This window comes from Novosphingobium sp., from assembly GCF_027486195.1.
Taxonomy (GTDB): Bacteria; Pseudomonadota; Alphaproteobacteria; order Sphingomonadales; family Sphingomonadaceae; genus Novosphingobium.
Window position 1 is genome coordinate 1 of the sequence record NZ_JAIXPP010000057.1, and the last position, 57,671, is coordinate 57,671.

Genomic DNA, 57,671 nt, shown 5'->3' on the forward strand with positions numbered 1-57,671 from the left:
ATCCTGTGAAAGCGTTCGTGCCATCCATGCTGGCCTCCTGTCACCAGCAGGAAGTCTGAATCACAACGAGCCCGCAAAGGGAATCCCAATCGATTCAGAACGTGTGGAAACCGCTCTAACGCGTTCCTGAACTCATCGTAATGGTGAGCTTGTCGAACAATGTAGCACTGCCGATGGCAGTCAAATGACTTTCGTCGAACTGCATCGGTGTGCCATCTCGAGCGAACACCACGCATCCCTCACCTTCGCGCGGGCACAATGTCCGCAATGGTGACACATATCCAACCCTTGCGCTTTTAGCGATGCGTCGCATCTGCTGATCAAGCTCGAACAACCCGGGAATGAGATGCGTGGCCACCTCCGCAGGACGATTGCGAAACTGTGCAACAGCAAGAAGCTTTGGCAGCGCCGAATCGTAAGCCGGAACCGGCCCGAACAGCAAAACCTGCGCTCCCTTTGCACGCAGAGACGATAAAGTAGATTCCAATGCCGGAAGGTCACGTGCCTGCCAATTACCAGCGACCACCACCAAATTGGGACGGAAACGGGAAAGGCCGTCCGTAAGGCCAAAGTGCATCAATTCACTGCAACGTTGCGGCACCGAGATTGGCTGACGGTCCAGCGGCCTGCAGCCTGAGACTGTGACCTGTCCAATCGTGTCACCGGGGAAGGTTGAGCGAATCCCCGGCAAGAGATGCGCCGCATGGCTGTCCCCCAACACAAGAATTCGGCGACCGGGTCCGGTAGCTGGTAAGCACTTCGAATAGTCGAAGCTGCTCGATGTGTACTTGCTGTCGATAAAGCACGTACCACTGCGAAACGGCAAAGCGGGGTCATAATCGGTGAAAGAAGCCAGTTTCTGTACTTCATGGCCAAAACGTTGCGGGAAACCATGAAAATAGACGATCAAGCTACCTGCAAGACAGAATGCAAATGATGCCGCCAATCCAATCTTGATGACTCGCGTTTTCTGGAACTTATTACTACTGCGGAAGGGTCTTTCGATAAAATACCATGAAACCACAGCCGCGACCATCGACATGCCAACAAGCACCAGTCTGCCGCGCCAATTCATACCGACTGTGAAAGGAAGAAATGCACCACCCTGGCGCGTCAGCACGATCACTGGCCAATGCCACAAGTAAAGGGAATAGGAAATTAGGCCGACAAATCGAATAGGACTAAGAGATAGCAACTGCGAAATGAAGTTGGATCGGTCTTTCGATGCCGACATGATGAGCAGCGCCGTGCCAGCACACGCAGGCACAGCGCTCAGCCCAGGGAATCGTGAAGCCCGATCAAGGAGCAGGATTGATCCAACCACGAGGGCAAAGCCAGCCACGGCGAGCAGGTTTCTCCACCAAACTGAAGCGGGTGCGTCTACATTGCTGGTAGCCAGAATACTCCCGATCAATAATTCCCAAACACGGAATTGGGGCAAGTAGAAAGAGGCCTGGGAATCACTTCGAACGAATACTTCTGCAGAAATAAGAGATACCAATGCAATTACAGCCAATAAATAGGTTACCTTGGCACCGAACCTCTTCCAGCCCAAACTCAGGATTAAAGGAAACACTAAGTAAAATTGCTCCTCCACTGCCAAAGACCAGAGATGAAGGAGCGGGTTATTATCTCCTTCGAAGTAATTTATCGTCACATAAAAGTAGACGTTAGCCAGGGAAAGAGCGGAAAATATGACACTTGAACCAAGCTTCAAATATTCCACAGGAAATAGTAAGAAAAATGCTGCTGTGATGACCGCGAACAGAACGACAAACAATGCTGGAAAAATACGCCGAATGCGCCGATCATAAAAATCTACATATGAGAATCGATCTTGACTGATCTCCTTAAAGATAATTGAACTAATCAGATATCCTGAAATGACAAAGAATATATCAACACCAACGAAACCCCCAGTAACTATAGGGAAGCCCACATGGAAGAGTACGACGGGAACTACTGCTACGGCTCGCAGTCCATCGATATCCGGTCTGTAGAATCCCTGCCTCTTCATTAGAAATTATCTCTCTCAGGAAAAATGACTGACTTTGTTAAAGTTCATCTTTGATTTGTTTATTTCTCTTAAAAACGAAATAAAAATAAATAAAAACAACCAGCGTATTAACATTATTAGATAATGTTCCAGCAAATATGATCGCATTGAAACCAAGATGAGCAACAGAGGGAATCAATACCATAGCCGAAATTAATGCAAATACTTGACCGACTGCAATAATCTTGGGCTCACCTCTTGCAAGAAACACAACGTTGCAACCATAGCGTATTGACTCGACTGCGTATCCAAACGCTGCGATCGCGACGGTTGCTTGGGTGATGCCGGCTGCTGGCTCGCCGAAGAGCAAGCGCGGAAACCAGCCACCAACGGAGGTAAGCGCAACTGCGTAGGTTCCGGAGGCCAACCCTATCAATGACATCGCTCGCAAAGCAATGGACCAATGGCGATTCCTCAGTTTCTGATCAGGCTGCATTGCGAACCGTGGGATCATGATGGACATAAGGACGATGACCATCTGCGCAGGCGGCACAATTAGCGTCATGATGACTCTCAGTGTCCCACTCGCGGAAACCCCAGCCAAGGCACCGATCAGTATGACCGGACCGAGATTTCCAAGCCATGACATCGCGTTCGAGGCAAACAACCATCGCCCTGTCCGCCAGAGCCGGGCCTGTGTCCAGCGGGCCAACTGCCAAGTAGGCCGAGAAAGCCTGAGCGCCTTATGCTGTACAAACAGCATAAGGGCGGCGGCGAAGTTGGCCGCTCCCACGATCAACATCGCCACAGCAGGATCCCGGCTGCGGAGCACCAATATGAGAGCGACAACGCCGGCGGCGGTCGCGATCGCGTTGACTAGCGCTGCGGCAGCCGCCTCTTTGCGCAACCCATCGAGGTAGTAAAGGCGGCGAGCAGCATTCTGTGCACGCAGTCCGACGAACGCGAGGCCAGTCGCCGGGATCAGTCCAGCCTCCGGTAGCTTCAGCCGAACCGCAACCGGCCACGCAATCACAAGTGTCGAGAAGATCGCCAGCGAGTAAACAAATGAAATCGTGAGAAAGGTCCCTCGAAACGCGGCGCGCGAGCTTAAAGGTAGGCGCCGAACTGAAGCCGGGACACCATCACCGAACAGGCCCATGCTCGACGTTTCCAGAAATTGCAGGAGGACCCAGGCAATGCTGAGCCAGCCAAAGCTTATGCCCCCCAACCAATGCCCCATTGCCGCGGTGAAGGTGAAGTTGACCCCTGTAAGGATGAGTTGCTCAAGCAACCCAAAGGAGACCGCGCCAGCCCATTTGGACATGACTTGCGCACCGCGTTGTTGAAATCGGGCGATCACCTCAAGCGGCTTCCCACAAGCGCCATATGGCGCCCGTTGGGTCTGCTCCGACGCGGGGGTAGCCCGGTTACCGCTTCCGCTGATGACCGCAAAAACAACTTTGCATATAGGAAGGAGAGCAGGAACAGTGTGGTCGTATTGGGCACAACTACAGGCACTTCGTTGAGCGAGGAAACAAGGCAGTAGGTAAAGACTCCCAAAGGAGCGACCGCATAGGAGACGCTACCGTCAATCAAAGCTCGTACTGCATAGCGACCGGCGAAATAAAACACTGCCGCGTAAGTCGCACCGCCGATCAGGCCGAACTCGATGAGGGCCTGAAGGAACCCGCTCTCGAAGTTCTGATAGCGCGAGTACCACAGCCCGGTTCCAGCGTTCAGCGCCTCGCCCAGCGAGTTGTCGGTGCCGCTGAACGCCTCGCCGTAGCCATAACCGAAGATCGGCTGTGCACTGAAATGGCTGTACCAGGATTCGTAGAGGTAGGTGCGACCGGTAAAGGTATCGTCGCGGTTGAACAATTCCAGCCATGTGTCGGGGAATGCGACGAGTGCGGCGATCACGGCGACCACCACCACGCCAACCAGCCCGGCAATCGCCGGAGCGCGCCGATAGGTCACCCCAACGAACATGACCGCGATGCTCAGTGCACCCGACAGGATCGGGCTAACGGCACCGCTGAGCAGCAGCGCCACCATGAAAATGCCGAGGCGAACGAACAGCGCAGCAGACCATTTGCCGCCGGGCGACAGTGCCATGCCCACACCGATGACGATGGCCTGCACGAAGAATGTCGCCGCGAGGTTCTTGTGCGGGAAAATGCCCGCATACGGGGTTGTGCCCAGGAGCGTGTTGCGCTGCAGACGGTCGTATACGACAGCAAACTCGGCGTTGGCGAGCAGCGGATAGAGCAGCAGGTGTACGACAGTCAGGACCACCGCGAGGCTGAAAAAGATACTGAGCACTCGGTCGCTGCTGAAGCGGTCGGCGGCCCAGCCGCCAAACAGAATGGTCAGAACGAGGCTCACCAGTTTCACGATGCTGGAAATCTCGACGCCGTTGGTGACGTAGGCCACGACCGAGGTCAGGGTCAGGATTCCGCCAAAGATCCACGTTTTCGGGATGGTCAATGGTTTGATCAAGGCAATCGCGCCGATCAGCACAGCGTAGAGTGTCAGCCAGATCGCGACATAAGCCTGTGATTCCGATGCCTTGCCGACGTTGTTCACATCGGAAAGGTCGACGAAAACCAGATAAAAGGCATTGCTGACCATCGCCAGATAGACGGTGAAGAACGCCAGAGGGAACTGCGAAAGCAGACTTCGCCGCATCAGACCATTCCTCTCAACGCAGTCAGGATCTCGTCAGCCAACGACAGCGCACGGGCACTCGCCAGTTCTTTCACTCGGCCCGGATCACGCGATTGGGCGATCACCATCCCGCCCGGTGCCTCGGACAGCGCCAGAGCCATCAGCAGGCTTACGGCGCCCCGCGGTTCGGTGCAGTGGATGGACGTCCGGTCGGTCACTTCTGCGGCAAAGGCCGAATGCGCCTCGAAGATCGACTGTAGTTGCGGCAGGTTGTGCACGACACCATGCCGGTTCGTCGCCATCTCAGGCGAAGCTGCGAGATGTTGGCCATCCAGCCGCCAGACGCCCTGTGCCATGGCCAGCGGTGCAGACAACGGCCATGACATGGCCTGAAGGCTCTCGGTGCGCGACCCGACGCCGGCGACACCAATTTTTCCCTCCCGCTGCAATTCAGACAGCAACTCGAGCAGTTCCGGCGATAGATCGCTGGCCAATGCCTCATGCAGCAGGAGCACATCGATGTGATCCCGGCCCAGCGCGCGGAGGCTTTCCTCGACCGATGCACGGACAAAGCCGGTGTCGAACTGACCCCGAGGCGCGGCTGCGCGCATCTTGTTGCCAAGTTTGCGGCGCAATCCCGGAACTGCCGCCAGCCCAACGCGCGCGGTGCTCCGCACAAGGTGCCCCAGACGCCCGGGCCGGCTGCCCCGCCCAATGCCGACTTTCGTCGTTACGGTCGCAGCGCTGCCGAATTCCTTGATGGCACGGCCGAGAAACTGCTCAGCCTCACCAAACCCGTAGGAGGGCGCTACGTCGAAATGGCGAACGCCGGCGTCCCATGCGGTTGTGAGCAGTTTGCGTGATGGGGTCCAGCCGGTCGAACCGCCAAGGCCGCCACAGCCGAAGGCGATGCGGGTCGTCCGCCGGCCATTGGCGAGTACGATCTCATCCATGCACGGCTCGCAGCTTCTGGTTCAGGCGCAAGGCCAGCGCGATCGCGGTGAACGTGCAGTTCACGAAGCCGGAGGTCGGAAATACAGCGGCGCCGGCGACGTAGACGTCATCCGTACCAAAGACCTTAAGGTCCGGATCAACCACCCCCGTAGCCGGATCCGCGCCGATTCGCGCTCCGCCCATCTGATGATTGGTGTCGTCGCCTTCCTCCAGCAAGGCTGCGTCGCGTGCCGTGATCCGGGCATCCAGATCGACCGTTGCAATGCCTTCGCGTGCCAGCAGATCGCGAATGTTCTCGGCGCAGGCGGCAACGGTCTCGATTTCCCGGCCATCAACCGTCCAATTCAGCGCAAGGACCGGCAGGCCCAGGGCATCGCGTTCGTCCCCACGCGTGATCGCCGATTGAGCAACCGGCACCTGTTCGGTCGTCACGCGCAACTGGATCGCCGCGTTGCGCGGATGAAACGCCCGGTTGGAGCGCAGATAGCGCACCACCATCGGCAAGGCGACACGCGCTACGCCAATGAAATGGCGTGGCAGCTCGCGCCAGTTCGCTGGCAGTTTCCCCCTTCGCAGACTGCGCATGAAGTGTCTGAGATTCTCGGCATTTTCCTTGTAGGAGGTCGAGAAGATGAACGCACCGCATGCCTGCAGCAGCCCATCCCTGCGCTGCACGGCCTCGCTGAGCTTCAGCTTGGGATTGTATTTGTATCCGCCGAGAAAGACGTTCTCGAACAGGCTGTCAAAGCGCTTGCGATCTGCAACCCTGACAGTGCCGACAATCACGTCGATATGGTCATAGTAGCCGCGCCCCAGCCAGGGGTTGGCGTTCCATGGCGCCGCTTCCCCGCTGACATAGGGCTGCTGCAGCATCCGAACGATCTCGAACGTGCCGCAAGCCAGAACGAACGCACGCGCACGCACGCGCACTTCCTTGCCGCCGAGCGTCCGGACGACAGCCTCGTGCCGTCCATCTGGCAGCGGCGCGAAGCCCACGAAGTTCGCATGGAGCAGAACGGTGGCGAGTGGCGAGGCGATGTCCTGCGCATAATGGACAGCAAGGCTCGGTTCCTTGAGCCAGCGTGTGAAGAAGTAATCGAGCCCCGGGTCATCCGCCAGTTGCGCCCCTGCCTTGGCACAGACCCCCGCATCGTCGGAAATCGCCGCATCCATGCCGAGCAGCGTGTTCGCGGCGTCGTACCACGGATCCACGTCTGCGCGGGTGAAAGGCCAGCCCAGCCCGTCGCACTGCGCCCGCGGCTCGAACACAATGGGATCGAAGCGGCCGAGCTGGCCGCCCCAGAAATGCGTTGTGCCGCCAAGCAGGCGGAACCGGCCGATATGGACGCCCTCATGCAGCTTCCCGGTGGACCGGGCAGAGCGCACGATATCCTGCGAGCGATTCTCGAGCCCCGCACCGCCCGCCTCGATCAGCAACGTACGTTCGCCGCGCCGGACGCGGTCGGCCAGCATCGACAGGCCGACTGCCCCGCCGCCGATGATCACGACATCTTCTTCCAGCGGTCCGGCGACCTGGGAATCTTCGAGATCAAGCAGCATAGGGGGGCGGTATCACAGGCATGGAAGGGGAGAAAGCCTCGTGCGGTGCCGTCAAAGGCAGGTTAAGGATGCTTGTGCGATGGATCATCGCCGGGACCATAAGCCAATCGAGGGAAGCGCTGTGATTTATCGCCATATGTTGCTTGTGACCGCCGTCCTGTTCCTGGCAAGCCCAGCCGTCGCTGAAGAATCCCATGTCTACGTCCGATCCGATGGCGATGCCTCGGGTGATGGACGCAGCCCACAAACTGCCGTTTCGTCGCTTGCTCGCGCGCGCGATATCGCGCGCCAGCTGCCCAGCCCCCGCACCGTTCATCTCGACGGGAAGTTCGTCATGGATGGACCGCTCGAACTCGGGCCGGCGGACTCGGGCACGTCGTGGCTCGGCGGCCCGAACGCAGCTCTCACCGGGCAGGGCAAAGTGCCCTATGCGATCCATGGATCGAGCCTTCGGGATGCTTCCTTCGCCGGTTTCGCGATCAGCGATTTCGCAAAGCAGGGGATCAACCTGGTCGATCCCGCGCGGGTCACCATTTCTGGTCTGGCAGTTTCGCGGATCACCTCTGACGCCTGGAGCCAGGGCGGCATCTTCGTATCCGGCAACATCAAGGACCTTGCGATCACCGGCAATACCGTGAGCGATACCGGCTACATCGGCATCGGCGTCTTCTCGAACTATGGACAATCCGGTGTGCGGATCAGGATTGCCGACAACCGGGTCGAGCACACCTGCAAGAAAGTTGCCGACTGCGGCGCGATCTACCTCGGTGGGCGCGGCACCAACAGCGGCTCGCAGATCACCGGGAACATCATCAACGACTTCGGCCCGCAAAGCTCGAAGGGACGCGGCATCTATCTCGATGATTGGGAGTCCAACGTCACGGTCACGAACAATTGCGTCGCTGGGCCGGGTCTCTTCGGCATGCACATTCACGGCGGGCGCAACAACAAGATCACCGGCAACCGGATCGACGCCCGCGGCCTGCGCGCGGCGCTCCTGAACCAGGCAAACTGGCACCAGCCCAAGCGCGACATGCTTGGCAATGTCTTTGCCAACAATACGATCCAACTCGACCCGGCGGTCCCCAATCTGCTCGAAGAACGTCAGTCGCGCGCCACGCAGATGGTCCGAATGTCCGGCAATCGCATTATCGATCAGGCCCCGCCGGGCAGGTGCCCCTTCTGAGCGACGATGCCGCAGGAGATCGCCAGGGATCGCGTGCGCCCCTCGCATCGGATCAGGTCCCGAGGGCCTTGAACACACCTGCGGCAAAACGCTGCGCCATCTGCTCGATGGAATAGCGATCGGCCATGGCCCGAGCTTCGTCCGCCATGGCCGATCGTCTTGCCGGATCGAGCAGCAGATCGGCCACCGCATCACCATAGGCCTGAGAATTCTGCCAATCCGCAACCAGCAGTCCGTTCACGCCCGGCTCGAGATAGGCGATCTCCGGGCTATGCCACGGGAACGCGGTTGTCGCGATCGGCAGGCCGGTGACGCCGGCATCGAGGATGGCAAGGCCCATCAGGCCGGGCATGAGGAAGACATGCCCCATGCACATCAGATCGACCTTTTCCTGCCCGAAGCGCGGTCCCATCACGTGCATCCATGGCCGCGTCCGGGCCAGCTCTTCGGTCAACGGCAAATCGGAACCACCGCCGATAACCACGAACTCGAAGTCCGGCACGCGCGAGCGGATAAGGTCCGCCGCCTCGACCAGAAAGCCCATGCGCTTGTCAGGGTAGATGCTGCCGATGAACACACCGATCGGACCGGGACCGATGCCGAACTGTCGGCGCAAAGCTTCAAGTCGGCCCTCGTCCGCCGCCGCCACCTGCTGGCGCAGTTCAGTGGTATCGACCGCATTGTTGAAGACGGTGATCCGTTCGCTGGGATAGCCCAGTGATTCAACGTGGCGGCGTGTCTCATCAGTATAGGCGAACCACCAATCCGCCTTCGTTGCCCAGAACTGCTTGAAGCGCTCCCCGGCACCATCCGGATTGCGCGACTGGAAATTGCGGCCGTGCCCGAAATAGGCGACCTTGTTTCCGCGCAGGCGAGACAGGGCGAGCAGGCCATAGTTCACCAGCAGCTTGTTCTCCTGCTGGACGATGGCGAGGTCATAGCCGCTCGCCTCCAGCAGGACGTGCTGGTATTCCTGACCGGAAAACCGTGTGAGCGGCACGCACCGCCCCCACTCGATGTCCACAGTATCGTTCTTGAAGCGGTCACGCTTGCCGAGGTGCGAGTAGTAGACAACGTAGTCCACGCCCGCTTCACGCAGGATCTCCCGCAAGCGCTCATGAAACGGCCGCCGATAGTGGTATGACGGCGGATAGATGAAGCAGACGCGTTTCAAGTTCGCTGTCCCCTGAACCGATGCCTCAGACACTCACCTGCGGTGATACTGCGGCCAGTGCGCTACCGCGCCCGAACTGCGCATCGTACTTGTTGATCAGGTCGACCGTGTTTCTGATGTTGCCCGCCGAAGAAGCGCCGAAAAGCAGCGCTTCGATGTTCTTCTGCTCGCAGACATATTCGACCGCCTCCGTCGCCGGGATCGCGCCGGAAGCGAATATCGACATCGCGATCGGGCGGAACTTGCGCTCGGCGATGGTCTTCTCGTAGTTGTCGAGGCCGCCCGCCGTCCGGAACGCGATCTTGTTGATGTTCGCGCAGATGATCGGGTTCTCGATCCCGATACCCTCGAGCACATCGAGCAGTCGCGGCAGGTTCATCGTGATGAAGCCCGGCTCCGCGTTGTACTTCGCCTTCACGTGATCCGCGAACATGCGGAAAGCATCATAAGCACCGAGGCCGAGAATGAGGTCGGTCACGACGTTCTGGATGAAAATGATCGGCGTGCTGAGGCCGTTGAACATCTGCATCTCGGCATCGATCAGCATGCCCGCGAGGCTTTCCATGTCCATGCGCGCCAGCGAGAGACCGCCCTTGAGCAGCGATCCGATCTTGCTTTCGCCGGGCAGCAGCTTGGAAAGTGCCCCGGTCATCCCGTACTCGGTCACCGCGTTGGCGTATTTGTGCGCGTAGGGCATGCACGGGTAGAACTGGAAACCGGGGTAGCGGTCCGGATTGGCGCGGAAGTGATCGCACACCTCGCCAACGCGCTCGTGCGTGGTGCACATGAACACCCGGATGCCCGCGTCATAGGCATTGTCGAGCGTCTTGATGATCTCGCGAATGTCCTGAAAACGCATGGCCTGCGCACGCGCCTTTTCCTCGGACATGTGGTTCACGCCGAAGAACTGGTTATCGCCGAAGAGAATTCTTTCCATTGCTCGTCTTCCCCTGGACCGGCTTACTGCGACTTGCCGAAAAGGCGGGCGAGGCCGGTCCGTGGCCGCGCTCTGGTCTGCGTTGAAGCGGCGACCATCTCTCCATCGTCGATCCGGATTGCATCGCGCGTCGCAGCCGCACGGATCGCGTCGACGGTCATGTCCGCCTCGACCGCCGTGGCGAATGTGCTGCGCGTGGCCTTGTCACCCGCAGCGACGTGCCGTGCGAAATGCTCGATCTGGGCGGAGTATTCCTCGCCGCGCAGATAATAGTCCACCGGCTCGGTCAGCTCGGTCGTGTAGCGCACGTTCCAGCCCTGGTTGAGGCCGAGATCGGGCCGGGGTTCACGCATGTAGACCTGCACTTCCTGGCGGTCCGCGATGATCTTCCCCTTCGTGCCGTAGAGCGTGAGCTTGGTCGACATCTTGCGATACGATTCGTCGCTCCAGTTGACCTGCAGCGTCGCGGTCATGCCGTCATCATACCCCATCAGGGCATAGACTTCATCGTCGACTTCCTCGGAGAAGACCGAGCCCAGCGATGCCGAAAGCACAGTGTCGGGCCGGCCGACGCAGTAGTTGAGCAGGTCGAGCGCGTGGGTTGCGTAGTCATAAAGCGCGCCGCCGCCCGTCTGCTTGCTGCCGCGCCAGGAGCCCGTCTTGGGGCGCAGCACGACGGGACCATAGGCTTCGGCCGTCACGTGGTGGATGCGGCCGAGGATGCCCGCATCGACAAGCGACTTCACGTGCACGAACGAGCCCACGAACCGGTAGTGATACCCCACCTGGTTGACGATACCCGCCGTTTCAGCTGCCTTGGCGAGCGCGATGCCGTCCGCGGTTTCCAGCACGAAAGGCTTCTCGCAGAAAATGGCGAGACCCTTGGCGATCGCCGCCTCCACCATGGGAACGTGCGCCTTGGGCGGCGTAGCGATCACGACCGCATCGAGCGGCTCCTTCGCGAGCATCTCGGCGTAGTCGGAATAGCTGCGCGCCTTGGTATAGCGCCCCATCACCGACGCCACGAGCGGCGTGGAATCACACGTTGCGACGAGCTCGATGCCCGACGTCGAATTCAGGATGGCCTGATGGGATATGCCCATCTTGCCCAATCCTACCAGTGCAACGCGAACCATCCGGATTCCCCTTCTGCAATCTCGATTCCCGGCCCGCACAAAGGGGCCAAACCCTCAGCCGCGGCGCTTGCCGCCGCCGGACACCCTGCCCGCAGTGCCGCGCACCATCGCACCGAGCATCCACACGCCTGACCACCAATAACGCTTGGCGCGCAGCTTGGGCTGCACGATCAGGCGGAACAGCCACTCGAGCCCCAGCTTGCGCAGGATCAGCGGTGCCCACGGCACGCGGCCGGAGTGGTAATCGAACGACGCGCCGACACCCACCATCCACGGCACGCCGGCCTCATCCTTGATGTCGGCGATCATCGCTTCCTGCTTGATCAGCCCCAGTCCGACCCAGACGATGTCCGCCTCGGATTCGCGGATCTGACGGATCATCGCGCTGCGCTCTTCGGCCGTCAGCGGCCGGAAGGGCGGCTCGTAGATCCCGCAGACGATGAGCCCTGGAAATTGCTCGCCAAGCCGCCGCCCCATTTCCTCTGCAGACCCGTCGCGTCCGCCGAGATAGAAATGGCGCCATCCCCGCGTCGCACCGTATTCCGATGCGTCAAGCTGCAGGATCGGCCCGTTGTAGCGACTGATCGAATCGCCCGCGGCCTTGGCTGCGGCGATGACCCCGACCCCGTCGCACAGCGAGTAGTCCGAGCCGCGGATGAACTTCCCGTGGCTCGCCAATCTGCGCGCATGATAGAGGGATTCGGTATTGGTGATCGAAATGTAGTGGCCCGGTGAACGCTCGCGGATGGCCTTGTCCATCGCCGCGAGGATTTCCTCGTGAGGATCCACGTCGATCGGAAAGCCGTCAACGTCGACACGGTATTGGGGAGTGCTCGAACCCATGCTTAGTCCTCAGACCCGGATTTCGGCCGGGGCATCACCCTCGACATGCGCCAGATACCAGCGGTATGTCTCGGCCAACCCCTGCTGCAACGATACGCGGGGCTTCCAGCCCATCGCGCTGAGGCGGCCCGAGTCCATCAGCTTGCGCATCGTGCCGTCCGGCTTGGTGGTATCGTAAGCGATCCGGCCACGAAAACCGGTCACTTCGGCGATCATTGCAGCGAGTTCGGCGATCGAAACGTCCTCGCCATAGCCGACATTGATGTGGCTCAGCATGGGCTGGGTATTGGCCGCATAAATGTCGTCCGGCAGATCCAGCACGAACAGCGAGGCTTCCGCCATATCGTCGACATGGAGGAACTCGCGCCGCGGCGTACCCGTGCCCCAGATCACCACTTCTTCCAGCCCCTGCCGGGCCGCTTCATGAAAGCGGCGGATCAGCGCCGGCATCACGTGCGAGTTTTCCGGATGGAAGTTGTCGCCGGGGCCATAGAGGTTGGTCGGCATCACGCTGCGATAGTCGGTGCCGTGCTGGCGGTTGTAGCTTTCGCAGAGCTTGATCCCGGCAATCTTGGCGATCGCATAGGGCTCGTTGGTGGCTTCGAGCACGTCGGTCAGCAGCGCTTCCTCGCGCATCGGCTGGGCAACGGCACGGGGGTAGATGCACGATGAGCCAAGGAACAGCAGCTTGCTGATCCCGGCCGCAAAAGCCTGATGGACCACGTTGCACTCGATCATCAGGTTTTCGTAGATGAAGTCGGCAGGATAGGTGTTGTTGGCATAGATGCCGCCCACCTTGGCCGCTGCCAGAACCACGGCATCGATCTTCTCGTCCTGAAAGAAGTCGCGCACATCGGCCTGACTCGTGAGATCGAGCTCGGCGTGGGTGCGTATCACGACTTCGGCACCGCGCTCGGTCAGCTTGCGGCTGATTGCGCCGCCGACCATGCCGCGGTGTCCAGCAACATAGACCCGCATGTCAGGATTCCAGCGAGACGGGCAATTCGAACCCGTGCCGCTTGAGAAGCGAGTGACGCTGCGCGGTCTTGAGGTCCTCGGCGATCATCTCGCGGCACATTTCCTGCACGCTGATTTCCGGCACCCAGCCCAGTTGCTGCTTGGCCTTGGAGGGGTCGCCCAGCAGGGTTTCGACCTCGGCCGGACGGAAATAGCGCGGATCGATGCGCACGACGACATCGCCGGGCGATACGGCTGGCGCAAGATCACCGCTGACCGAATCGACGATCCCGACCTCGTCGATCCCGCTGCCTTCGAAGCGCAGGGTGATGCCAAGGTGCCCGGCCGACCAGGTGATGAACTCGCGCACAGAATACTGCACACCGGTCGCGATCACGTAATCTTGCGGATCGTCCTGCTGCAGCATGAGCCACTGCATCCGCACATAGTCCTTGGCATGCCCCCAGTCGCGCAGCGCATCGATGTTGCCCATGAACAGGCAATTCTCGAGGCCTTCAGCGATGTTGCTCAGTCCGCGGGTGATCTTGCGGGTCACGAAGGTCTCGCCGCGGCGCGGGCTCTCGTGATTGAACAGGATGCCGTTGCACGCATACATCCCATAGGCCTCGCGGTAGTTCACCGTGATCCAGTAGGCGTACATCTTGGCCACCGCATAAGGGCTGCGCGGATGGAACGGCGTGGTCTCGCGCTGCGGGATCTCCTGCACCAGGCCATAGAGCTCCGAGGTCGAAGCCTGATAGAAGCGCGTCTTCTTCTCGAGGCCCAGGAAGCGCAGCGCCTCCAGCAGCCTCAGCGTACCGATCGCGTCGACGTCAGCGGTGTATTCCGGCGCTTCAAAGCTCACCGCCACGTGGCTCTGCGCGCCGAGATTGTAGATCTCGTCCGGCTGCACATCGTGGATGATGCGGGTGAGATTCGAGGTGTCGGTGAGGTCACCGTAATGGAGCTTCATGTCCGGCGAGGGCGCATGAGGATCCTGATAGATGTGGTCGATGCGCTGCGTGTTGAACAGCGAAGCACGGCGCTTGATGCCGTGAACTTCATAGCCCTTCTCGAGCAGCAACTCGGCCAGATAGGAACCATCCTGCCCGGTTACGCCCGTGATCAACGCTACCTTCTTGCCAGTCAATTGCTGCTCCCCAAACAAGTCATCGCACATCAGGTCGGTGAGATTCCGCTTCGCGGCATTTCATTCATGCTGCATCGCAGCTACCGCGTCCGGGTCAGCTGGCACACCTTGCGGGAAAGCCTGAGCGAACCGAGGCCGAAAACATCCATATCGTACGCTTCCCGCGCAAAAAGCAGTCGTTCCCGCTAACGAACGGGAACTGTAGGATCACTATGCGTTCGAGTATATCCAAGCTTTCCCCGCTATAGTCAACCAGCGCATGCCGCGGTGCATCAAATTAATACAGCACCTGCACAATTGAACCAATCCGGTGCGAAGACGGCTTCGGTCAGCCGCTGCCAACCGAAGTTCCGCCACCTTGGTTTGTTCGAATCGGCTCCCAGGACCCGGCCCGTTTCGCGAATCCGGAAGCCCGGGCTGGTTCAGGCGATCACGCCCTTGTTGGTAACGCGCCAGTTGTTGTTCGACTGATCGAACGCCACCCGGCAGGAACCATTCTGCGCGAGCGTGCAGAGCGTGGTCGATCCCTGCTTGACCAGCAGGTTGAAGGCGCCGCCGGCGGGCCGGAAGATTTCGAACTCGTCGCCATCATCGGCATCGATCGTTTCCAGCGTCAGCGTGCGGTCGGCCGTCAGGGCGATCGAGAATCGCTGGAACATGCGGTCACGGCCTGCGCGGATCGAGGCATCGGCATCACTTCGGGTTGCCACGCCCTTGTATTGGCCGCGAATCGCCAGGCTCTTCACCGTGACGGTTCCGCCGGTGGACAGGTTGACGAACGGCTTCACGCTATGTTCCGCCCGCGCGTCGTCAACCCAGATATCGGCATAGCTGAACGATACAGCGCCGATGGTAATGCTTGTGAATGCGTAGGCGCTGTTGGCTATTGAGCCGCCGGCGGTGATTTCGATCCCGTGGTTGCGAGACTTGAGCACCGCCCCATCGGTCAGGTTGAAACCATTGGTCGTCGCCAAGACGATCTTGCCGCCGTCAAAGACCAGCGACGTCGCAACGTTCATCGACGCAGGGCTGCGAACCGTCGTGTTGATGTACTCGGTCATGCAGCCGGTATTGCCCGAAACGTTGCCGGGCCAGCCAGCACTGCTCGTGCTCATGTCCACTTCCGAGTTATGCAACGAAACGAAGTTCCAGCCGGCTCCGCTGTAGACCATGTTGTGGACCAGCGAATTGCGGATATTGACCTTGTGCGTGCCCGATCCGCTGAAGGTCGTGCCAGCGAACGAAATGAGCGAACTGGCCGCATTGGGCGTACCGACAAGCGTGCTGCGATGGCGGAAATTGGTGATCTCGAGCCGGCTGTTGCGCGCGGCGACGACGCTGTAGCGCACCCCCACCTGCAGGTTTGTTTCCAGCCCGTCGATCGTGACATTGGTGCCGCGCACCTGCACGGCGCAATTGAGCCCGCTGCTCGGCTGGCCGGGATCCTCATTGTGGGTGCCGTACGCCTTGATATTCTCGAAGCGCACCTGATCGCTGTGGGTATGGGTGTCCCAGGTGGCCGCGCTGCACGAGATGCCTTCGCCGGTCACCGCAATGCGCCTGACGACGCCGCCGCTGAACGTCAAAGGCTGCGTCAGTCCGGTTGCCGTCCCGACAATGATGTCCGAATAGGCATGGCGGACGTTGCGCGCATGCACCTCGATCTTGCAGTCCGTCGTCGCCGCGGCAGCGCATACGCCATAGCCGAACGAGTTGTTGGCCTCATCGTCGCGCAGGTCCCGGACTTTGGCGCGAACCCGCCCGCCCATGCAGGAAAGCAGCATCACGCCGCGCGAGGAGTTGCTGTCGATCCGCACGTCGATGTCCGGGCCCACATAGCCTTCCACGCGAACGAGGTCGCGAGTGGTGTTCTGCTCGCCCTTGATGTTGAGGTTGAGGACGCACAGGTTGTCGCCAAGCTTGGCCACGGACCCGGCGGTACTGTAGAGGTTCCACTCGCCGAGAACCCGGTCGAGAAACACCGTGTTTCCGCCCGATTTGGCCAGCACCATCGCGATCTCGGCGAGGTTGGTGTAGTTCGTCGTGCTCACGCCATTGAAGTACGAGAACGTGTTGTTCACGCTGTCCGAGAGATAGACGTGATCGCCGGCCGCAAGGGCTGCGTATGTCGCCGCGTCCACCGTGAGCGCGGTCACGAAGCTGCCGGTCGAGGCAGGCCATTGTGCCAGCGCAGGGGCCGCGGTCCACGATCCGACAGCGGTAAAGCTGTTGCGCGCGCGAAAGCCGTTTGCACTGCCGATGAAATTGATTAGCGCGTCATCCGCGCACGAGATGGCGCAGTAGCCGTTGATCGTCGACCAGCCCGTGATGTTGATGCTGCGGTCGATCAGCAGCGGGCGGCGAAGGCTGTTCATCTGCGAGATCGCGCTCGCAAGACCGGCCGTCTCGTTCGGCAGAATGGTGCCGCCCAGCATGCTGGTGAGCCGGATCGGATTGGGATCGCCCGTTCTGGCGAAAGCGGCGGTAGCGATGGATCGGCTGATCATGTCCGTGGGCATTTTGCGGCTCCTCTGGCGGGCGCTGGCGCGCGGCGCGCGCGGGTCGTTCCGGCATGACGCCCCACGCCGGCGCGCACAGCGGCGCGCCGGTCGGTTCGGTGCCGGTTCGATGTTGGCTTGGTGGATCGAAGAATGTGCGGGGCCGGCGCCCCCGGCAGGGATGCTACTGCGCGAGGCGGTACGTGACCGTTCCGGATTGCAGCGCGACATCGAGATAAAGGCCGGCTGCGGCCTCGGCCTCCTCCCAGACGGGCTCGCACACGTTGGCCGAGAATTGCCCCCAGGTACGGCCGCCCATCGTCACCGGCAGGCGCGTTGCCCCCCCGTCGATGGAACGGAGCAGAGACACGGTCCCGGTCCACGTTCCGGACAGCGAGATCACGACCGGTTGACCGGCAGCCGGAGCGAACGGCCCGAAAGTGGCGCTCGAGGATGTTGTCCCGCCGAGCGGCACCGGCTTGTTGGCCACCACCGGGGTTACCGGCAGCGGAGAACCGTTGGCAACGAGCTGCGCACCGCTTGCACCATCGGAGAAGCTCACCGCGAAGGTTGGGGTATATCCGGCGGGCGATAAGACATCGTTGGGCATCGGCGACTCCAGATTGTGCAGTGGACAGATCCGGAGATAACCTATTTGGTACTTTATTGCAAGTCTGTTAACCATTTGGTATTGCTACCCTGGACCGTGGCCTGCCCCTGGCGCGTTCTGCCGCACCCGGATTTCGATTCCAAACAAGGTTATGCAGCGGGCTGGCAATGCCCAATGCCTTGATCGCTCCAGAGAAAGCCCGCGACCAGGAGGCGCCCCGGGATTGCATTCGCAACCCGAACGGACGCAGTCCTGCCCGTTCGCCACAGTGGTTCGTGCTTGTGGGATAATCCGACGAACTCTTCGCAATCGCAAAAGAGAATCCGAGCCCGATATGTCATGCTGCACCAGGCCGATCGAACCGCAATCACGCGTCCGTCAGGACCGCTGCGAGCCTTACTTCGGAACGCTGAAGCTTCCGCTTACCCGGCCACCGGAACGCGCAGGCTCGCCCGACGAGGCAGCCGAGATGCCGCCGGACGACCGTCCGTCGATATTCGAGATACCCGTATTGAGGTCGATCACCAGCCGCCCGCCATTCAGCGTATCGGACCCGCGCCGCAGTGCGACGTTGCCGGCCATCGTGATGATCTTGGCGTTGAAATCGTAGACCGCGACATCGCCGCTCGCACGTTCATTGCCGCGTGTCACCACCACGCCGCCAGCCGCGTCGATCCGCTGGATCTGCAGGCTGCCCGCATCGGTATAAGCCACCGTGGTGCGCGCCGCGCGCATTGTGAGGCCAGCCTGCGTGATATCGACGTTGCCCGAAAGCACGACCCGGTTCTGCTTGTCCTGCAACTCGATCCGGTCGGCCGCATAGTTCACCGGCGCCTTGCTGTTATGCGCGGCAATCGCCTGCGCGCCAAGGTACTGGGCGCCAGCCGCCAACGCGGCGCTTGCCGCAAAGCCGATCGCAAGCGATCGCAGGGGCCGTCCGGCCTTCAAGGCTTCGATCAGCGTGGTCATGGCATTTTCAGCTTGCCGGGCTCCATCGTCAGGCGGGCGTGGCCATCGAGCGTGATCGTCCTCGCTTCAAGGTCCGCGCTTATCCTGTCGGCAGAGAAAGTGCCAGCAGGAATGCGCCCCTCGGCGCGCCCCTGGCTGACGAGGCGGCGCTTGGCGATGTCGATATCGGCCCCGGCGGTCACCATGCGATACCCGTCGGAGGTCTCGAAATTGACCGGCGAGGGCACGTCGATCTTCTGCTTGGCAAAGTCATAGACGCCTTCGCCCGTCGTCAGGCTCGCCGGTCCGTCGTTCAGCATGACCCGCGCGGTGATGTCGCGCATCTCGACTTCGTCACGCGTCTCCGAATGCTGGACCGCGCTGCCCGCCGTAACCGAGAAGTTCCGCCCCGAATCGTCCTGCCCCCGGTACATCGCGCTCACGACGCGCAGACGGTCGTTCACCATCGCCACCTTGTTGCGATCGAGGAGGAAGCTGATTTCCCCGCGCGGCGAGAATGGCGCGATCACCAGCACCGCAAGCAGCGCGCCGATCAGCGCGGGCAAGCCTACCGCCAACGCCCGCACCATGCGGTCGTGAAAGCCGCCGGGTGCCGCAACCACCTGGCGGCGCCCTCGCAGGTTGTCCGCCCCTTGCGTCATCGTGCCGGATTTCCCGTCAGCGTCACCTGCAAGCCCTCACTCGTGGCTGAAGATGTCGCGGTCGGCCCAGCCGGCGATGTCGAGCAGGGCCCGTGTCGGCAGGAACTCGAAGCAGGCCTGCGCCACGTCGGTACGCCTTTCGCGGGCCAACCGGTCGACAAGGATGCCATGCATCGCATGAAGATAGCGCACGTCGGACGCAGCATAATCCTGCTGCGCATCACTGAGGCTGGGCGCGCCCCAGTCGCTCGACTGCTGCTGCTTGGAGATTTCCTTGCCCAGCAGTTCGCGCACCAGTTCTTTCAGGCCATGCCGGTCGGTGTAAGTGCGCACCAGCTTGGAGGCGATCTTGGTGCAAAACACCGGCGTCGCCATCACCTTGAGGTAATAGTGGATCGCGGCAAGATCGAAGCGGGCGAAGTGAAACAGCTTCAGCCGCGCCGGATCGGCGAGCACTGCGCGCAGATTGGGCGCAGCATAGTCGCTTCCCGCAGCAAACCGCACGAGGTGCTCGTCGCCATGCCCATCGGAAATCTGCAGCAGGCAGAGCCGATCGCGCGTGGTGATGAGCCCCATCGTTTCGGTATCGACGGCGACCGGTCCGGGCGCAAGCACACCCTCGGGCAGGTCTTCTTCGTGAAAGTAAACAGCCATCCGCCCCGCTTAGGCTTTCGGGGCGGTGGCGGCAAGCGCGGGAATCGGCTCTAGGCCCGGCGCTACACCCGTCCGACGCTGCTGTAGTGCCATCCGGCGGCGCGCACCTCGCTCGGGTCATAGACGTTGCGCAGATCGACCAGCACGCGGCTGTTCACAAGCTGCCCCACGCGCTCGAGGTCGATGCCGCGGAACGCGTCCCACTCTGTAACGAGCACAACGGCATCTGCGCCGGTCACCGCCTCATAGGCATTCTTGGCCATGGTCACTTCGGGCATCAGCGGCGCCGCTGCGTCCATCCCTTCCGGATCGTGGGCAACGATTTCCGCACCGACATCAAGCAGCGCCTGGACGATCGCGATCGAGGGCGCATCGCGCATGTCATCGGTGTTGGGCTTGAAAGTCAGGCCCAGCAGCGCAATCCGCTTGCCGCGGGCTTCACCAACGCCGGCTTCGGTCATCGCCTCGATCACCTTGCGGCCCATCGCCCGCTTGCGGCTATCGTTGGTGCGCACCACCGCCTCGACGATCCGGACCGGGCTCGCATAGTCTTCCGCCGTCTTGAGCAGTGCCAGCGTGTCCTTGGGGAAGCAGCTGCCACCATAGCCCGGCCCGGCATGGAGAAACTTGGAGCCGATGCGGTTGTCGAGCCCGATCCCGCGCGCAACATCCTGCACGTCGGCGCCCACTTTCTCGCACAAGTCCGCCATCTCGTTGATGAAGGTGATCTTGGTCGCGAGAAACGCGTTGGCGGCGTACTTGATGAGTTCCGAACTCCGGCGACCGGTGAACAGCAGCGGTGCCTTGTTGAGGAACAGCGGGCGATAAACCTCGCTCATCACGCCGCGCTCCCATTCCTCCTCGGCACCGACCACGATGCGATCGGGGCGCTTGAAATCGCCGATCGCGGCGCCTTCACGCAGGAACTCGGGGTTGGAGACCACGGCAAACTTGGCATCGGGCGCGCGCTCGCGAATGATTCGCTCAACCTCGTCACCCGTGCCGACCGGAACGGTCGACTTGGTCACGATGACCGCCGGATTGGTGAGGCTATCGGCGATTTCCTGCGCCACCGCGTAGACGTAGGAAAGATCGGCATGGCCATCGCCGCGCCGCGATGGCGTGCCCACTGCAATGAAGATCGCCTGCGCACCGGCGATCGAGGAAGGCAGATCGGTCGAGAACGACAGGCGTCCGGCCTGCACGTTGGTGCCGACAAGTTCGGCAAGTCCCGGCTCGTAGATCGGCATCACGCCGGCATCCAGCCGTGCGATCTTGCCGGCGTCCTTGTCGATGCAGACCACATCATGGCCGAAATCGGCGAAGCAGGCACCCGAAACCAGTCCGACGTAGCCGGAGCCCACCATTGCGATCTTCATAACGGAATCCCCACGCGCACAACCAAAGATACGTAAGGGCGGATAGCAAGGTGAGCGCCCCCCTTGCAAATGGTATTCCCGCACTGCAGCAAAACGGCTAGGCCGTGCCTGTCATGACAGCCGCAGCAATCCCGGAAACTTGGCGTCCTGCGCTTGCAGAAATCCTCGCCAGCAACCGCTTGCGGACGCTCGGCGGTTTTTTGCGTGCGGAAGAGGCTGCGGGAAAACTGATCTACCCGCCTGCCGGCACGCGCCTTGCTGCGCTTGCGCTGACACCGCTGCCGCATGTCCGTGTCGTGATTCTGGGGCAGGACCCATACCACGGCCCCGGTCAGGCACACGGCCTTGCCTTTTCGGTCATGCCCGGTGTGCCGGTGCCGCCAAGCCTGCTCAACATCTTCAAGGAGCAGCAATCCGATCTCGGCCTGCCTCGCCCTTCCCACGGCTATCTCGAAAGCTGGGCAAAGGGAGGAGTCCTTCTCCTCAACACGGTGCTCACCGTCGAAGCCGGTCAGGCCGGTTCGCACCAGGGCAAGGGCTGGGAAGCGTTTACCGATGCGGCCATCCGCGCAGTCGCCCAGCGTCCGTCACCGTGCGTCTACCTCCTCTGGGGCAGCCACGCCCGCGCGAAGGCCGCGCTCATCCGCGAAACAAGCGGCGGCCCGCACCTCATTCTGGAAGCCCCGCACCCCAGCCCGCTCTCTGCCCATCGCGGCTTCCTCGGCTGCCGCCATTTCAGCCGGGCGAATGCCTTTCTCGAAGAGCAGGGTTGCGGCGCGATAGACTGGCGATTGCCGAGCTAGAGCCAGCCGATCCGCCGGAACCGCAACAGCAGTCCGCCGCAGATCGTGATGATGAGCCCCCAGACCATCGGATAGCCCCAACGCCAGTGGAGTTCGGGCAGGTAGTCGAAGTTCATCCCATAAATGCCGGCAATGGCTGTCGGCACGGCAAGAATTGCGGCCCAGGCGGCAAGCTGACGGGTGATCACGCCCTGCCGGTGCTGTTCGAGCAGCCCGGCCGTCTCCACCGCCGCCGCAAGCGTTTCCTTCAGGCTATCCATCCGCGCCATCGCCCGGCGCACATGATCGAGCACGTCGCGAAACCAGATCCGCGCCGAAGGGTCGATCACCGGCAAGTCCGCCTCGGCGAGGCGCTGGGTCAGCTCCTCCATCGGCCCGATGATCCGCTCGAACCGCCTGAGCTCGCGGCGCAGCCGGAAGATGCGGCGGATCGTGGTCGGATCGGGGAACTGGTCGATCGCTGATTCCTCGATACTGTGCGCCACGTCCTCGAACTGGTCGGCGATCGGCAGATACCCATCGACGATGAAATCGAGCACGGCGTGGAGGACATAATCCGCGCCTTCGGCGAGGTGTTCGGTATCGGCTTCCAGCGCGCGGCGCAGATCGGCATGCGCACGTGCAGACCCTATCCGCACGGTCACGATGAACTGCGCGCCAAGGAAAATCGCGGTCTGCCCGTAGGTGATCGTGTCCCCACCCCGATCCATCATCGCGGTGCGCGCGACGACGAACAGCTGCTGGCCGTAGATATCGACCTTGGGCAGCTGGCGCGGGTTGAGCGCATCCTCGATCGCCAGGGGATGAAGCCCGAACTGGCGCGCAACGCGCTCCATCTCCTCGAGCGTCGGATCGCACAGCCCGATCCAGTCGAAGCACCCGCGCGGCAACACCGCTTCGGCCAGCGGCACGCCCGTCAGTGCAAGATCGGCGGGATCCGGCTTCCCCTCGGTATAGCGGCGCGCGGCGATGATCGGCATGGCTTCCCTTCTGTCGCGCTCGCCGCCGGAGTGCAATCGCTGCATTTAATCGCGCATTGAAACATGCTGGCAATCATTCCCCTGACTGCTATCATGTATGTCAATAACTGTGGAGGATAGCATGGGTTTCGAGGACACGCGGCGCTCCGGGCAGCCGGATATCGACGTCGCGATCATCGGCGCAGGGCTTTCCGGCATCGGCATGGCCGCGCACATGCAGATGCTCTGCCCCGATCGCAGCTACGCCCTGTTCGAACGCCGCCCCCAGCTCGGCGGCACCTGGGACCTCTTCCGCTACCCCGGCGTCCGCTCTGACAGTGACATGCACACGCTGGGCTTCATCTTCGAGCCCTGGAAGCACGAGAAGTCGATCGCCGATGGCCCATCGATCCTCGACTATCTCAACCGCATCGTCGATGAGCGGGCGATCCGCCAGCATATCCGGTTCGAGACCAAGGTCGTCTCCGCAAACTGGGAAAGCGCCCACGCCTGGTGGGTGATCACCACCGAAGCCGCCGACGGCCAGCGCAGCCGCACCACCGCGCGGTTCCTCTACCTCGGCTCGGGCTATTACGACTACGACACACCCTATGATCCCGCGATCCCGGGGCGCGAGGACTTTGCCGGCACGATCATCCACCCGCAGTTCTGGCCGGAAAACATCGACTACACCGGCAAGCGCGTCGTCGTGATCGGTTCGGGCGCAACCGCCGTCACCATCGTGCCAGCGATGGCCCAGAAGGCCGCGCACGTCACCATGCTCCAGCGCACGCCGACCTGGTATGCCATCCGCCCGGCGCGCGATGCCATCGCCAACACGCTGCGCAAGTTCCTGCCCGAGAAGCTCGCCTACAAGATCACGCGCTTCAAGAACGTCACGATGCAGAACATCGTGTTCAAGCGCGCTCGCAACGAACCGCAGAAGGTCAAGGACTTCCTGACGAAGAAGCTGCAGGAAGCGCTCGGCCCCAAGTACGATCCGGCCACCTTCACCCCGCCCTATAACCCGTGGGAGCAGCGCCTGTGCCTCGTGCCCGATGGCGATCTGTTCCATGCGATGAAGGCGGGCAAGGCCGAGATCGTCACCGACCATATTGAGCGGATCGACGCCGCCGGCATCCAACTCAAGTCCGGCAAGCGGCTTGATTGTGACGTGATCGTCACCGCCACCGGCCTTGCCCTCGCCATGGCCGGCAAGATCGCGCTCGGCATGGACGGCCAGCCGGTGCGGATGAACGAGCGCTGGTACTACAAGGGCTGCATGTATTCGAACCTGCCCAACCTCGCGCAAGTCTTCGGCTACCTCAACGCCTCCTGGACCCTGCGTGCGGACATCGACTCCGACTACGTGTGCCGCCTGCTAAACCACATGAAGAAAGTGGGCGCAGACAGCGCAACCCCGGTGCTGACCGACGAAAGTGCGCTCGAAGCCGACACCCCGCTCGACCTCTCCTCGGGCTACATCCAGCGCGGCCTCGCGATCCAGCCGAAAAACGCCAAGACGATGCCGTGGCGGCTCAATCAGGACTATCTGTTCGACCGCAAGTACCTGAAGGAAAACCCCCTCGACGACGGCATCATGCGCTTTGGGAAGGCCACTGGCGCTGTGGCGGCGAAGGCTGGCGGAGTGGTCGAACCGGCGGAGTAACTTCGCCCCTACCCTTCGTCATTCCCGCGAAGGCGGGAATGAGGAGTGTTTGGGGACATTGCGCGCCGTAGGCTACGCAATCCCCTCAAAGCCCCATTGCGCGCTCATCCGTTTGCGCTATCGCTCACCCCATGACCCAAACCTCCCGCATCTGGACCGCCGCGCTCATTGTCGTGGGCGATGAGATCCTTTCCGGCCGCACGCATGACAAGAACATAGCGCAAGTCGCGACGTGGCTGGGGGTGCAGGGCATCCGCCTGCGCGAAGTGCGCGTGGTGCCCGATGACATGGCGGCGATCATTGAGGCAGTGAATGCGCTTCGGGCGCGCAACGATTACCTGTTCACCACGGGCGGCATCGGGCCGACGCATGATGACATCACGGTCGATGCCGTGGCCGAGGCGCTGGGCGTGCCGGTGGTGATCCACCCCGAGGCGGAGGCCATGCTCACCCGCTATTACGAGACGCGCGGCGGCATCAATCCGGCGCGGCTGCGCATGGCGCGGGTGCCGGAGGGCGCAGATCTCATCCCCAACCGGCTCTCGGGCGCGCCGGGGATCCAGGTCGGCAACGTGTTCCTGATGGCGGGCGTGCCGGGGATTACCGCGCAGATGCTCGACGGGCTGACGGGCACGCTCGAAGGCGGTCTGCCGCTGCTTTCCGCGACGATCGGCTGCTGGGTGGCCGAGAGCGAAGTGGCGGACTTGCTGCGCGAAACCGAGAAGACGCATGAGGGGTGCCAGATCGGCAGCTACCCCTTCTTCCGCGAAGGCAAGGTCGGCGCCAACTTCGTGATCCGTTCGACTGATCAGGCGCTGCTCGATACTTGCGCACAAGTGCTGGTCGATGGGCTGGCCGCGATTGGCCGGACTTCGGTGCCGGGGGGCATCTGACCTTCCGGCAATGACGGCTCCTCAACCTCGGTTCATGTCGAGCGAAGTCGAGACACTGGTGCGAGGTGTCTCGACTTCGCTCGACACGACCGGGAAGTGAGTGTGAAGAAGACCGTACTCCCGATCGTGTCGCTTCTCGCCGTTGCAGCCTGCACTCCAACGCTGACCCGCTTCGAGCGCACGCTTGGGAGCAATGACAGCGCAACCGCAGCGCTGGCACAGTGGTGCGCGGCACAGCGGATATCATCACCTGCGCAAATCGTGGCGGAGACCGACCGCGAGGCGAACGAGCCAGCCACCCCGGCGATCCGCGCGGCGCTGGGCGTCGGCGCCGATGAGCCGCTCGCCTTTCGCCATGTGCGGCTGCGCTGCGGCGGAGCGGTGCTTTCGGACGCGAAGAACTGGTATGTCCCCGCGCAGCTCACCCCGGCGATGAACACCGCGCTGGAAACGACGCGGACGCCCTTCGGCACGGTGGTGCGCCCGCTGGGGTTCCGCCGCGAACGGCTGACCAGCCAGCACGGGCGCGCCAAGGAATGCCCGTCGGGGACAGTACTTTCACACAAGGCCGTGCTGCGGGTGGCAAACGGGCGCGCGATCAGCCTGGTGATCGAGTGCTACACGCGGGCAAATCTGGCGAAGGAGGCTTTCTGATGCGGGTTCTTCTCACCGGCTCCTCCGGCTGGCTGGGCCGCTTCCTCGCCCCGGCGCTCCGGGCTGCGGGGCACACGGTGACAGGCCTTGATGCTGTGCCCGGGCCGGAAACGCATGTCGTCGGCACGATTGCCAGCCGCGCGGTGGTGGACCGGGCGATCGGGCTGGGGATCGACGCGGTGGTGCATGCAGCGGCGCTGCACAAGCCGGACATCGCGCGGTATCCAGTGCAGACCTTTGTCGATGTGAATGTGACGGGTACGCTCAACCTGCTCGAAGCGGCACGCGCGGCGGGCCATGACCGGTTCGTGATGACCTCGACCACCTCGCTGATGATCAGTGAGGCGATACGGCGCGAGGAAGCGCCAGAGGCGGTGTGGCTGGACGAGCAGACCGGGCCGCTGGCGCCGCGCAACATCTACGGCGTGACCAAGCTGGCGGCGGAGGGGCTGTGCCGGCTCCATGCCGCGGAACATGGGCTGGCCTGCGTGGTTCTGCGCACCTCGCGGTTTTTCCCGGAGGATGACGACACGCACAAGCGGCCATCGGGCGAGAACCTGAAGTCGATCGAACTGCTGCACCGCCGCCTGACGGTGGAGGATGCGGCGGCCGCGCATGTCATGGCGCTGGAGAAGGCACCCGATGTCGGCTTCGGGCTCTATCTGGTGAGCGCACCGCCGCCGTTTGCGCAGGCGGATGCGGCGACCTTGAAGCAGGATGCGGCGGCACTGATCCGGGAGCGTTTTCCCGATGCGGAGGCGCTGTTTGCGGCGCGGGGGTGGCAGCTGCCGCAGAGCCTTGGGCGGGTCTATGATCCCGGCCTCGCCGAGCGTGAGCTGGGTTGGCGCGCGCGCACCGATTTTGCAGCGGTGCTGGCGGCGCTGCGCGAAGGCGCGCCGCTGCCCTTCGCCCATGATCCGTCCTATACCTCGCCGCTGGCGAAGGGGCGCTAAGGCAGCCCCCTCTCCCCTGAAGGGGAGAGGGCTTTGGAAACGCAAAAGGCCGGGAAGGTTTCCCCTCCCGGCCCTTCGTATTCAAGCCATGTGGCTGGATCAGCCGCCGTGGACTTCCGCGACGTCGACCTTGAGGCCGGGGCCCATCGACGAGGACAGACCGACCTTGCGCAGGTACTTGCCCTTGGCGCCCGAGGGCTTGGCCTTCACGATGGCATCGACGAACGCATCGAAGTTGGCGCGCAGCTGCTCGTTCGAGAAGCTCATCTTGCCAATGCCGCCGTGGATGATGCCCGCCTTTTCGACGCGGAATTCGATCTGGCCAGCCTTCGCCGCCTTGACCGCATCAGCGACGTTGGGCGTGACAGTGCCGAGCTTCGGGTTCGGCATCAGGCCCTTGGGGCCCAGCACCTTGCCGAGGCGGCCGACGATGCCCATCATGTCGGGCGTCGCGATCACGCGGCCGTAGTCGAGGTTGCCGTTCTGCATGTCCTCGAGCAGGTCTTCAGCGCCGACGCGGTCAGCACCGGCGGCGAGCGCCGCTTCAGCCTTGTCGCCGCGCGCGAACACGGCAACCTTGACGTCCTTGCCGGTGCCCGAGGGCAGCGTGACCATGCCGCGGACCATCTGGTCAGCGTGGCGCGGATCGACGCCGAGGTTGAGCGCGACTTCGATGCTCTCGTCGAACTTGGTGCGCTTGAGGTCCTTGAGGAGCTGGATCGCCTCATCAACCTTGTAGAGCTTCTGGTTATCGCCCAGCTTTTCCGCGAGGGCCTTCTTGTTCTTGGTCACCTTCATCGGATCAGCCCTCCACAACCTGAAGGCCCATGGCGCGAGCCGAGCCTTCGATGATCTTGATCGCAGCGTCCATGTCGTTGGCGTTGAGATCCTTCATCTTGGTCTCGGCGACTTCGCCGAGCTGGGCGCGAGTGATCGTACCCGCAGAGATCTTGCCGGGCTCCTTCGAGCCGGACTTGAGGCCCAGCACCTTCTTGATGAGGAAGGTGGCCGGCGGAGTCTTCGTCACGAAAGTGAACGATTTGTCCGAATAGACCGTGATGATGGTGGGCAGCGGGGTGCCCTTCTCGACCTCTTGAGTCGCTGCGTTGAATTCCTTGCAGAAACCCATGATGTTGACACCGCGCTGACCGAGCGCGGGCCCGATCGGCGGCGAGGGCTTGGCTTCGCCAGCCTTCACCTGCAGTTTGATATACCCGTCAATCTTCTTGGCCACGGAGGCCTCCTTTCGTCCTGTTGGAGCCAGCTGGCCCCGCAGAGTGAGCGGTCAGACGGGCGCAAGCGCACCCTCCCGCACGGAATCAGGCCGGGGGCAGGCCCCTGCCGGAAGTGGGCGCCATTAGCGGGGAAGGGCCGCGTTGGCAATGGGGGAGGAAGGGGCTGCGCGGTTCGCAGCCCCAACCCGCATCAGACAAACAGGAAGTCTGCCAACTGGATCGACGTCGGCGCGGTTAAGATGCCGAGGTCGGCGACTTCGATAACGTCAGAGCTGTTCGTGTAGCTCGCATCGAGTGCGTGGTAGAGTACGGTGTGGTTCGCGCTGTTCGTGCCGACAATGAACACCCCCTCGCCGACACTGCCGCCTGCCGCCGCGATCAGATAGTTCTGGACATCACCGACGCCGTCGAACACGCCGCCGGTGTAGATGATCAGGTCCTTGCCGGTGATATCGGTGGCAGTGGATCCGGTGGCGAGGCGCTGATCAAACAAGGCGCCGTTGAAGTCGAACGCGCTCGCGGCGAAGCGCAGATCGTCAGCGGAAGCGAGGAAGTCGGTGATGGTGTCAGTGTAACCGTCGCGCGTTTGCCATCCGAACACGTCCGAACCCGCACCACCAGTCAGCGTATCTGCCCCCTGGCTGCCGATGATCAGGTTGTTGCCGCTGCTGCCGGTCGCATTGAGGCCATAGAAACTAGCGCTCCAGTCAAGGTTCTCGAAGTTCTTGACCGTCGCCGTGTCCCCGATGCTCTGGTCTGCCACTTGGGACAGATCAATCTGGTCAACGACGCCTTCGCTGTAGGTATAGACCAGCGTGTCGCTGTCAGCCCCGCCGTCGAGTGTCGTGCTGTAAAAGCGGTAGCCATAGTCGATCCGGTCGTTGCCGGCATCGCCAAAGGCCTGCGTAGCATCGGACCAATAGCTCTCGTTGGCTGATTTCAGCGTGTCATTGCCGCCATTGCCGTGAATAACGCTCGCATAGTTGACACCGATGATCGTCTCGTTGCCGCCAGCTCCGTTAACGGCAACGGTATCGAGAAGATCCATGTAGTTCCAGCTGGCTGTCGACAGATTGACCGTCGTGCCTGACGCCACGTTAAAGATGAATGCCTCGGCAGTTGTGCCGTAGTAGCCCCCGTTGGCATAGAAGGTGCCAATCCCGGCCGCCTGCGCACCGGTGAGGGTGATAGTCATGCCCTGTTCGAGATAGTTGCCCTGCGCATCCTGCGCATTGGCATTGAGGGTTTCGATGTTCTGCACCGTACCGACGCTGAAGTCCGTCGTCCCGCGGACGAAGAGCTGGTCATAATCGCCTTGCCCGTTGATCATCTCGCCCGCGACGAAATCGCCGGAATTGATGTAGAAATTGTCCTGCCCGATGCCACCGAGCATCGTGTCGGCTCCGCCGTTGCCGATGATCTCCGCACCGGCAGCCCCAGCGGTGAGCGTATCGGCAGCACTGCCGCCATAGATGTTGCTGCGAACATCGGCACGGCCGCTCACAGTCACTGCAGCAGTCGCACCGGATGCATCGACATGCTCGAACCCGCTGACCGAGACCGTATCGCCGCTGGTCTGGTCGGCATTGTTGAGGAACATCGTGACCGCGCTGAACACCTTCAGCGTATCGGTATCCGCCCCGCCCTTGATGCTGCTGGCGGTGCTGCGATACGTGATCAGGTCATCGCCGGCCCGGCCGTCGATGGCATCGAGCCCCGCACCGCCATCGATGATATCGCCCACCGAGCTGCCGAGGATCGTGTTCGCCGCACTGCTGCCGGTGGCGGTAAGGCCATAGAAGCTGGTGCTCCAGTCAAGGTTCTCGAAGTTCTTGGCCGTGACGGAATCGCCGATGGTCTGGTCCGTCGCCGAAGTGAGGTCGATCAGATCGGCGTTGCCGGCGGCGTAGCTGTAAACCAGCGTGTCACTATCCGCCCCGCCATCAAGCGTGACGGTGATGAACGGGTAGCCATAATCGATGCGATCGTTGCCGGAATCGCCGAACACTTGCGTGCCATCCGCCCAGTAGCCGGAGGACGGCGCTGTCTTGATCGTGTCGTTGCCGCCGTTGCCGTGGATGACACTGACGAAGGTCGGCCCGGTAATCGTCTCGTTCCCGGCTGCGCCGTTGATGGCGAAGGTATCGGTTGCGTCGAATTGGTAAAAGGTAATCCCTGAAAGATCGACGGTCGTACCCGATGCCACGTTGACGATGAATGTTTCGGTCGTACCGTTATAGAAGCCGTTCGCGTAGATGTACTGGAACCCGGCCGCCTGCGCGCCGGTGAGCGTCACTGTCACCCCCTGATTGAGCAGATTGCCGTTGGCGTCGGCCGCAATGGCAAGAAGCGTTTCGACGTTCGAGATCGTGCCGCCTGAAAGGTTCATCGTCGCGCGGACAAACAACTGGTCGTAATCGCCGCTGCCCGCCCCGTTGATCGATTCGCCAGCGGCAAAATCACCGGCATTCAGGTAGAAGTAGTCGGACCCAGCCCCACCGACCAGCGTGTCAGCCCCGCCATTGCCGGTGATATCCGCGCCGAAAGCTCCCGCGGTCAACGTGTCCGCCCCGCTGCCGCCGATCAGCACGCTGCGCAGATCGTTGCGCCCGATCGCCGTGAACGACACCGCCGATGCAGAACCATCGACGTTCTCGAACCCGCTGACCACAGCGGTATCACCGCTCGACTGATCACCGTTGTTGAGGTTGATCGTCGCCGCGCCAACAACCCGCAGGGTATCGGTATCAGCACCGCCGCCAATGGTGCTGGCCGTGCCGCGATAGGTGATGGTGTCGTTCTGGTTACCGCCTGTTACCACATCGGCACCGGCACCGCCGTCGATCCAGTCACTGCCATCGCCGCCCGCGATCGTATCCGCGCCGGAACCGCCGATCAGGCGGTTGTCGTAAGAGTCACCCGTCAGGCTCACTCCGGCTACCAGCGCCGAGGCATCGACGTTCTGGAATCCCGAGACAGCGACGGTGTCGCCCGATGTCTGGTCGGCATTGCCCAGATTGACCGTAGCGGCAGCCGCCAGAACCAGCGTATCGTTCTGCACCGCATTGTAGGTAAAGCCCTCGTAGTAGGCATTCACCTCGACCTCGGTGCCGCGATATGTGATCGTATCCGCGCCATCGTTGCCGAAGACACTGTCGGCACCGCCATTGCCATCGAGCACGTCGTTGGAATACGACCCGTTGATCACGTTGGCGCCGCTGCTGCCCTTTACGATGCCCCCGGTGAAGCCGGAACTGCTGTAGCCGGTGTTGGGATCGTAGGCCTGCAACAGGTTGACGTTTTCGAAGCCGGTCGTGTTGGCGGTGTCGCCAAGGCTCTGATCCACCTGGCTGAGATCGAAGCTGCCGCCGGAAACCGAAACGAGCGTGTCGGTGTCGGCTCCGCCTGCCACTACGGCATCGCCCGCATGCCACACGATGCTATCGTTGCCCGCGCCGCCGTTAGAGGTGTTGGAACCACCAAAGGCTTCGATGAAATCGTTGCCGCCGTTGCCGTTGATCGTATCGTTGCCGCTGCCGCCAAAGAGGCTGTCATCCTGCGCGTTGCCACTCGCGGTCTGCCCGCCAGCGCCAAGATTGAGATAGTAGCGGTTTGTCGCAGTCTGGCCGTTGATCGTCAGGCCCGCCGTATCGTTGGCCACGAAGTAGATCGTGTAGCCGCCACCCGTGATCGTATCGACAAAGTTGACGACCTCGAACCCGGTGACCGCCGCGCTCATCACGACCGAACTACCGTAGTAGTTATCGATCTCGATGGTATCGGTACCCGTGCCGCCCGAAAGCGATGACGGCGCATTGAAGAAACCGCTGAGCACCTTGAGCGTATCGTTGCCCGCGCCGAGCGTGCCGCTGAGCTTGCCTGCAGCCGGACCGGCGTAGACGCCGAAGCCGGAATCATAGGCGCTCAGGAACAACGTATCGTTGCCATCGCCAAGATTGACCTGCACCGCACTGTCCGCGTTCGCCACGCGCGTGATATTGAGCGTATCGACGCCCGTGCCCGCAGTGATCGAAATGCTCGTGCCCTGCGCGGTGCTGATGATGTCGTCGTCGAGCAGGATCGTATGGTCGGCGTTGTCGGTCGTCACCGCCTCGATCTGCTGAATGTTGATGCCCGCAAGATCGATCGTGCCGGCACCCGTGATCGCCAGCGTATCGATCACCGCGCCTGTCCCACCGTTCACCGTATCGCCTGCGTCGAGCGCGGAGGCGGCAAACCGGAAGGTATCTGCGCCCGAGCCGCCGAACAGGGTATCGTTGCCGGTGCCGGCCGTCAGATCGAGCCGGTTGGTCGCGGTGACGACATCGCCGCCGTTGATGAGGTCGTTGCCGCTTCCGCCGATGACCGCCACTGTCGTTGCCGTGGCGGAGGAAACCATTGCATCGGTGAGGTTGAAGGTGTTGGTCCCGCCTGCCAGCTGGACCGTTTCGATCCCGGAGACATTCGTCAGCGCGGATGCGGCGATCGTCCCTGCCGAGGTCAGCAGCAGCGTATCGGTCCCGGTGCCGCCCTGCACGGTGTCGCCCGCCAGATCGGCTGCGGCAAAGCGGAATGAATCCGCGCCGGTGCCGCCCTTGAGCACATCGAGGCCCGCACCCGAGCGCAAGTCGACCGCGTTTGCGCCGGTGACGGCCGAAGCGTCGATGGTGTCATCACCGTTACCGCCGGTGACGATGATCTTCGCGCCCGTGACCCCGGTAAAGTTGCCGTTGACCAGCGTCAGGCCGTTGGTACCTGCCGCAAGATTGATCGTTTCAACGCCGCTGAGGTTTGCCAGGGCGTTTGACGCGAGCACGCCAGCAGTGGTGAGGACAAGGAAGTCGCCGCCAAGGCCGCCAATGATCGTATCGCCGGCAAGATCCGCCGAAGCAAACGTGAACAGATCGGCCCCTGCGCCGCCCTTCAGCACGTCGACCCCTGCGCCCGAGCGGATATCCACCGCGTTCGTGCCGGTCAGGCCGGAAGCATCGATCGTATCGTTGCCGCTGTTGCCGAAAACGGTGATCCTGGTGCCCGATGCCACCCCGGTGAAGTTGCCATCGACCATGGTCAGGCCGTTGGTGCCTGCCACCAGCTGGATGATCTCGACCCCGGTCATGTTCGCGAGCGCGGTAGCGCCCAGCGCGCCGGCCGTGCTCAACGCCAGGAAATCGGTGCCAAGGCCGCCACTGATCGTATCACCTGCCAGTTCGTTCGCGGAAAAGCGGAACGCATCCGATCCTGCGCCGCCCTTAAGCACATCGACGCCGAGGCCGGCCCTGATATCGACGGCATTCGCGCCGGTGAGGGCCGAGCCGTCGATCGTGTCGTTGCCGGTACCTGCCTTTATGCTAATCTTCGCGCTGGCAACACCTGAAAAATTGCTGTTGACAAGCGTAATTGCATTAGTGCCGTTGGCCAAAAGAATGCTTTCGACTGCAGTCAAACCTGCCAGCGCATTGGCGCTAAGCACGCCTGCCGTGGTAAGCAGCAATGCGTCCGCGCCCCCATTGCCAGTCACTGTGTCAAGCGCGTCGAGGTTCGCGGCCGCGAATTGAAGCAGATCGCCCCCTGCGCCCCCTTTCACGATATCCGCACCCGCGCCGGATCGAAGATCTGCCGAATTGGCGCTGGAGAGGCTCGACGCATCTAGCGTGTCGCTACCGGTGTTACCGTTAACGATAAGACGCCCGCTTGCCACCCCGACGAAGTTCGCATCCAACAATGAAAGGCCGTTCGTGCCCGCAGCAAGATTGATCGATTCGACGCCATTCATGTTCGCGAGTGCGTTCGCAGCAAGCACACCGGCGGTGGACAGGATCAGGATGTCGTTGCCAAGACCGCCGGCGATGGTATCACCAGCAAGGTCCGCAGCAACAAAGTTAAAGAGATCATTGGCCCCGCTGCCCTTTAACACATCACTACCAGCGCCTGCTGTAAAATTGACTCCGGTCGCTCCGGTAAGGCCGGACGCGTCAAGCGTATCATTACTGCTATTGCCGTTTACGGTGATCCTCCCAGCGGCAAGACCGGTCGCGTTGGCATTGGCCAGGGTCAGGCTGTTGGCGCCCGCTGCGAGGTTGATGACCTCTACACCGCTAATGTTCGCGAGTGCGCTAGCGCTCAGCACACCGGCAGTAGTAACAACGAGATAATCGGTGCCAGCACCACCGATGACCATATCGCCGGAAAGTTCGGCGGCAGTAAAGTAGAAGAAATCACTCCCGGCACCGCCCCGGAGCGAATCAAGCCCTGCACCGGCACGGAAATCGACTACGTTTGCACCGGTAAGACTGGAAGCATCGAACGTGTCGTTGCCACTCGTGCCAAATACCGTGATCTTGGTGGCAGTCACGCTGACATAGTTGGCATCGATCAGCTTCAGGGAGTTACTGCCGGCGGTAAGCTGGACGACTTCAACACCGCTCATGTTGGCGAGCGCGGTTGCGCCGAGCGCGCCGGCGGTGGTCAGGACCAGGAAGTCGGTGCCAAGACCGCCGATGATGGTGTCACCCGCGAGGTCTGCTGCGGCGAAGCGGAACGAGTCTCCGCCCGCGCCGCCCTTCAGCGTGTCCAGCCCGGCTCCCGAGCGGATATCGACCGCATTGACGCCGGTCAGTCCCGAAGCGTCGACCGTGTCGTCGCCAGCGCCGCCGGTAACGATGATCTTTGACCCGGCCACCCCGGTCAGATTGCTGTTGAGCAAGGTGATGCTGTTGCCGCCCGCAGCGAACAGGATCGAAGGAATTCCAGTAACACCGGCCAGTGCGTCAATTGCCAGAGCGCCCGCAGTAGTCAATTGCAGGACGTCGGCCCCGCCGCCGCCTGTCAACGTATCGAGCGAATTGAGATCCGCTGCTGCGAATTGAAAAGTATCGGCTACCGCGGTTCCGGAGAACACATTATTGGTTGCCGCCTGACCAATGAAAATTGCCATGCCCCAGATCACCTTTTTTTGAAAATGTAATTGGGCCTTCTTGGCCGAATCCCCTACGCGTTAGGATGCATATACGTAGACTTACGGTCAACCATGATTATGCACCCCCGGTACAATTTCGGGAATCACTCCATTCTGGGTTGACATTTATGTAAGTGAGGCGGAAGGCGGCTGATATGTTGGTCTGATCAATCTGCTCAGCTTTCATTATCTTCAGCGCACATTTCCTCTGCCAGCCTTGGCATCGATATTGTGGTCAGCGCTGTGAATGCATAACTTTGCCACCAGCGGCTTCGAACAATTCTGTATAAGTCACCGGAGCGAGTACCCGTAGCCAAACTTGATCACACCGCTTTCGGCCCATTTGTTAACCAATCAGGTTATCCATCCGATCGCGCAGAAATCGCGGCCAAAGCGGCCGCGCCGGGTTTCCGGAAGGGAACCAGCCGCGGCTGGCATGGGTATCAGACAGTAAACGCCTGAATTTTGCCGTCCGGTTGCCACGAAGGCGTGGTTTATGCGTTTGCGGTCTGATCGGCACGAAGGACGATTGGCGTGCCACACGGCGAGGCGCGATTTCCCGGCCCTGCCGATATGGTCGGACGAACCGTTGCGCTTTGTCGCCACATGGTTATCCCTTGACTCTTCAGTCGTTCGTCGGGGCCTCACTTGCACAGAAACCTAATTGCCGCAGTCGTTGTTTCGGCGCTTGCCTCCACGTCTGCACGCGCGGCTGACAAGGTCCTGATCGCCCCGGTGCCCGCCTGGGTGACGCAGGCCCCGCCCGTGCTAAAGGCGGACAGCGCGGTGCGCTTCGATGAGCAGGTGCAGGTCGATGGTGCCACCACCACCGTCTATATCGACACCATGCGCCAGGCCTCGAGCCCGGAAGCACTGCTGCAAATGGGCACGCTGACCTTGCCTTGGCAGCCTGACCACGGCGACCTCACGCTGCACAAGCTGGAGATCATCCGCGGCGATGCTGTGATCGATGCACTTGGCAAGGGCGAAGGCATCACCGTGATCCGGCGCGAGGCGGGGCTGGAGCGGCTGATGGTCGATGGCCAGCTCACGGCGGTCAAGCATATCGAAGGCCTTCGCGTGGGTGACGTGCTGCGCATGGTGTTCAGCATTTCCGAGCGCGACACCGCGCTGGCAGGCCACGTGCAGGATGGCCTCGTGCTGCTGCCCGCGCCGCTCAAGGTCGGCTTCGGCCGGGCGCGGCTGGTGTGGCGGACGGCCAGTCCGCTGACGGTGAAGTCGCTGGCGCCGGGGGTCACGCCCACGCCGAAGCCCGTCGACGCGACCTGGACCGAAATCGTGGTGCCGCTGCCGGTGGCAAAGCTGCCCGATGTCCCCAAGAATGCACCGAGCCGGTTCACGCCGTTGCCCTTGCTGCAGTTCACCAGCTTCCCTGACTGGGCCGCGGTCGCCAAAGTCATGGCGCCGCTTTATGCGGTGAAGGACACGATCCCGGCAGGCTCTGACCTTGCCGCGCGGGTCGATGCGATTGCAAAGCGATCCGCCGATCCGGTCACCCGCATGGCCGATGCGCTGCGGCTGGTGCAGGACGAGGTGCGCTATGAACTGATCGCGATGGGCAACGGCAACTATGTGCCGCAGGCCCCCGCCGATACCTGGGCGAAGCGCTATGGCGATTGCAAGGCCAAGACCCTGCTGCTCCTCGCAGTGCTCGATCGGCTGGGGATCAAGGCCGAGCCGGTGATGGCGAACAGCAAGCGCGGTGATGCGGTGCCAGACATGGTGCCCGCCGCGCTCGCGTTCGACCATGTCTTCGTCCACGCCAAGGTGGGTGAGGAGGACTTCTGGCTCGACGGCACGATGCTGGGTTCGCGCCTCGCCGATATCCGCGATGTACCCCGCTATGGCACGGTGCTGCCGATGGGTGGCACGATCGAAGGCAGCAAGCCCGCGCTGTTTGCGCTGCCGCTGCGCGCGCATACCCGGCCCGATATCGAAGCAGACCTTGCCTACGACATGGCCGCCGGGCCGCACCTTGCCACGCCCTATCACCTGACACTGCGCTACAACGGCACGTACGCCGCGGCCTACAAGGTCGATCCGGGCCCGAATTACGACGAGAAGCTGACGGGCTTTGCCGAAAAGGCGGCCACCAACTGGATCGGCGACACGTTCGTCGGCAAACCGCGCTCGACCTGGGATGCCGAGGCGGCCGTGTGGACGCTGGACTTCGACGGCATTGCCTATCCGGACTGGAAATACCGCGACGGGCACTATGCGCTCGCGGTGCCGCCGAGCCTCAAGGTCACCTACGACGCCCCGCGCGACCGGGCGGCATGGCGCGCGATCCCGGCGCTGATCAGCGAGCCATGGCATGCGCGGCTGCGCACATCGTGGAACCTGCCCGATGCGGGCAAGGGCGTGACGCTGAGCGGCGGCGATCCCGGCAGCCTCGACCTGCCTGCCGCCATCTGGCAGCGCCGCCTTGCACTCGCCGGAGGCACGCTTTCTGAGGAAATCGTCTCGCGCGAAAGCGGAGCCGAAATCGCACCCGACAAGGCGAGCACCACCGCCAAGGCGATTTCCGATGCGATGGAGCGCACTGCGCGCCTCTCGCTCGATCCCGCCTACCCAAAGTGGTGGGATGATGTAGCGCGGCGCAAGGGCAGCCCCGCGCTCGCCAAAGTGCGTGCGATCCTCGATGCGCGCATTGCCGACAAGCCCGACGATGCGACGCGCCTGACCGACCGTGCCTGGTTCGAACGGACGCTGTTCAACTGGGCCGCAGCCGAAGCCGACTATACCCGCGCCATCGCGCTCGATGCCTCGGCAGACCGCTATCTCAAGCGTTCGGGCCTCCGCAGCAAGATCGGCAATCGTGCCGGTTCGCTCGCTGATACGCAGGCCGCCTATGATCTCGAGCAGGGCAATGCCGATGCCCGCAGCAGCCTTGCCTATGATCTGATCGAGGCAGGTAAAGCGGACGAAGCGCTCAACCTGCTGCCCACCGACCTCGACATCGCCACCGACGACGGCCTCTCGAACTTCCTCGAAAAGGTCGACCGGCTCGAACAGGCCGACCGGCATGACGAGGCGCTCGCCATGCTCGACGAAGCACTGGAGAAGCGCGGCTCGTCAGCCAAGCTGCGCAATGCGCGCTGCTGGTATCTAGGCCTCAGGAACACCGCGCTCGATACCGCGCTGGCGGATTGCAACAAGGCGATCGAGCTCGATTCCGACCCGGCGATGTACATGGACAGCCGCGCACTGGTGCACTTCCGCGCGGGCCGCCTGAAAGAAGCCATGGCCGATTACGAAGCCGCGCTGGCGGCGGAACCCGAACAGACCGCCTCGCTCTTCATGGCCGGAATCGTGGCGGACCGCATGGGCGACAAGACGAAGGCGGCGGCGCTGTCAAAGGCAGCGAAGACGATGTTCCCGGATGTGGGGCACTTTTACGCGCACTACGGGATCAAGCCGTGAGGGGTCCGGAAAGCACGGTCCTTGCCCGGAAGGGCTGTTTTAGCTGCATGGTGAGCTAGGAAGAAGCCATGGCCCAGTTCTCGGTTCACGATGCCAAGGCGCAGCTATCCCGCCTGATCGCCGACGTGCTCGCGGGCCGAGAGGTGGTAATCACACGGCGCAATGTGCCGGTGGTGCGGCTGGTGCCAATAGCATCGCGCGGGCGTCGGCAGTTCGGCACGCTCAAGGGCCGAATCGCGATGGATGTCCGGTTTGACGAGCCGCTGCCCGAGGACGAACTGAGCGATTGGCAGCCCGGTGAAAGATACCAATAGACTGATCTGGTAGCCGGGGCAGCATACGCTGCCCCCACCCCTTACTTGACCAGTTCGACTTCCTCGAAGCTCAGTTCCACCGGCGTCGCGCGGCCGAAGATCGAGACGGCGACCTTGACGCGCTGCTTCTCGAAATCGAGTTCTTCGACGGTGCCGTTGAACGAGGCGAACGGGCCGGCGTTGACCTTGACCGAATCGCCGATCTCGTAATCGACCAGCACCTGCTTGCGCGGCTCGGCAGCGGCGGCTTCGCGCGCGCCGAAGTATCGGGCGGCTTCCTTGTCGGAAATCGGCTGCGGCTTGTTGTTGTTGCCGAGGAACCCGGTGACCTTGGGCGTGTTCTTCACAAGGTGGTAGATGTCGTCGTTCATCGCCAGCTTGGCGAGGACGTAGCCGGGCATGAACTTGCGCTCGACCTGGACCTTCTTGCCGCGCTTCACCTCGGTGACAGTTTCGGTGGGCACTTCGACCGCTTCGACCAGCTGCGAGAGCCCGATGCGCTCGGCTTCGGAGAGGATCGCATCCTTCACCTTGCTCTCGAAACCGGAATAGGCGTGGATGATGTACCAGCGGGCCATGTGCAGTCCTTGCGTGAATCTACTGAGAGTAAAGCTGATCAGGCGAGCGTCAGCAGCGAGCGCACGATCAGGCTGAAGATCGAATCGATGCCGAGGAAGAACACCGCAAGGATGAGCATCATGATGCCGACGAAGATCGCAGTCGTGGTCGTCTCGGCGCGGGTCGGCCAGATCACCTTGCGCGCTTCGGCGCGGACCTGGTTGATGAATTCGCCGGGGCTGAGCTTTGCCATCACGTGTTCCTGCCAATCACTTCAACTTGGGGCCGCACGTCCATCGCACGGGCTTCCACGGCTTCCGGCTAGGCCTCATCGCCGCCCCGGACAGGTCCGGGAGGGGCAGGCGAAGTTTCCGATGTCGGAAGAAGCCCGCATTTAGGCGCTGGGGCGGCACTTGGCAAGAGGCCGGGGGAGCGGCGGCGCGCTGGCAAACCTCCGGCTCCGGCAGAGGAGCGGCCTGCCAGCGCAGCCGGTCAGATCGTCTTCGTATCGATCACGAAGCGATACCGCACATCGCTCTTCAGCATGCGCGCATAGGCCGCCTCGATTTCTTCCATGCGAATCAGCTCGATGTCGGAGACCACGCCATGTTCGGCGCAGAAATCGAGCATTTCCTGCGTTTCAGCGATGCCGCCGATCAGCGAGCCTGCGATGCTGCGGCGGCGGGTCAGCAGGTGGAACAGCGTGGGCATCGGGTGCGGCTTTTCCGGCCCGCCCACCATCACCATCGTCCCGTCGCGCGTCAGCGTCAGGAGGTAGGGATCGAGATCGTGGCTGTGCGAGACGGTGTTGATGATGAGATCGAGGCTTTCGCGCGCGGCCTTCATTTCCGCCTTGTCGGTCGAGGCCACGACATGGTGCGCGCCGAGATCGAGAATCGCCTGCCGCTTGGCGGGATTGGTGGTGAAGCCGGTCACCTCGGCGCCGAGCGCGCGGGCAAGCTTGATACCCATATGGCCAAGGCCGCCGATACCGACCACGCCGACGCGCTTGCCCGGCCCGGCATTCCAGTGGCGCAGCGGCGACCAAGTGGTGATTCCGGCGCAGAGCAGCGGCGCAACGGCGGCGAGCTGTTCCTTCGGGTGGCGGATCGCCAGCACATAGGCCTGATCGACCACGATCGCTTGCGAGTATCCGCCGAGCGTGTGGCCGGGCGCATCGGGGGTGGGTGAATTGTAGGTGCCGGTCATCCCGCTCGCGCAGAACTGCTCCAGCCCCTCGCCGCAGGCCGCGCAAGTGCGGCAGCTATCGACGATGCAGCCCACGCCGACGGTATCGCCGGGCGCGAATCGCGTCACTGCACTGCCGGTGGCGCTGACCGTGCCAACGATCTCGTGGCCTGGCACGCAGGGAAACATCGTGCCGCCCCATTCGCCGCGCACGGTGTGCAGATCGGAATGGCACACCCCGCAATAGGCGATCTCGATCACCACATCGTTCGGGCCGGCTTCCCGGCGTTCGATCGCGAAGGGCCCAAGCGGCTGGTCGGCGGCCGCTGCGGCATAGGCTTTGACGGTCATGGCTGGGTGCTTTCGGCAGGAGTGGTGGTTTGTCGCCGCACCATGGCAGGCGGCGGCACAAGGGACAAACTCACGAAAGTGGGAACCGGCGCCGAGCCCTTACTGCGGAATCTATCCGCAGGACTTGGCAGGAGTGGAGGGACTCGAACCCACGGCCCTCGGTTTTGGAGACCGATGCTCTACCAACTGAGCTACACTCCTGTGCCGGAGAAGCGCCCTTAGTGGGTTGACGCGGCCAGCGCAACCAAAGAAGATTCCACCAAAGATGTCCCGTCACGACACCTCGATCATTCCGCCCGAACTTTTGCTTCAGGCCTATCGCGCCGGCATTTTTCCAATGTCGGACAGCCGCGATGACCCTGAAGTCTATTGGGTCGAGCCGCGGATGCGCGCGATCCTGCCGCTGGACGGGTTTCACGTGTCGCACAGTCTTGCGCGCACCTTGCGCCGTGGCCGCTTCCGCGTGACCTGCAACGAGGCCTTCGACGCGGTGATCGATGCCTGCGCTGCGCCGCGTGTCGATGCCGAGGACAGCTGGATCAGCCTGCGCATCGCGACAAGCTACCGCGAGCTGCACCGCCACGGGCATGCTCATTCGATCGAAACCTGGCAAGAAGGGCCGGGCGGCACTGAAGTGCTCGTCGGCGGGCTTTACGGCGTCGGGTTTGGCCGGGTGTTCTGCGGCGAAAGCATGTTCAGCCGCACCAGCGATGCTTCGAAGGTGGCGCTGGCGTGGCTTGTCGCGGCGCTGCGACGGGCGGGGGCGCAGTTGCTCGATTGCCAGTTCACCACCCCGCACCTTGCTTCACTGGGTGCGGTGGAGATCACGCAGGCGCGCTACCTCGATTTGCTGCAGGCGGCGCTGGGGACCGGCGCGGGCGTTCAGGTTGTTGGCGAATCGTCTGCCGGTGCGTCAGTCGGCGCGGGGGGTGCTGCCGGAGCGGCGGCGGCGGGCGGCTTGCCGGCGGGCTTTGCCGCGCTGCTGGTCGATGCTGCGGCGGCAGGGCTGTCCTCCTCGCCGGGGAACTTCATCGCGCAGTCCTTGACCCATACGTCATAGACCGGGTGCTCGACCACGTTGAGCGCGGGCGCGTTGCGGAACAGCCAGCCCGAGAAGACCTTGTGCCAGGCGAGCTTGTCCTTCGTGGTGGCCCGCTCCTCGACGAAGAGCTGGACGAAAGCCCCGGTTTCGGGCGGATCCTCCCACGGCGCTGTGCGCTCGCAAGTGGCAAGCTTGATGATCGCATTGCCGATGCGTCGCGATTCGCCGGTCTTCAGCGTGATGATCTGGGTGATGTTGTTGCGCTTGTTGAGGAAGCCGAGCGTTGCCACGCGGTCCTTGACCGGGGTGCCGAATTCGCTTTCGACGACGCCTGACGCATCGGCTGCGGGGCCTGCCCCTTGTGTCGCCTCGCTCGGTGGCGGGGCCTCGGCGTTCTTGTTGCCGCTGCATGCCGCCAATCCGGATAGAACCACCGCCAGCAGAGCAGGCGTCAGCTGCAGCGGTGCGAAGCGGCGCATCAGCCCTCGGGCGACCAGGCTTCGTAGTCGCCCGTGGCGCGCGCGCGCTTGCCGCCGCGCTCGAGCGCACCCTGCGGGCGGTAGGCGGCAGAGGTGCCGGTGGCGTTGGGGGTGAACGGGACTTCCCAGATGCGCGGCGGCGGGAGGTTGCTTTCGGGCGTGCCGTCAAAATTGCCATGCAGCCAGCCGTGCCATTCGGCGGGCACCCGGCTCGCGTCGTTCGCGCCGTTGTAGATCACCCAGCGGCGTTCGGTCCCGGCGAAGGGGTGGCCCTTGGGATAGGGCTTGCGCGCGCGGTAGTAGGTGTTGCCCTGCACGTCGGTGCCGACTTTCACGCCATTGCGCGCGCTGTCGAGCATGGTGCCGAAGGTGGCGCCGTCCCACCAGGTGAAGATCTTGCCGAGGATGCTCATGGGAAGCGCGCTTAGCGTCTGACAGGGGGGCCATGCAAGCGCATCATCGCATAAGGGATTGCATTGCTGCCCTGTGTTCATAGTCTGCAAGGCAAAGCCCCTTGCAACAGGATGGTCGCGTGGCGTGGGAGCATATCGAAATTGCCCGGTTCGGCGGGCCTGACGTCCTTGAACGCGTGCGCGAGGACGCGCTGCCTGTGCCCGGCCCGGGCGAAGTGCGCATCAAGGTGCTCGCGGCGGGAACCGGGTTTACCGACGCGTTCATCCGCATGGGCCGCTATCCGGATTTCAAGGGACCGCTGCCCTTCACGCCGGGCTATGATCTGGTCGGCACAGTCGATGCGCTGGGCGAAGGCGTCACCCGCCCGGCGCTGGGCGAGATGGTGGCCGATCTCACCGTGGTGGGCGGTTACACGCAATATGCCGTGCGGCCGGCGGCTTCTCCGGTGCTGGTGCCGGAGGGTATCGATCCGGCGGAAGCGGTCTGCCTCCCGCTGGCCTACATGACCGCGTATCAGATGCTGGCGCGCGCCGCAGCGATCCAGTCGGGCGCGACCATCCTCGTCGTCGGTGCGTCGGGGTCGGTGGGCACGGCGCTGCTGGATCTGGCACGGGCGATGCGGCTGCGCGCAATCGGCACGTGCTCCGCCGCTAACCTGAGCGTGGTTGAAAGCTACGGCGCACAGGCGATCGACTACCGCGCGGGGGATTTCGTCGAGACCGTGAAGAGCGCGACAGGCGGGCGGGGGGTCGATGCGGTGTTCGATGCGATTGGCGGCACACATTTCAAGCGCTCGTTCAGCACGCTGGCGAAGGGCGGCGTGCTGGTCGGCTATGGCTCGCAGACCATGGCGACAGGCGGGGAAAGCCTGATTGCCGCCGGGCTCGGCCTTGCCCGGCTCAAGCTGTGGTCGCTGCTCAGCCCACTGCTCGGCGGCCGGCGCGCGGTGTGGTATTCGATCACCGACCGGCGCAAGGCGCATCCCGGGCAATTCGCCGAGGATCTGACCAAGCTGCTGGGCTGCCTGAAGGAAGGCCGCATCCGTCCGGTCGTGGCCGACCGGTTGCCGCTATCCGCCGCCGCCGATGTGCACCGGCGGATCGAAAAGGGCGGGCTGGGCGGAAAGGTCGTGCTGCTGCCCTGGGGTTAGGGTCCAAACTCAATCAGGGCGCGTTCGAGGCGCCCAAATGGCGAACATATCGGCCGAAGCGGCCCGCCGCGAAGGCTGGCTGCCTATGCAAGGGCCGCTTTGGCCGAGATGGAAGCCATTTGGGCGCCCCGGAGGGGTTTGACCAAAACGGCCCATTGCTGCGTCGGAAAGGCTTGAGATATCGACATATCCCTGCGCCTTCCCTCCTTGCACTGAGCCATTCTGCCTCAAACCTCGAACGCGCCCTGATTGAGTTTGGACCCAAGGACCTACCAGTTGACGGTATCGCCCGCCTTCAGCCCGATCTGCGCGGCTCGCCCGCCGTTAAGCTCCAACACGCCCGCCGCAGCGCCAACCGAAGGAAGCGGCGAGAGATCGTAGGGCACTGCGTTGGCCGCGATGTTGAGCACCTTGTGGTCCGCGCCGATGAAGATGATGTCGAGCGGGATCACCGTGTTCTTCATCCAGAACGCGCTGGGCCGGGGCGGATTCATCGGGAAGATCATCCCCTCGTCCGCGCCCATCACGGTGCGGAACATCAGGCCGCGTTCCTGCTCGCCCGGCGTGGCGGCCACTTCAACCTTGAACACGTGCGCGCCGCTGGCAGTCGTCACGGTCAGCGGCACCACGGTGAGGCCGGAGACAGGGTGGACGGAAAGCTGTGCGGCAGGCGCAGTGGTGGCCGTCCCTTGCGCACTCGTCGATCCCGCGCCGAGCGGCGAGCAGCCGACCGCCGCAATCAGCAGCGCAAGACTGGCGGCCCTGTTCCAGAGCGTCTTCGGCCAGATTGCCTTATTCATGTTCATCGGCCCATTCTTCGAGGTCACTGAGGTCCCGCGCATCCATCACCCGGCGCACATGGTCAAGCCCGTGCCCGGCGCGAAGATAGGCCGCGAGGTGCTTGCGGCGCATGGCAGGATCAAGGCAGGGTTCACCTGAATAAGGCCAGAACCGCTTGCGCCGGGCAAAGGCGAGCACGGCATGGCGGCGCTCGGTCTCGTTGCCGCGCGCGGCGGCGCGCAAGGGCTCGGCAATGCCGTCATGGTTCAGCGTATCGTCGATCCGCCGCGCGCCATAGCCGCGCCGGCGCAGGCTCTCGCCCTTCGCGGCCGAGAAAGCGGCATCGTCGACAAAACGGCGCTCCGCCATCCGCGTCACGAGCGCTGCAATGTCGGGCGGGCTCTCTTCGGCCCAGCCGCGCTCGCGCAGTTTGCGGCGCAGATAGTCCGCAAGCCGCCCCGAACTCGTCGCGAAGCGCGCCACATAGGTCAGCGCGAGCGCATCGAGGGCAGCCTGATCGAGCGGCGGAGGCGGGGTTTTCTGCCGTCTCCCCCCGGCTCGGCCCGACGCGTGCACGGAACTAGTAAACGCCATGCCACATTCGTGCCACAGTCCCGCGTAAATGGGAACGTCCCGCAATCGTCTGCGGGGACAGAACTGCCCGGTTGGGCCCCTATCGCATTCAACCCAGAACCATAACGGGGTAACGCATGACTGTCCTGGACGCCGCCGCCAAGGCCGCGCTGGTTCCGACGCCCAACGACGATGGGCGTCCGCGTCGGTTTGCCGATTTCACCACTTTCTGCGAGGCGCTGGACTTCGCCGCCGAGGGGCCATGCGGCCTCAATTTCCACGATGCGCGTGGAACGCTGGTGCGCGTCTATCCCTATGCCGAGCTGCGCGCCGATGCGCTCGTCGCCGCGCGCCGCCTCATCGCGATGGGCGTGCAGCCGGGCGACCGGATTGCCCTGATCGCCGAGACCGGCGCAGACTTCGCCTCGCTTTTCTGCGGCGCGATGTATGCGGGTGCCTGGCCGGTGCCGCTGCCGCTGCCCACCAGCTTTGGCGGCAAGGAAAACTACATCGACCAGCTCGCGGTGCAGATCACTAGCTCCGATCCCGCGATGCTGCTCTACCCCGACGAGATCGCCGCAATCTGCGCCGCTGCGGCAGAGCGCTGCGGCTGCAAGGGCCTGACCTGGCAGGAATTCGCTGCCGCAGCAGAGCCGGCCGAGACCGAACTGCCGACGCCCGATCCGGACGCGATTTCCTACCTCCAGTATTCGAGCGGCTCGACCCGCTTCCCGCACGGCGTTGCCGTGACCCACCGCGCATTGCTGGCAAACCTTGCCGGCCATTCGCACGGCATGGAATTCCAGCCCGGCGACCGCGCGATCAGCTGGCTGCCGTGGTATCACGACATGGGTCTGGTCGGCTGCTTCCTTTCGCTGATCGCCAACCAGGTTTCCGCCGATTACCTCAAGACCGAGGATTTCGCGCGCCGCCCGCTGGCGTGGCTCGATCTGATCAGCCGCAACAAGGGCACTTCGATGTCCTATTCGCCCACCTTCGGCTATGACATCTGCGCGCGCCGCATCTCCAGCCAGAGCAACGTGGCCGAACGCTTCGACCTTTCGCGCTGGCGGATTGCGGGCAACGGCGCCGACATGATCCGGCCCGACGTGATGCAGAGCTTCGTCAATGCCTTTGCCGATGCCGGCTTCAAGGCGAGCGCCTTCCTGCCGAGCTATGGCCTTGCCGAAGCGACGCTGGCGGTCACGGTGATGCCGCCGGGCGAAGGCATCCGAGTCGAGCTCGTCGAAGAAGAGCGCCTTTCGGGCACGCCTCGGGATCTCTCCCGCCCCGCCCGCTACCGCGCTATCGTCAACTGCGGCGTTCCCGTGCGCGGCATGGAAGTCGAAGTGCGCGGCGAGCATGGCGAGGCCCTTGCCCACCATCACATCGGCAAGGTGTGGTGCCGCGGCTCCTCGGTCATGCACTCCTATTTCCGCGATCCCGAAGCGACCGAAGCCTGCATGGTGGGCGGCTGGCTCGATACTGGCGACATGGGTTACCTCAACGAAGTGGGCTACCTGTTCATCGTCGGCCGGGCGAAGGACATGATCATCATCAACGGCAAGAATCACTGGCCGCAGGATATCGAATGGGCGGTGGAGCAGCTGCCCGGCTTCCACCAGGGCGATATCGCCGCCTTCTCGGTCGAGACTGAAAACGGCGAGGAAACCCCGGCGGTACTCGTCCACTGCCGCGTATCGGACCCCGAAGAACGCGTGAAGCTGCGCGACGCGATCCGCGACAAAGTGCGCGCGATTACCGGCATGAACTGCGTGATCGAACTCGTGCCGCCGCGTACGCTGCCGCGCACCAGCTCGGGCAAGCTGAGCCGCGCCAAGGCGAAGAAGCTGTACCTCACCGGTGAGATCGAGCCGTACAGCCTGGCGGCGTGAGCGCGCCCGCCTCGCCCGCAGCGGACCGTCTGATCTTCATATACAACGCCAATGGCGGGCTGGTGCAGATGGCGCTGGATTCGCTGCACAAGACGCTCTCGCCATCGACGTACCCGTGCAGCCTCTGTGCGGTGACCTACGGTTCGCTGCGCATGGACCCGAAGTGGCGGAAGTGGCTCGCGGGGCTGCCGATGCCGGCGGTGTTCCAGCACAAGGATGACACGCCGCACAAGGGCATCCCGCTTCCGGCAGTCCTGCGCGAACGCGGCGGCAATGTCGAAGTCCTGATCGACGCGCCGACGCTCGACGGCCTCGGCACGCTCGATGCCCTGATTGCGGAGATGGAAGCGCGCCTCGCCTGAAACGTGCGCCGGTCAGCCGACCAGCTTCTCGCCCTTTTCGCGCACCGCGCTTTCGATCATCCGCCGCGCGAAACCGGCGCCTGCGGGAATCTCGACCTCGAAATCGAGGCTCGCTTCGGCAATCGCCGCACTGCAGGGGATCGTGTAGCCCATCGCGCTGACAACCACGTCCAGCGTGTCTTCATCGACCCAACTGGTTTCGACCGTGGCGAGGCCGCCGAGCATGCCCTTGGCCTTGTCCTCCGCGTCACCCAGCCGGGCGGCCATGCGGCGGCGCAGTTCATCCTTGCCGAGGGTGTGGGGGATCGAGACGCGCATCAGACGTCAGCCTTGGGCGCAGCAAGCTGCGGGGCCGCCTGATCGAGCTCGCCCCCGTACTTGTAATCGAGGAAGCGCCCGCGCACCGCGAGGGCATCGAGATCGCCGGCCGCCAGCTGGCGCGTGACCGCATCGATCTCCTGGCTGATCTTGCCGAGCCCATCGGTGAGCTGCTGATCGGCGTTGCGCCCGTCGCGCTGTTCGCGGCGCAGGCCCGCCGGGATGCGGCGATAGCTCTCAACCATGCCGGGAAGATGTTCGCCCACCAGCTTGCGCACTTCGGTGACGGCGGGTTCAGCCGGATCGACACCTTCGAGCTGCAGACCAAGGCCATCGAGCTGCACGCCGATCTGGTCGATCAGGTTCACCGCAGGCGCGGGCAGCGCCGGGCGCTGGGCTTCGAGCCAGAGTTCAGTGCGCGCGACCATGGTGCGGACGTCGCCCCTGTTCAGCGCCGTGAGATCCGGCACTTTGAGCTTGGGGAACGTGCCGAGCACCGCCAGCGCGGCGACGATGGCCAGGAAGGTCACCACGATCCCGGTGAAACCGATGCCGTTGATCGCCAGCCCCGTCACAAACGCGCCGAGCAGGATCGCCATCACAGCGAAAGCCATGCGCGCGGCCTTGCGCGCCAGGTGAAGCCGCTTCAGCTCCGCCGAACGCCGCCCGATCGAACGACCACCGACCCGGCGCCCGCCGGCCTGCTGGCGCTGCAGGCTGGCGCGCGCTTCGGCAAGGATTCGGCTGCTCTCGCTCGCGCTTTCCGCCATGTGAAGATCAGCCCTCCAGGCTCAGCAGCGGCGAAGTAGCGTCTCCTGCGAGCTTCGCTTGCGCCTGCCCTTCCGCGCGCGCGATGTAGCCCTTGGACTTCTCGACCTCGCCCGAGAGCGTGTCGACCGTCTGCTTCATCGCATCGAGCGCCTTGAGCTTGAACGTGTCGATGGTGTCCATCGTCTCGTAGATATTCTGGAAGGCGCGTTGCAGGGTTTCCAGCGGGATCGTGCTGGAGGCGGCCATCTCATGGATCTTGCCGGTCTGCTCGCGCAGCAGCTTGCCGGTCGAATCGATGATGTTCGCGGTCGTCGTGTTGAGCGCGGTGATCTGCGAGAGAACGAGGCGCTGGTTGGTCATCGCCTGCGCAACGGTGACGGCGGTGCGCAGCGCGGCGACCGTGGTCGTGCCCGCGCGGTCCACGCCCTTCACCAGTTCGACATTGTTCTTCTTCACCAGATCGAGCGCAAGATAGCCCTGCACCGTGACCGCCATCTGGGTCAGCAGGTCCTGCGTGCGCTGGCGAGTGTAGAACAGCGCGCTTTCGCGGATCGCCTTGGCCTTGGCCGGATCGGTGTGATCGAGATCGGCAGCAGCATCTTCCAGCTTCTGATCGAGCACCTTGGAGATGTGGATCATCTGCTCGAGATTGCCCATCGCTTCCCACAGCTTGCCGCGCTCCACGTCGATCGCGGCGTTGTCCATCAGCAGCTCGTCCTTGCCCGAAGCGAGGCGGTCGAGGATCGCCTTGATGTGGCCTTGCGAGGACTGGTAGCTGTCGAAATAGGTCTTCAGCTTGTTGCCGAAGGGGATGATGCCGAGGATCTTGCGCGGGCCGGAAAGCTTGCCCTGGCGGCCGGGATCAAGCTCCTCCACCGTGCGGCGCAGCGCGGCGAGATCGGCGCCGACGCCGCCATCCTTGTCCATCGCGCGCACTGGGCGATCCAGAAACCGGTTCGACATGCCCGCCGCCTGCGCGATTTCCTTGCGGCCCATGTTGGAGAGCTGATCGACGCGCTTGCCGAATTCGGGGCTCGCTGCATCCTGCTCGACGAGATCGGCGACGAACGCCTCCGCACGCGCTTCGAGCTTGGACCTGGTGTCGTCGCTCACCGGCACGAGGCCTGCCGCCTGCGTCGGCGCGACCACCGGCACGGGATCGGGCGGAGTCAGCGTGATGGGGGAAACGGTATCGGTCGAGTTGCTGGCCATGGCGTCGTGTCTCACTCCCGCCCCCGGGATAGTCGGCGGGCGCTTGTGCTGGCAATGTGGCGTGCCGATCGCCGGTTCGCAAGCTGTATTGGCAAGATAATACAGCCACTGCCCTTCGGACCTGCTCGACAGCGGGGCGCCGAGCGCCCAATTCCGAGGCATGAACGGTTCTTTCCCTGTCCTGTGCTGCGCAGTCTTCGGCGCTTCCGGCGGCATCGGCGGTGCACTCGCGGCGGCATTGGCCGCGCGCACCGATGTTGCCGAAGTCCACGCCGGATCGCGGCGCGGCGATGCACCGGGTGGGAGCAAACTGCGGCCCTTCGCGTTCGACTTGCAGGACGAGGCAAGCATTGCCGCCGCGTGCACTGGCATGGGCGGGCCGCTCGACATGGTGCTCGTCGCCACCGGCCTGCTCACCCGTGCGGATGGGACGGGGCCGGAGAAATCGTACCGCGCGTTGAGCGCCGAGGGCATGGCGGAACTCTTTGCGGTGAACACCATCGGCCCGGCGCTGATCGCGAAGCATGCGCTGCCGCTGCTGCGGCGCGACCGGCGCGCGGTGTTCGCCGCGCTTTCGGCGCGCGTCGGTTCGATTGCGGATAACCGGCTGGGCGGCTGGCATGCCTACCGCGCCAGCAAGGCGGCGCTGAACATGCTGGTCAAGAACCTCGCGCTGGAACTGGCGCGAACGCACCCGCAGGCCGTCGCGGTAACGCTGCATCCGGGCACGGTGGACAGCGCACTGTCGGCACCGTTTCAGCGCGGCGTGGCGGCGGAGAAGCTTTTCACGCCAGCGTTTTCGGCAGGGGCGCTGCTGGGGGTGCTGGAGGGGCTGACGCCGGAGGATAGCGGCGGACTGTTTGCGTGGGACGGGGCCGAGATTCCGTTCTGAGCTGCCTCAAAACCCCCGGATCACCTCGAGGAACCTATCCCCATAGGCTTCCAGCTTGCGTGCGCCAACACCGCCAATGGCGCCGAGGTCTTGCTGGGTGGTGGGCCGCCGCGCCGCCATGTCGCGCAGGACGGAATCGTGGAAGATCACGTAAGGCGGGACGCCGGCTTCTTGCGCAAGCTCGCGGCGCAGGGCGCGCAAGGCTTCGAACAGGGGCTCGCCCACCGGGTTGGGCACGGCCTCCCCGCCCCGGCGGCGGCGGCTGGTGCGATCAGTCTTGGGTGCGACGACGAGATCGAGCCGCCCCTCGCCCTTGAGCAGCGCGCGGGCATCGCCGCCGAGCATGAAGCCGCCGTGCTCATTGGTGACGAGCGTGCCGCGGGCCCGCAGCGCGCGCGCGACAGAGCGCAGGAGCGGCGCTTCATCGCCGGGGACAATGCCGAATACCGAAAGCTGATCGTGGCCGCGATCGGTAACGCGTTCGTCAGCTGCGCCGGTGAGCACCTTCTCGAGGTAGCCAAGGCCGAACATCTGCCCCGTGCGATAGACGGCGGAGAGCAGCTTGCGCGCCAGCTGCGTCGCGTCTGTCACCCCCGGCGCGTGGAGGCAATTGTCGCAGTTGCCGCAGCGTTCGGGCGGGTGCTCCCCGAAATGGCGCAGGAGGACGGCGCGGCGGCACGTGTGGGCTTCGACAAGACCGGCGAGCGCATCGAGGCGCACCCGTTCGCTGGCGCGGCGGTGCTCCTCAACTTCGCCGATGCGCATGCGGGCGCGGGCGAAATCGTCTGCGCCCCAGAGCATCAAGGCGACGGCATCATCCCCGTCGCGCCCGGCGCGGCCGGTTTCCTGATAGTATCCTTCGATCGATTTGGGCAGGCCCGCATGGGCGACGAAGCGCACGTCGGGCTTGTCGATCCCCATGCCGAAGGCGACCGTGGCGACCATTACCATGTCTTCGCTGGCGACAAAGGCGGCCTGATTGGCGGCACGCACCTCGGCAGGCAGGCCCGCGTGATAGGGCAGCACGCGCCGACCCTGCTTTCCGGGCCCGCCTGCCGAGAGTTGTTCTGCCAGTTTCTCCACGCCATTGCGCGTGGGCGCATAGACGATCCCCGGCCCTGGCTGTTCGGCGAGCAGGGCCTTCAGCTGGCGCAGCGCGTTGTCGCGCGGGGTGATCCGGTAGCGGATATTGGGCCGGTCGAACCCGGCAATGATCAGGCCTTCATCGGGGATGCCAAGCTGGGCGAGGATATCGGCGCGGGTGTGCCGGTCTGCCGTGGCGGTGAGCGCGAGGCGCGGGACATCGGCGAAACTATCGAGCAGTGGGCGCAGCAGGCGATAATCCGGCCGGAAATCGTGGCCCCATTCGGAGACGCAATGCGCCTCGTCGATAGCGAACAGCGCGATGGGGGCGCGGGTCAGCATTTCGCGGAAGTGGGGCTGGCTGGCGCGTTCGGGCGCGACGTAGAGCAGGTCGAGCTGGCCTGAGCGGAAGCGCTCGATGGTCTGCTCGCGGTCCATATCGACGCTGGTGAGTGCGGCGGCGGCGAGGCCATTGGCATTGGCCGAGCGCAGCTGATCGTGCATCAGCGCGATGAGCGGGGAGATGACCACGCAGGTGCCCGGCAGCATCGCGGCGGGGAGCTGGTATGTGAGCGACTTGCCCGCGCCGGTTGGCATCACCGCGAGGGTGGATTGCCCCGCCAGCACCCGGCTGACCACCTGGTCCTGCACGCCCCGGAAGCTCGAAAAGCCGAAAATGCGGGCAAGGGCGGCCAGTGACGCAGATTGCGCGTCGTCCAGGGCTTCGGGGCTGATCGTCGACACAAAACTGCCATGGCAGATCGCATGGACTAAGGAAAAGCCCTATTGGCTCCGCGGCGGATTATCCCCGGCTTATCGGCCGCGCACCCGCGCGATCACGGCTTCTTCGGCGGCGGTGAAGGCGCTTGCACCCTTGGCGGCATCATCGGGCACCGCCGTGGTGAAGAAGGCGATGCCGCGGCCGGTTTTCGGATCGAGCCAGAGGCCGGAGCGCAGGGCATAAGCCTCGCCGGGATGGCCGAGCCGGGGGACGCCATCGCCGAATGGGTCGTCGTGGCAGCCTTCCATGCGGTTTGCAATCGGCTGGAGGCCGAGGCCATAGGCGCAGAAAAAGCCATCGGGCTCGCCATTTTCGCCAACACCATTGTGCCCGTTGAGGCGCCACTCAGGGGTGGTGAGCGCGGCGTAGCTGGCGGGCGAGAGGAAGCCGCGCCCGCCGCGCGCGAGCATCTGGCCGATGCGGGCGAGATCGCGCATCGCAATGCGCAGACCGCCCTGCGGCGAGAACAGCGCGCCGTTCCAGCCGGGGGTGTAGGCGGCAAGATCGCAAGGCTTGCCCTCGATCACCACGACCGGGCAGGCGGGCAATGTGCCCTTGAGATCATCCCGCGCGACGCTGCCATCGGCGCGGTAGAGCACCACCGCGCGGGCGGCTGCGGCGGCATCGCAGCCAGACCAGTTGTAGCAGGCGGAAAGCCGCAACGGCTTCAGGACAAGGCGCTGCATCAGGCGATCGAAGCGTTCGCCCGTGGCCGCTTCCATGACCGAGGCGACCACCGGGAAATTGAGGTTGGTATAGTGGAACCAATCATCCCCGGGGCCATGCGCGGGATCCCAGGCGCGGGGATCGGCCAGGCGCTGGCGCAGCGTTTCGCCGAGCGGGATGATGTAGTCCGCGCCGTCGGTCAGGCCCGAGCGGTGCGAGAGAAGCAGGCGCAGGGTGATCGGGCGATCCGGGAACTGCGGGTGGCGCAGCGGCCAGCCGAGCCAGACCGAGACATCGGAATCGAGATTGAGCTTACCCTCGTCCACCAGCCGCAGCACGCCGAGCGTGGTGACAAGCTTGGAAATCGAGGCCACGCGGACCGGATCATCGGCAGTGGCCTTGCGGCCGCTGGCGCGATCCGCCAGCCCTTCGGCGAGGACCGGGCGGATCGTGTGGCGATCGAAGGTAACGGCGACAGTTGCGGGCGGCTCTGCCCGCACAGTTGCCGGGAGCAAGATCGCGGCGACGAGGGCGAGAGCCGCCCTCACCCCTGCCCCGCCCCGAGACCCAGCCCCAACCGAGCAAGGCGCGGGCGGACGTTGGGCACGGTCAGCATCGTGCTGGCGACGGCCATCAGCAGCATGGCGGTGAAGGTTTCCGCGGTGATGATCTGCTTGTCGAGCAGCACGTTGACGAAGATGATCATGATCAGCGCCTTGGTCTGGAGCATCCAGCCGATCACCGCTGCCTCGCCCTTGGTCCAGCCGAGAATGCGGCCGGCAAGATGCACGCCGGCAAGCTTGCCGATCACGGCTGCGGCAAGGAACAGCGCCGCCGCGCCGAATACGGCCGCGCCGCCAACGCCCCAGTTGGTGCGCAGGCCGGTCGAGAGGAAGAACACCGGCATGACCGCAAGCAGCAGGAATTCGCGAAAAGCGTCGAGTCGCTCGCGGCTGTACCACTTGGCATCGAGCACTGCGCCCGCAAGGAACGCACCGACCATGAAGTGCAGGCCCGACCAGTCTGCCGCGAAGCCGCAGGCGGAGAGCCAGATAAGGCTGACGTACCAGCGGTCGTTCTCGCCAATCCGCGCAACGAGCTGGCGCACGGCCCAGGCCGCGACCGCGAAGATGACGAGGAACAGCCCCTGCCGCCCGACCCGCTCCCAATCGAGCAGGATCAGCGCGAGGACGCCCCAGATCAGCACGTCGTCAAGGCTGGCATAGCGCAGCAGGCGTTGACCGAAGGGCGTGCGGAAGATGGCGAGCTTTTCCATCAGCAGCACGAGGATGGGAAGCGCCGTGACCGCGCAGGCCATGCCGATGCCGAGCACGGCCTGGCCGTAGTTCCCCTTGGGTCCGATCCAGCCCGGTTCCAGCAGCAGAAGCGCGGCCGCCCCCGCGCCGAGCAGGAGCGGGAAAATCAGCGCGCAGCCTGCGGTGATCGCCGTCTCGCGCCAGTTGCCGAGCGCATCGCCGAGATCGAGTTCGAGCCCTGCGGCGAACACGAACATCATCACTGCCCACCACGCCACGCCGTTCAGCGCGCCGATGACCTGCGGGTTGAACACGAAGCTGTAGTAGCCGGGAAACGCGGCGCCGAGCACGCCGGGTCCGAGGATGATGCCGCCGACGATCTGCACCACCACCAGCGGGGCATAGTGGTCCGTCCGCAGCAGGCGCCAGACCGCATAGGGGACGGCAAGGATGATCGTCAGTGCGATCAGGAAGATTTCGGAGGTGCTCATCGTCGCCATAGCGTGAGACTTTTATTGCCTCTGCCGGGCAAGGGCTATTGCCATTGCATCCCGGGTGATTGGAGGTCGTGGATAAAGTCAGACATTAATGTTGAATCGCTCCGGATTCCAGCCTTCGCAAGAAGGGCGAGGCGTGTGGGCGCGGCACGATCAATCCAGATTGGGCCGCAGCCAGCGTTCCGTTGTTGCAAGATCGAAGCCGCGGCGGACAGCGTAGTCCTCCACCTGATCGCGGCCGATGCGGGCAACGCCGAAGTACTGGCTTTCGGGGTGGGCAAAATAGAAGCCCGAAACAGCGGCGGTGGGCAGCATGGCCTGCGATTCCGTGAGCACGATGCCGGCATTGTCTTGCGCGCGCAGCAGATCGAACAGGATCGGCTTGAGGCTGTGATCCGGGCAAGCCGGATAGCCGGGCGCGGGGCGGATGCCGCGGTATTGCTCACGGACCAGCGCCTCGTTGGTGAGCTGTTCGCCCGGCGCATAGGCCCAGAGCGTAGTGCGCACATATTGGTGCAGGCGTTCCGCGTAAGCTTCGGCGAAGCGGTCCGCGAGGGCCTTCAGGAGGATGTCGTTGTAATCGTCGTGCGCGGCCTGGAAGCGTGCGAGATGCGGCTCGATGCCGTGGATGCCAACCGCGAAACCGCCGAGCCAATCGCCCTGCGGATCGATGAAATCGGCAAGGCACATGTTCTTGCGGTCGCGGCTCTTGCGGATCTGCTGGCGCAGGAAGGGAAGCCGCACGTGGCGCTCTTCCTCCGGGAGGTAGAGCACGACATCGTCTTCCTCGCGGTGGCAGGGCCAGAAGCCCGCGACGCCCTTTGCGGTGAACCACTTTTCCGCGATCACCTGATCGAGCATCTTGCGCGCGTCGGCAAAGAGCGAGCGGGCGCTTTCGCCAACAATCTCGTCATCGAGGATCGCGGGGTAGTTGCCGGCGAGTTCCCAGGCACGGAAGAACGGGGTCCAGTCGATGCATTCGGCAAGGTCTGCCAGATCCCATTCCGGGAAGACGTGGATGCCGGGCTGTTCGGGCGGCGGAGCCTTTTCCGAAAGATCGGGCGCATAGGCATTGGCGCGCGCATCGGCGAGGCTGAGGAGGACCGAAGCCTCCTTGCCGGCGCGCAGATCACGCACGTGCTGGTATTCGTGCGCCGTCGCCTCGACAAAGCCATCGCGCTGCGTGTCCGAAAGGAGCTGGCTGGCGACACCGACCGCACGGCTGGCATCAAGCACATGGACGACAGGGCCTTCATAGGCCGGATCGATGCGCAGCGCGGTGTGGACCTTGCTGGTGGTCGCACCGCCGATGAGCAGCGGGATGGTGAAGCCCGCGCGCTGCATTTCCTCCGCCACGGTCACCATCTCGTCGAGCGAGGGGGTGATCAGGCCGGAAAGGCCGATCATGTCGACATCTTCGGCCTTGGCGACTTCGAGGATCTTCGACCACGGCACCATGACGCCCAGGTCGATCACTTCGTAGCCGTTGCACTGGAGCACGACGCCGACGATGTTCTTGCCAATATCGTGGACGTCGCCCTTGACGGTGGCCATGATCATGCGGCCCTTGGGGCGCGCGCCGGGGAGTTTTTCCGCCTCGATGAACGGGATGAGGTGCGCGACCGCCTTCTTCATCACGCGCGCGGATTTGACCACCTGCGGCAGGAACATCTTGCCCGAACCAAACAGATCGCCAACCGTGTTCATGCCCTGCATCAGCGGGCCTTCGATCACTTCGATGGGCCTGCCGCCGCGCGCAAAGATTTCGGCGCGGGCTTCCTCGGTATCCTCGACCACGTACATGTCGATGCCCTTCACGAGGGCATGCTCCAGGCGGCGGACGACGTCCCAGCCGCGCCATTCCTCGGCGGCCTTTTCGGCGACGGCATCCTTGCCCTTGTAACTTTCGGCAAGGTTGATCAGCCGCTCGGTCGCGTCCGGGTGGCGCATGAGGAGCACGTCCTCGCAGGCCTCGCGCAAGGTCGGGTCGATCTGGTCGTAGATATCGAGCTGGCCGGCGTTGACGATGGCCATGTCCATCCCCGCCGGGATCGCGTGATAGAGGAACACCGAATGCATCGCGCGGCGCACGGTTTCATTGCCGCGAAAGCTGAACGAGAGGTTGGAAAGGCCGCCCGAGATATGGACGTGCGGGCAGCGGGCACGGATCTCGCGCGCGGCCTCGATGAAATCGAGCGCGTAGCGGTCAT

The 57,671-nt window shown here is 63.5% G+C and carries 47 protein-coding genes, 1 tRNA gene and 1 pseudogene (1 of these 49 running past the window's edge); 13 read left to right on the forward strand and 36 right to left on the reverse strand.

The window, feature by feature from the left end:
• Positions 1 to 115 precede the first annotated feature (115 nt).
• From Q0071_RS10580 to Q0071_RS10600, 5 genes are read right to left on the reverse strand one after another with little or no spacing between them, the layout of a single operon-like run.
• The gene (locus Q0071_RS10580; protein ID WP_298168612.1) at positions 116 to 2,017 is read right to left on the reverse strand and encodes an acyltransferase family protein; all 1,902 of its coding nucleotides are present in this window, start codon (positions 2,015 to 2,017) and stop codon (positions 116 to 118) included.
• A gap of 37 nt (positions 2,018 to 2,054) precedes the next feature.
• Positions 2,055 to 3,356, reverse strand: a complete 1,302-nt coding sequence (locus Q0071_RS10585; RefSeq protein WP_298168615.1) for a hypothetical protein — start codon at positions 3,354 to 3,356, stop codon at positions 2,055 to 2,057.
• Positions 3,353 to 4,684 carry an O-antigen ligase family protein gene (locus Q0071_RS10590; RefSeq protein WP_298168618.1) on the reverse strand — a complete coding sequence of 444 codons (1,332 nt, stop codon included), beginning with the start codon at positions 4,682 to 4,684 and terminating at the stop codon, positions 3,353 to 3,355. Before Q0071_RS10590 ends, Q0071_RS10585 begins: the two co-directional genes overlap by 4 nt.
• A complete protein-coding gene (locus Q0071_RS10595; protein ID WP_298168621.1) occupies positions 4,684 to 5,616 on the reverse strand; it encodes an aldo/keto reductase in 933 nt (310 codons plus the stop codon). The genes Q0071_RS10590 and Q0071_RS10595 overlap by 1 nt, the downstream gene beginning before the upstream one ends.
• On the reverse strand, positions 5,609 to 7,177 hold the full coding sequence (locus Q0071_RS10600) for an FAD-dependent oxidoreductase (RefSeq protein ID WP_298168623.1): 1,569 nt from the start codon (positions 7,175 to 7,177) through the stop codon (positions 5,609 to 5,611). Before Q0071_RS10600 ends, Q0071_RS10595 begins: the two co-directional genes overlap by 8 nt.
• Before the next feature lie 136 nt (positions 7,178 to 7,313).
• Between Q0071_RS10600 and Q0071_RS10605 the strand changes: the two genes are divergently transcribed.
• Positions 7,314 to 8,363: a right-handed parallel beta-helix repeat-containing protein gene (locus tag Q0071_RS10605; protein ID WP_298168625.1), complete on the forward strand. Its 1,050-nt coding sequence runs from the start codon at positions 7,314 to 7,316 to the stop codon at positions 8,361 to 8,363.
• Positions 8,364 to 8,415: 52 nt separating this feature from the next.
• Here Q0071_RS10605 and Q0071_RS10610 read toward each other — a convergent pair whose 3' ends face one another.
• The 12 genes from Q0071_RS10610 to Q0071_RS10665 form a co-directional block, all read right to left on the reverse strand.
• Positions 8,416 to 9,537, reverse strand: coding sequence for a glycosyltransferase family 4 protein (locus Q0071_RS10610; RefSeq protein ID WP_298168628.1), 1,122 nt, complete (start codon positions 9,535 to 9,537; stop codon positions 8,416 to 8,418).
• Between the two features lie 25 nt (positions 9,538 to 9,562).
• Entirely contained in the window at positions 9,563 to 10,474 is a 912-nt protein-coding gene (locus Q0071_RS10615; RefSeq protein WP_298168631.1) for a hypothetical protein, read from the reverse strand.
• Between the two features lie 23 nt (positions 10,475 to 10,497).
• Complete coding sequence (locus Q0071_RS10620; protein ID WP_298168634.1) at positions 10,498 to 11,610, reverse strand: Gfo/Idh/MocA family oxidoreductase; 1,113 nt, start codon at positions 11,608 to 11,610, stop codon at positions 10,498 to 10,500.
• 54 nt (positions 11,611 to 11,664) lie between these two features.
• Entirely contained in the window at positions 11,665 to 12,453 is a 789-nt protein-coding gene (locus tag Q0071_RS10625; RefSeq protein ID WP_298168636.1) for a WecB/TagA/CpsF family glycosyltransferase, read from the reverse strand.
• Between the two features lie 9 nt (positions 12,454 to 12,462).
• Positions 12,463 to 13,431 carry a GDP-L-fucose synthase gene (locus tag Q0071_RS10630; RefSeq protein ID WP_298168638.1) on the reverse strand — a complete coding sequence of 323 codons (969 nt, stop codon included), beginning with the start codon at positions 13,429 to 13,431 and terminating at the stop codon, positions 12,463 to 12,465.
• Position 13,432: 1 nt separating this feature from the next.
• Complete coding sequence (gene gmd, locus Q0071_RS10635; protein ID WP_298168641.1) at positions 13,433 to 14,560, reverse strand: GDP-mannose 4,6-dehydratase; 1,128 nt, start codon at positions 14,558 to 14,560, stop codon at positions 13,433 to 13,435.
• A 422-nt stretch (positions 14,561 to 14,982) separates the two neighbouring features.
• Positions 14,983 to 17,067, reverse strand: coding sequence for a hypothetical protein (locus Q0071_RS10640; RefSeq protein ID WP_298168644.1), 2,085 nt, complete (start codon positions 17,065 to 17,067; stop codon positions 14,983 to 14,985).
• A 175-nt stretch (positions 17,068 to 17,242) separates the two neighbouring features.
• On the reverse strand, positions 17,243 to 17,668 hold the full coding sequence (locus Q0071_RS10645) for a hypothetical protein (protein ID WP_298168647.1): 426 nt from the start codon (positions 17,666 to 17,668) through the stop codon (positions 17,243 to 17,245).
• A gap of 396 nt (positions 17,669 to 18,064) precedes the next feature.
• Positions 18,065 to 18,637 carry an LptA/OstA family protein gene (locus Q0071_RS10650; protein ID WP_298168650.1) on the reverse strand — a complete coding sequence of 191 codons (573 nt, stop codon included), beginning with the start codon at positions 18,635 to 18,637 and terminating at the stop codon, positions 18,065 to 18,067.
• On the reverse strand, positions 18,634 to 19,278 hold the full coding sequence (locus tag Q0071_RS10655; protein ID WP_298168654.1) for an LPS export ABC transporter periplasmic protein LptC: 645 nt from the start codon (positions 19,276 to 19,278) through the stop codon (positions 18,634 to 18,636). Before Q0071_RS10655 ends, Q0071_RS10650 begins: the two co-directional genes overlap by 4 nt.
• 36 nt (positions 19,279 to 19,314) lie before the next feature.
• Positions 19,315 to 19,932: a ribonuclease D gene (locus Q0071_RS10660; protein WP_298168657.1), complete on the reverse strand. Its 618-nt coding sequence runs from the start codon at positions 19,930 to 19,932 to the stop codon at positions 19,315 to 19,317.
• 62 nt (positions 19,933 to 19,994) lie between these two features.
• On the reverse strand, positions 19,995 to 21,311 hold the full coding sequence (locus tag Q0071_RS10665) for a UDP-glucose/GDP-mannose dehydrogenase family protein (protein WP_298168659.1): 1,317 nt from the start codon (positions 21,309 to 21,311) through the stop codon (positions 19,995 to 19,997).
• A 113-nt stretch (positions 21,312 to 21,424) separates the two neighbouring features.
• Here Q0071_RS10665 and ung point away from each other — a divergent pair, with 113 nt between their 5' ends.
• On the forward strand, positions 21,425 to 22,114 hold the full coding sequence (ung, locus tag Q0071_RS10670; protein ID WP_298168664.1) for a uracil-DNA glycosylase: 690 nt from the start codon (positions 21,425 to 21,427) through the stop codon (positions 22,112 to 22,114).
• Here ung and Q0071_RS10675 read toward each other — a convergent pair.
• Positions 22,111 to 23,094, reverse strand: coding sequence for a magnesium and cobalt transport protein CorA (locus tag Q0071_RS10675; RefSeq protein ID WP_298168666.1), 984 nt, complete (start codon positions 23,092 to 23,094; stop codon positions 22,111 to 22,113). The genes ung and Q0071_RS10675 overlap by 4 nt on opposite strands.
• Before the next feature lie 121 nt (positions 23,095 to 23,215).
• On the opposite strand from Q0071_RS10675, the gene Q0071_RS10680 reads away from it, so the two are divergent.
• The 4 genes from Q0071_RS10680 to Q0071_RS10695 all read left to right on the forward strand — a co-directional run bounded on the left by Q0071_RS10680 (position 23,216) and on the right by Q0071_RS10695 (position 27,242).
• Positions 23,216 to 24,742 carry an NAD(P)/FAD-dependent oxidoreductase gene (locus Q0071_RS10680; RefSeq protein WP_298168669.1) on the forward strand — a complete coding sequence of 509 codons (1,527 nt, stop codon included), beginning with the start codon at positions 23,216 to 23,218 and terminating at the stop codon, positions 24,740 to 24,742.
• A 131-nt stretch (positions 24,743 to 24,873) separates the two neighbouring features.
• Positions 24,874 to 25,635 (forward strand): molybdopterin-binding protein, encoded by a 762-nt coding sequence (locus Q0071_RS10685; protein ID WP_298168672.1) that lies wholly within the window; start codon positions 24,874 to 24,876, stop codon positions 25,633 to 25,635.
• A gap of 102 nt (positions 25,636 to 25,737) precedes the next feature.
• Positions 25,738 to 26,289 carry a hypothetical protein gene (locus Q0071_RS10690; protein WP_298168676.1) on the forward strand — a complete coding sequence of 184 codons (552 nt, stop codon included), beginning with the start codon at positions 25,738 to 25,740 and terminating at the stop codon, positions 26,287 to 26,289.
• Positions 26,289 to 27,242 (forward strand): NAD(P)-dependent oxidoreductase, encoded by a 954-nt coding sequence (locus Q0071_RS10695; protein ID WP_298168679.1) that lies wholly within the window; start codon positions 26,289 to 26,291, stop codon positions 27,240 to 27,242. The genes Q0071_RS10690 and Q0071_RS10695 overlap by 1 nt, the downstream gene beginning before the upstream one ends.
• A gap of 99 nt (positions 27,243 to 27,341) precedes the next feature.
• On the opposite strand, the gene rplA is transcribed toward Q0071_RS10695, so the two are convergent.
• From rplA to Q0071_RS10710, 3 genes are all read right to left on the reverse strand, one after another.
• Complete coding sequence (gene rplA / locus Q0071_RS10700; protein ID WP_298168682.1) at positions 27,342 to 28,040, reverse strand: 50S ribosomal protein L1; 699 nt, start codon at positions 28,038 to 28,040, stop codon at positions 27,342 to 27,344.
• A 4-nt stretch (positions 28,041 to 28,044) separates the two neighbouring features.
• Positions 28,045 to 28,476: a 50S ribosomal protein L11 gene (gene rplK / locus Q0071_RS10705; RefSeq protein ID WP_298168684.1), complete on the reverse strand. Its 432-nt coding sequence runs from the start codon at positions 28,474 to 28,476 to the stop codon at positions 28,045 to 28,047.
• 191 nt (positions 28,477 to 28,667) lie between these two features.
• Complete coding sequence (locus Q0071_RS10710; RefSeq protein WP_298168686.1) at positions 28,668 to 35,414, reverse strand: calcium-binding protein; 6,747 nt, start codon at positions 35,412 to 35,414, stop codon at positions 28,668 to 28,670.
• 669 nt (positions 35,415 to 36,083) lie between these two features.
• On the opposite strand from Q0071_RS10710, the gene Q0071_RS10715 reads away from it, so the two are divergent.
• Together Q0071_RS10715 and Q0071_RS10720 are read left to right on the forward strand one after the other, a co-directional pair.
• Entirely contained in the window at positions 36,084 to 38,879 is a 2,796-nt protein-coding gene (locus tag Q0071_RS10715) for a DUF3857 domain-containing protein (protein WP_298168689.1), read from the forward strand.
• A 68-nt stretch (positions 38,880 to 38,947) separates the two neighbouring features.
• Positions 38,948 to 39,193: a type II toxin-antitoxin system prevent-host-death family antitoxin gene (locus Q0071_RS10720; RefSeq protein WP_298168692.1), complete on the forward strand. Its 246-nt coding sequence runs from the start codon at positions 38,948 to 38,950 to the stop codon at positions 39,191 to 39,193.
• A 41-nt stretch (positions 39,194 to 39,234) separates the two neighbouring features.
• Here the strand turns inward: Q0071_RS10720 and nusG are convergent, their stop codons facing one another.
• From nusG to Q0071_RS10740, 4 genes are all read right to left on the reverse strand, one after another.
• Positions 39,235 to 39,771 carry a transcription termination/antitermination protein NusG gene (gene nusG, locus Q0071_RS10725; protein ID WP_298168695.1) on the reverse strand — a complete coding sequence of 179 codons (537 nt, stop codon included), beginning with the start codon at positions 39,769 to 39,771 and terminating at the stop codon, positions 39,235 to 39,237.
• 38 nt (positions 39,772 to 39,809) lie between these two features.
• Positions 39,810 to 40,004 carry a preprotein translocase subunit SecE gene (gene secE, locus Q0071_RS10730; protein ID WP_298168698.1) on the reverse strand — a complete coding sequence of 65 codons (195 nt, stop codon included), beginning with the start codon at positions 40,002 to 40,004 and terminating at the stop codon, positions 39,810 to 39,812.
• Positions 40,005 to 40,243: 239 nt separating this feature from the next.
• Positions 40,244 to 41,290, reverse strand: a complete 1,047-nt coding sequence (locus Q0071_RS10735; RefSeq protein ID WP_298168701.1) for an NAD(P)-dependent alcohol dehydrogenase — start codon at positions 41,288 to 41,290, stop codon at positions 40,244 to 40,246.
• A gap of 125 nt (positions 41,291 to 41,415) precedes the next feature.
• Positions 41,416 to 41,491 (reverse strand) — tRNA-Trp (locus Q0071_RS10740).
• Between the two features lie 64 nt (positions 41,492 to 41,555).
• Between Q0071_RS10740 and aat the strand changes: the two genes are divergently transcribed.
• On the forward strand, positions 41,556 to 42,350 hold the full coding sequence (gene aat / locus Q0071_RS10745) for a leucyl/phenylalanyl-tRNA--protein transferase (protein ID WP_298168704.1): 795 nt from the start codon (positions 41,556 to 41,558) through the stop codon (positions 42,348 to 42,350).
• 35 nt (positions 42,351 to 42,385) lie between these two features.
• On the opposite strand, the pseudogene Q0071_RS10750 reads toward aat, so the two are convergent.
• Together Q0071_RS10750 and Q0071_RS10755 are read right to left on the reverse strand one after the other, a co-directional pair.
• A pseudogene (locus Q0071_RS10750) lies at positions 42,386 to 42,811 on the reverse strand (DUF2155 domain-containing protein); the annotation flags it as partial.
• On the reverse strand, positions 42,811 to 43,224 hold the full coding sequence (locus Q0071_RS10755; RefSeq protein ID WP_298168706.1) for an NADH:ubiquinone oxidoreductase subunit NDUFA12: 414 nt from the start codon (positions 43,222 to 43,224) through the stop codon (positions 42,811 to 42,813). The pseudogene Q0071_RS10750 and the gene Q0071_RS10755, both read right to left, overlap by 1 nt.
• A gap of 101 nt (positions 43,225 to 43,325) precedes the next feature.
• Between Q0071_RS10755 and Q0071_RS10760 the strand changes: the two genes are divergently transcribed.
• On the forward strand, positions 43,326 to 44,375 hold the full coding sequence (locus Q0071_RS10760) for a medium chain dehydrogenase/reductase family protein (RefSeq protein WP_298168711.1): 1,050 nt from the start codon (positions 43,326 to 43,328) through the stop codon (positions 44,373 to 44,375).
• 269 nt (positions 44,376 to 44,644) lie between these two features.
• Here Q0071_RS10760 and Q0071_RS10765 read toward each other — a convergent pair whose 3' ends face one another.
• Both Q0071_RS10765 and Q0071_RS10770 read right to left on the reverse strand, forming a co-directional pair.
• Positions 44,645 to 45,175, reverse strand: coding sequence for a DUF192 domain-containing protein (locus tag Q0071_RS10765; protein WP_298168715.1), 531 nt, complete (start codon positions 45,173 to 45,175; stop codon positions 44,645 to 44,647).
• Positions 45,168 to 45,749 carry a RecX family transcriptional regulator gene (locus Q0071_RS10770; RefSeq protein WP_298168718.1) on the reverse strand — a complete coding sequence of 194 codons (582 nt, stop codon included), beginning with the start codon at positions 45,747 to 45,749 and terminating at the stop codon, positions 45,168 to 45,170. The genes Q0071_RS10765 and Q0071_RS10770 overlap by 8 nt, the downstream gene beginning before the upstream one ends.
• 116 nt (positions 45,750 to 45,865) lie before the next feature.
• Here Q0071_RS10770 and Q0071_RS10775 point away from each other — a divergent pair, with 116 nt between their 5' ends.
• Both Q0071_RS10775 and Q0071_RS10780 read left to right on the forward strand, forming a co-directional pair.
• The gene (locus Q0071_RS10775; protein ID WP_298168721.1) at positions 45,866 to 47,623 is read left to right on the forward strand and encodes a fatty acyl-AMP ligase; all 1,758 of its coding nucleotides are present in this window, start codon (positions 45,866 to 45,868) and stop codon (positions 47,621 to 47,623) included.
• Positions 47,620 to 47,985, forward strand: a complete 366-nt coding sequence (locus tag Q0071_RS10780; RefSeq protein WP_298168724.1) for a hypothetical protein — start codon at positions 47,620 to 47,622, stop codon at positions 47,983 to 47,985. Before Q0071_RS10775 ends, Q0071_RS10780 begins: the two co-directional genes overlap by 4 nt.
• Positions 47,986 to 47,997: 12 nt before the next feature.
• Here Q0071_RS10780 and Q0071_RS10785 read toward each other — a convergent pair whose 3' ends face one another.
• The 3 genes from Q0071_RS10785 to Q0071_RS10795 are packed head-to-tail and all read right to left on the reverse strand — an operon-like array spanning position 47,998 to position 50,286.
• Positions 47,998 to 48,303 (reverse strand): hypothetical protein, encoded by a 306-nt coding sequence (locus Q0071_RS10785; protein WP_298168727.1) that lies wholly within the window; start codon positions 48,301 to 48,303, stop codon positions 47,998 to 48,000.
• Positions 48,303 to 49,073: a hypothetical protein gene (locus Q0071_RS10790; protein ID WP_298168730.1), complete on the reverse strand. Its 771-nt coding sequence runs from the start codon at positions 49,071 to 49,073 to the stop codon at positions 48,303 to 48,305. Before Q0071_RS10790 ends, Q0071_RS10785 begins: the two co-directional genes overlap by 1 nt.
• A 7-nt stretch (positions 49,074 to 49,080) precedes the next feature.
• Positions 49,081 to 50,286, reverse strand: coding sequence for a toxic anion resistance protein (locus Q0071_RS10795; RefSeq protein ID WP_298168733.1), 1,206 nt, complete (start codon positions 50,284 to 50,286; stop codon positions 49,081 to 49,083).
• A gap of 160 nt (positions 50,287 to 50,446) precedes the next feature.
• Between Q0071_RS10795 and Q0071_RS10800 the strand changes: the two genes are divergently transcribed.
• The gene (locus Q0071_RS10800; RefSeq protein WP_298168736.1) at positions 50,447 to 51,178 is read left to right on the forward strand and encodes an SDR family NAD(P)-dependent oxidoreductase; all 732 of its coding nucleotides are present in this window, start codon (positions 50,447 to 50,449) and stop codon (positions 51,176 to 51,178) included.
• 6 nt (positions 51,179 to 51,184) lie between these two features.
• Here Q0071_RS10800 and recQ read toward each other — a convergent pair whose 3' ends face one another.
• The 4 genes from recQ to metH all read right to left on the reverse strand — a co-directional run.
• Complete coding sequence (recQ, locus tag Q0071_RS10805) at positions 51,185 to 52,996, reverse strand: DNA helicase RecQ (protein WP_298168765.1); 1,812 nt, start codon at positions 52,994 to 52,996, stop codon at positions 51,185 to 51,187.
• A gap of 78 nt (positions 52,997 to 53,074) precedes the next feature.
• A complete protein-coding gene (locus Q0071_RS10810; protein ID WP_298168738.1) occupies positions 53,075 to 54,256 on the reverse strand; it encodes a serine hydrolase in 1,182 nt (393 codons plus the stop codon).
• Positions 54,253 to 55,455, reverse strand: coding sequence for a cation:proton antiporter (locus Q0071_RS10815; RefSeq protein WP_298168741.1), 1,203 nt, complete (start codon positions 55,453 to 55,455; stop codon positions 54,253 to 54,255). The genes Q0071_RS10810 and Q0071_RS10815 overlap by 4 nt, the downstream gene beginning before the upstream one ends.
• Before the next feature lie 159 nt (positions 55,456 to 55,614).
• A protein-coding gene (gene metH / locus Q0071_RS10820; RefSeq protein WP_298168744.1) for a methionine synthase crosses the window boundary here: on the reverse strand, positions 55,615 to 57,671 show its 3' portion. It continues 574 nt past the right edge of the window; the window shows 2,057 of its 2,631 coding nt (coding positions 575–2,631); its start codon lies beyond the right edge, outside the window; the stop codon is at positions 55,615 to 55,617.

Bases quoted from the DNA above. Each gene is read 5' to 3' on its own strand.
- Q0071_RS10580 (WP_298168612.1), bottom strand. From the start codon at position 2,017: ATGAAGAGGCAGGGATTCTACAGACCGGATATCGATGGACTGCGAGCC.
- Q0071_RS10590 (WP_298168618.1), bottom strand. From the start codon at position 4,684: ATGCGGCGAAGTCTGCTTTCGCAGTTCCCTCTGGCGTTCTTCACCGTC.
- Q0071_RS10595 (WP_298168621.1), bottom strand. From the start codon at position 5,616: ATGGATGAGATCGTACTCGCCAATGGCCGGCGGACGACCCGCATCGCC.
- Q0071_RS10600 (WP_298168623.1), bottom strand. From the start codon at position 7,177: ATGCTGCTTGATCTCGAAGATTCCCAGGTCGCCGGACCGCTGGAAGAA.
- Q0071_RS10605 (WP_298168625.1), top strand. From the start codon at position 7,314: ATGTTGCTTGTGACCGCCGTCCTGTTCCTGGCAAGCCCAGCCGTCGCT.
- Q0071_RS10615 (WP_298168631.1), bottom strand. From the start codon at position 10,474: ATGGAAAGAATTCTCTTCGGCGATAACCAGTTCTTCGGCGTGAACCAC.
- Q0071_RS10620 (WP_298168634.1), bottom strand. From the start codon at position 11,610: ATGGTTCGCGTTGCACTGGTAGGATTGGGCAAGATGGGCATATCCCAT.
- Q0071_RS10625 (WP_298168636.1), bottom strand. From the start codon at position 12,453: ATGGGTTCGAGCACTCCCCAATACCGTGTCGACGTTGACGGCTTTCCG.
- Q0071_RS10630 (WP_298168638.1), bottom strand. From the start codon at position 13,431: ATGCGGGTCTATGTTGCTGGACACCGCGGCATGGTCGGCGGCGCAATC.
- Q0071_RS10640 (WP_298168644.1), bottom strand. From the start codon at position 17,067: ATGATCAGCCGATCCATCGCTACCGCCGCTTTCGCCAGAACGGGCGAT.
- Q0071_RS10645 (WP_298168647.1), bottom strand. From the start codon at position 17,668: ATGCCCAACGATGTCTTATCGCCCGCCGGATATACCCCAACCTTCGCG.
- Q0071_RS10650 (WP_298168650.1), bottom strand. From the start codon at position 18,637: ATGACCACGCTGATCGAAGCCTTGAAGGCCGGACGGCCCCTGCGATCG.
- Q0071_RS10655 (WP_298168654.1), bottom strand. From the start codon at position 19,278: ATGACGCAAGGGGCGGACAACCTGCGAGGGCGCCGCCAGGTGGTTGCG.
- Q0071_RS10660 (WP_298168657.1), bottom strand. From the start codon at position 19,932: ATGGCTGTTTACTTTCACGAAGAAGACCTGCCCGAGGGTGTGCTTGCG.
- Q0071_RS10665 (WP_298168659.1), bottom strand. From the start codon at position 21,311: ATGAAGATCGCAATGGTGGGCTCCGGCTACGTCGGACTGGTTTCGGGT.
- ung (WP_298168664.1), top strand. From the start codon at position 21,425: ATGACAGCCGCAGCAATCCCGGAAACTTGGCGTCCTGCGCTTGCAGAA.
- Q0071_RS10675 (WP_298168666.1), bottom strand. From the start codon at position 23,094: ATGCCGATCATCGCCGCGCGCCGCTATACCGAGGGGAAGCCGGATCCC.
- Q0071_RS10680 (WP_298168669.1), top strand. From the start codon at position 23,216: ATGGGTTTCGAGGACACGCGGCGCTCCGGGCAGCCGGATATCGACGTC.
- Q0071_RS10685 (WP_298168672.1), top strand. From the start codon at position 24,874: ATGACCCAAACCTCCCGCATCTGGACCGCCGCGCTCATTGTCGTGGGC.
- Q0071_RS10695 (WP_298168679.1), top strand. From the start codon at position 26,289: ATGCGGGTTCTTCTCACCGGCTCCTCCGGCTGGCTGGGCCGCTTCCTC.
- rplA (WP_298168682.1), bottom strand. From the start codon at position 28,040: ATGAAGGTGACCAAGAACAAGAAGGCCCTCGCGGAAAAGCTGGGCGAT.
- Q0071_RS10710 (WP_298168686.1), bottom strand. From the start codon at position 35,414: ATGGCAATTTTCATTGGTCAGGCGGCAACCAATAATGTGTTCTCCGGA.
- Q0071_RS10720 (WP_298168692.1), top strand. From the start codon at position 38,948: ATGGCCCAGTTCTCGGTTCACGATGCCAAGGCGCAGCTATCCCGCCTG.
- nusG (WP_298168695.1), bottom strand. From the start codon at position 39,771: ATGGCCCGCTGGTACATCATCCACGCCTATTCCGGTTTCGAGAGCAAG.
- secE (WP_298168698.1), bottom strand. From the start codon at position 40,004: ATGGCAAAGCTCAGCCCCGGCGAATTCATCAACCAGGTCCGCGCCGAA.
- Q0071_RS10735 (WP_298168701.1), bottom strand. From the start codon at position 41,290: ATGACCGTCAAAGCCTATGCCGCAGCGGCCGCCGACCAGCCGCTTGGG.
- aat (WP_298168704.1), top strand. From the start codon at position 41,556: ATGTCCCGTCACGACACCTCGATCATTCCGCCCGAACTTTTGCTTCAG.
- Q0071_RS10755 (WP_298168706.1), bottom strand. From the start codon at position 43,224: ATGAGCATCCTCGGCAAGATCTTCACCTGGTGGGACGGCGCCACCTTC.
- Q0071_RS10765 (WP_298168715.1), bottom strand. From the start codon at position 45,175: ATGAATAAGGCAATCTGGCCGAAGACGCTCTGGAACAGGGCCGCCAGT.
- Q0071_RS10770 (WP_298168718.1), bottom strand. From the start codon at position 45,749: ATGGCGTTTACTAGTTCCGTGCACGCGTCGGGCCGAGCCGGGGGGAGA.
- Q0071_RS10775 (WP_298168721.1), top strand. From the start codon at position 45,866: ATGACTGTCCTGGACGCCGCCGCCAAGGCCGCGCTGGTTCCGACGCCC.
- Q0071_RS10785 (WP_298168727.1), bottom strand. From the start codon at position 48,303: ATGCGCGTCTCGATCCCCCACACCCTCGGCAAGGATGAACTGCGCCGC.
- Q0071_RS10790 (WP_298168730.1), bottom strand. From the start codon at position 49,073: ATGGCGGAAAGCGCGAGCGAGAGCAGCCGAATCCTTGCCGAAGCGCGC.
- Q0071_RS10795 (WP_298168733.1), bottom strand. From the start codon at position 50,286: ATGGCCAGCAACTCGACCGATACCGTTTCCCCCATCACGCTGACTCCG.
- Q0071_RS10800 (WP_298168736.1), top strand. From the start codon at position 50,447: ATGAACGGTTCTTTCCCTGTCCTGTGCTGCGCAGTCTTCGGCGCTTCC.
- Q0071_RS10815 (WP_298168741.1), bottom strand. From the start codon at position 55,455: ATGAGCACCTCCGAAATCTTCCTGATCGCACTGACGATCATCCTTGCC.